Origin of the sequence: Chlorobaculum thiosulfatiphilum, assembly GCF_006265165.1 — a bacterium.
GTDB lineage: Bacteria > Bacteroidota > Chlorobiia > Chlorobiales > Chlorobiaceae > Chlorobaculum > Chlorobaculum thiosulfatiphilum.
Genome location: NZ_VDCH01000006.1, coordinates 57,672 through 115,342, shown reverse-complemented (window position 1 = coordinate 115,342; position 57,671 = coordinate 57,672). Strand labels below are relative to the sequence as shown.

The following is a 57,671-nucleotide window of genomic DNA, read 5'->3' as shown; positions in this document are numbered from 1 at the left end:
AGGAGCCCGACCAGTGCTGGGAGTGCTACAACTGCGTGAAGATCTGCCCGCAGCAGGCTATCGAGGTCAGGGGATACGCCGATTTCGTGCCGCTGGGCGGCAACGTCATCCCGCTGAGGGGCACCGACGCCATCATGTGGACCATCAAGTTCAGGAACGGTATTCTGAAGCGCTACAAGTTCCCGATCAGAACCACCTCCGAAGGCTCCATCGATCTCTATTCGGGCAAGCCTGAGCACGATTACGCGAACCTCAAGAAGCCAGGCTTCTTCAACATGACTGAATATCCAACCATCTAAGCAAAAAAATCACTCAAGGAGGCATTATCCATGGGAGTTGAAAAAAACGAATTCAAGTTTAGCAAGAAGCCCGAAGTTGTTTATGTGGATACGGATATTCTGCTGATCGGCGGTGGCATGGCTTGCTGCGGCGCGGCGTACGAAGCGGCCAAGTGGGCTACCCCGAAAGGTCTGAAGATCACAATGGTTGACAAGGCTGCCGCTGACAGAAGCGGTGCTGTCGCCATGGGTCTTTCCGCTATCAATACCTATTGCGGCGAGAACGATCCGGCTGATTACGTAAAATACGTAAGAACTGACCTCATGGGCATCATCCGTGAGGACCTCGTCTATGACCTTGGCCGTCACGTTGACAACTCGGTTCATCTTTTCGAAGAGTGGGGTCTTCCGGTATGGAAGCGCGACGAAGACGGTTCGACCATGGATGGTTCGAAACCGGCTCCGAAGCTCGCCGAAGGTGGCAAGCCCGTTCGTTCCGGCAGGTGGCAGATCATGATCAACGGCGAATCCTACAAGGTCATCGTCGCCGAGGCCGCCAAGAAAGCCCTCGAATACAACCGCAAGGAGACCGGCGTCGAGCAGAACCTGTTCGAGCGCGTCTTCATCAGCGAACTCATCCACGACAAGAACGATCCGAGCAAGGTCGCTGGCGCGATCGGCTTCAGCGTCCGTGAGCACAAAGCTTACGTCTTCACCGCCAAAACCATGCTGCTCGCCTGCGGCGGCGCCGTGAACGTCTATCGTCCGCGCTCGACCGCTGAAGGTCAGGGCCGCGCATGGTACCCGATCTGGAACGCCGGCACCACCTACGCGCTTGCCGCCCAGGCCGGTTGCGAACTGGTGCTCATGGAGAACCGTTTCGTGCCCGCCCGCTTCAAGGACGGCTACGGCCCGGTCGGCGCATGGTTCCTGTTCTTCAAGTGCAAGGCAACCAACTCGCTTGGCGAGGACTACTGCGCAACCAACTTGGCGGCAGCCAACAAGGATTTCGGCAAGTACGCCGAAGATCCGCACAAGCTGACCACCGCCATGAGAAACCACATGATGATGATCGACATGAAGGCCGGCAAAGGCCCGATCCTCATGAGGACTCACGAAGCGATGGCCGCGCTTGCCGAGACCATGACTCCCAAGCAGATCAAGCACCTCGAAGCCGAGGCATGGGAAGACTTCCTCGACATGTGCATCGGTCAGGCTGTTGTCTGGGCCGGTAACAACATCGAGCCGGAGAAGACTCCTTCCGAGCTTATGCCGACCGAGCCGTACCTGCTTGGCTCGCACGCCGGTTGCGCCGGTATCTGGGTCAGCGGCCCTGGCGACATCGCAGGCATCCCGGCGGAATGGAGCTGGGGCTACAACAGGATGACCACCGTCGATGGTCTGTTCACCGCGGGTGACGGCGTTGGCGCTTCGGGTCACAAGTTCTCTTCCGGTTCACACGCCGAAGGCCGTATCGCCGGCAAGAACATGACCGCCTATTGCCTCGACCATGCTGACTACAAGCCGGAACTGGGCCGCGACGTTGACGAAGTGATCGCCGAGATCTACGCTCCGATGGAGACCTTCGCCAAGAACAAGGATTACAGCACCGATCCGCTTGTCAATCCGAACTACATCAGGCCGAAAATGTTCCAGGCCCGTCTCCAGAAGATCATGGACGAGTATGTCGCCGGTGTCGCCACCTGGTACACCACCAGCAAGACCATGCTCGAAAAAGGTCTCGAGCATCTGTCGCTCCTCAAGGAGGACGCCGAGAAGATGGCCGCCGAGGATCTGCACGAGCTGATGCGCGCCTGGGAGAACTACCATCGTCTGATGGCTGGCGAAGCCCATGCACGTCACATTCTCTTCAGGGAAGACAGCCGCTACCCCGGTTACTACTTCAGGGCCGACCACTTCTACGTCGATGACGAGAACTGGAAGTGCTTCACCATCTCGAAGTATGACAGGGACAGCAAAGAGTGGACTCTCTCCAAGAGGGACTACGTTCAGGTTATTCCGGACTAACCGGTTTATCGTTCAGGCATATCCCCGAGGTCGAACCTCGGGGATTGCTTTATTGGCGCCTGGATTTCGTAAGTAAACACTGGTTTGTTACCTGTTTTTCAGGAGTGTTGATTTTTGAGAGTTTATCCGCAGAGGAAAATCATGTCAGTTGAAACCATTTTAATTGTTGGCGGCGGCATCAGCGGAATCACCACGGCAGTCGAGGCTGCGGAGGTTGGTTACAATACCGTGCTTGTCGAGAAGAACCCCTACCTTGGCGGGAGGGCTGCGCAGCTCAACAAGTATTTCCCCAAACTGTGTCCCCCGTACTGCGGTCTGGAGATGAACTTCAGACGCATCAAACCCAATCCGAAAATCACCGTTTACACCATGACTGAAGTCGAGTCGGTGAGCGGTCAGGAAGGAAATTACAGCGTCAGGCTCAAGGTCAGCCCGAGGTTCGTGAACGAAAAGTGCACGGCCTGCAACGCCTGCGCGGAGGCCTGCCCTGCGGAACGGTCAAACGAATTCAATTTCGGGATGGACAAGACCAAGGCGGCCTATCTTCCGCATGTGATGTCCTATCCCATGAGATATGTCATAGACAGAAACGCCTGCAAGGACAACTCCTGCGACAAGTGCGTCAAGGCGTGTAAATACAACGCCATAGATATGAACATGAAGCCGCAGACCATCGAGATGAAGGTCGGCAGCATCGTCTATGCCACCGGCTGGAATCCTTACGATGCGTCGAGGATGGACAATCTCGGCTATGGTCGCGTCAAGAACGTCATCACCAACATGATGATGGAGCGCCTGGCCGCGCCAAACGGCCCGACGGGCGGCAAACTCTTGAGACCTTCGGACAACAAAGAGGTCAAGAAGGTGGTCTTTGTGCAGTGCGCCGGATCGAGGGACCAGAATCATCTCAACTACTGCTCGTCGATCTGCTGCATGGCTTCGCTCAAGCAGGCCACCTACGTGCGTGAAAAGGTCAAGGATTCACAGGTGGTTGTCGCCTATATAGATCTTCGCGCGCCCGGCAAGTATGAAGAGTTCCTCAACAAGGTGCAGGCCGACCAGAATGTCAAACTGGTCAAGGGCAAGGTCGCCAAGATCGAGGAGGACAAGTCCACCGGCGGCGTCATTGTCGAATTCGAGGATGTCGAGGGCGGCGGTAAAACCCATGAGCGCGCCGACATGGCCGTGCTCGCCACCGGCATGGAGCCTTGCGTCAAGACCAACTCCATGCTGAGCTTCGAGGAGAACGGCTTCATCAACGGCGGAACAGCTGCCGGAATCTACTCGACCGGCGTGGCCAAGAGGCCGTCCGATGTAACCACATCCATTCAGGATGCGACCGGCATGGCATTGAAAAGCATTCAAAGTCTCGTGAGGAGTTAAACCATGGCTGATGAGAAAAAAATAGGAGTATATCTCTGTACCGACTGCGGCATCGGGGAGGCATTGAATGTGGATGAACTTGAAGCGGTGGCCAAAAAAGAGTTCAAGGTTCCTGTCTGCAAACAGCATCCCAACCTGTGCAGTAACGAAGGTGTGCAGATCATCAAGGATGACCTCAACAACGGAGAGGTCAACAAGATCGTCATCGCCGCCTGTTCGCAGAGGGTGAACAACGAGGTGTTCAATTTCGACCCGCTGACTTACGTCACCGAAAGGGTAAACCTGCGTGAGCAGGTGGTCTGGACGGCCCCGAAAGGCGAGGACAAGGAGGGCACCCAGTTGATGGCCGCCGACTATCTGCGGATGGGCATCACCAGGGTGCAGAAATCCGAGGTGCCGATACCGAAGCTTGCCGACGTGAACCGCACCGTGCTGGTTGTCGGTGGCGGCGTGACCGGCCTGACCGCGGCGCTCGAATCGTCGCAGGCGGGCTACAAGGTGGTGCTGGTCGAAAAAGCGCAGGAGCTTGGCGGCTGGGCCAAAAAAATGTACCGCGTTTTCCCGACCAAACCGCCGTTCGCCGAGATCGAACAGCCGACCATCGGCGTGAAGATCGACGCGGTCAAAAAGGATGGCAACATTACCGTGCACACCGGCACCACCATCGCATCCATCGATGGCGGCCCTGGTGAGTACAAGGTGACGATCGACAGGAACGGCTTGCAGGAAACCTTCGATGCCGGCTCAATCGTGCTCGCTGCTGGCTGGAAGCCCTATAACGCCAGTAAACTCGGCCATCTCGGCTACGGCAAGCATCGCAACGTCGTGACCAACCTCGAATTCGAGCAGAACGTCGCGAAAACCGGCGGCAAGGTGACGCGCCCGTCCGATGGCAAACCGGCAAAAAATGTCGTTTTCCTCCAGTGCGCCGGTCAGCGTGACAAGGATCATGTGCCTTACTGCTCGACCGTCTGCTGCAACGTTTCCCTCAAGCAGGCCAAATATGTGCGTGAATCGGATCCCGATGCCGGGGCCTTTATCGTCTATAAGGATATGCGCACCGTCGGCCTGTACGAGAATTTCTACAAGAGCGCCCAGGACGACGAGGGCATTTTCCTCACCAAGGGCGAGATTCTTGGCCTCAAGGAGGAGTCCGACGGCAGCCTGGTTGTCGAGATCGATAACCAGCTTCTCGGCAGGAAGATGAAAATCAAGGCCGACATACTCGTGCTCGCTACCGGCATGGTGTCGAGCATGGTGCCTGATGAAATGTCGGTCAACAACCTGACTCCGGAGTATATTGGCAAAATGGTCCAGAGAGAGACCTCGGACGGTGTGCTCGAAGCGCTTGAACCGGAGAGCCTCATCCTGAACCTCAAGTATCGCCAGGGTCCGGAAATGCCGCATCTCAAATGGGGTTTTCCCGATTCTCACTTCATCTGTTTCCCCTACGAAACGCGCAGAACGGGTATCTACTCCGCCGGCGCGGTGCGTCATCCGATGGATGCCGTGCAGGCAACCGCCGACGCCACCGGCGCGGCCCTCAAGGCGATCCAGTGCATGGAGCTGACGGCGCAGGGGCGCGCGGTGCATCCGAGAACTTGGGACAGAACCTATCCGGAAATCCGCTTCGAGAGCTGTACCCAGTGCCGCCGCTGCACTGTCGAATGCCCGTTTGGCGCGTACAACGAAAAGTCGGACGGTACGCCGCTCGATTTCCCGTCACGCTGCCGCCGTTGCGGCGTTTGCATGGGCGCCTGTCCGCAGCGGGTCATCTCGTTCAGGGACTACAGCGTCGATATGATTTCCGCGATGATCAAGTCTATCGAGGTGCCCGACGAGGGAACCTTCGTTCTGGGCTTTGTCTGCGAAAACGACGCCTATCCGGCCTTCGACATGGTGGGTCTGAACCGGATCGCCATGAACACCAATTTCCGGTTCATTCCGCTGCGCTGCCTGGGCGGTCTGAATCTGGTGTGGATCGCCGACGCCCTCTCTCGCGGCATCGACGGCATTCTTTTGCTTGGTTGCAAATATGGCGACGACTACCAGTGCCACTACGTCAAGGGCAGCCAGATGGCCAACGAACGCCTCGGCAAGGTTCAGGAGACGCTCGACAGGCTCATGCTCGAATCCGAGCGCGTCGAGCAGGTGCAACTCGCCATCAACGAGTGGGACAAGCTGCCGGGCATTCTCGCGGAGTTCTCGAAGAAGATCGAAGATATAGGTGACAATCCGTACAAGGGATTCTAAATCAACCACTGCGGGCAACAGGACAACGCCGCTTCCCGAGCGATCGGAAGTCAAGCGGCGTCCTTGTTGTCCCGGTTCATACCGCTGTTAATTCTGGAGGTTTTCTATGGCTCAAGAGACTGTATTTACACCGGACGTAAAGTTCGTCAGGGAGCTGCAAAAGGCCGGTGCCGATACATTGAAAAAGTGCTATCAATGCGCGACCTGCTCCGTGGTGTGCCCGTTGGCTCCTGACGACAAGCCCTTTCCGAGAAAGGAGATGCTCATGGCGCAATGGGGCCTGAAGGACGAGCTGCTCAAAAGCTCCGACATCTGGCTCTGCCACAACTGCAACGACTGCTCCAAATACTGCCCGCGCGGCGCCAGGCCGGGCGACGTACTCGCGATTTTGCGCAAAACGGTCATTCAGGAAAACGCCTTCCCGAGGTTCATGGGAAAACTCGTCGGCGACCCGAACAACATCTGGCAGGCGCTGCTCATTCCGATCGTGCTGTTCCTCGTCATTCTCGGTGTGACCGGGCACCTGCACATCCCTGAGGGTCAAGTGGTTTTCTCGAAGTTTTTCCCGGTTGAAATCATCGACGGCGTCTTCGTACCGCTTTCGGCGCTGGCCGTCGGCATGTTCGCCGTCAGTATTTCGCGCTTCTGGAAGAACATGACCGAGGCTTCAGGGATGACGCCGAAAGCCGAGTTCATGCCGAGTCTCATTGAGACGCTCAAGGAGATCATGACGCACTCGAAGTTCAGGAAGTGCGACGAAAACAAGGATCGTTCGGTCTCGCATGCGCTGGTTTTCTACGGCTTTATCGGCCTGGCGATCACCACCGGGTGGGCGGTGTTCAACCTGTACGTCCTGCATTGGGAGCTGCCCTACGCGGTTGACGAGCATTCGCTCGCGATTTTCGGAGGTTCCGCAGCCTTGGCCTGGGCCTACAAAATCGTCTTCAAGCTGTTCGCCAACGCCAGCGCGCTCATGCTTCTGGTTGGCGGTGTGCTGGTGATCACCAATCACCTCAAAGAGCGGAGCGTCGAGACTACCACATCGTCGTTCGACTGGCTCTTTGCCGGTATCGTGCTGATGGTTGGCGTGAGCGGTTTCCTCGCACAGGTGATGCGCGTGACGAACTTCCCGGCGGCGCTGGCCTATGGCACCTACTTCATCCACCTCGTGCTGGTGTTCTACATCATCGTTTACCTGCCGTACTCGAAGCTCGCCCACTTCGTTTACCGGACGGCGGCGATTACCTACACGAAGATGCTGAAGCGGGACGTCGAAATGTAATGAGCGTCGAGGCGGTTTTTCCGCGCGAAGGAAGGTTGAAATGCAAAGGGGTCGCCATGTTGAAGAGGCGACCCCGTTTGTTTGAAGGCTTTGTCTGGCGGCGGGCTTACTCTTCGATGATCTGGCCTGTCATGCCGTCGGGGCTGAAGACGCACATCGCGTCGAACACGCCGTTGTCTGGATAGCACATGCAGCGGTAGGAGGCAGTCTTGTTGTAGTTGTTTTTCAGGTTGGCCCAGCCGTTCACGTAGAGTTTGCACTCGTCGTTGAAGCAGATGTACATGTAAGGAGTACACCAGCCCAAACCATCCCCATAGTTGATCGGAGGCGGTTCGCATTTTTTCATTTTCGCGCCGCAATGGGGGCACTCGGGAGCTTCCGTTATCTTCATGCTATTTCTGATTGAATCTAAATTTGGGTAAGTTCATCGACCCTGGAGGGCTTTCCGAAGAAGCGGGAGCGTTCTGCTCCTGTCCCGGAATCCAGTCATGATAACCCATCCGGAGAGTTTCTGCAACAGTTTATCACGAACATTCCGCTGTTTTTCCCTGTTTCCGGACGGGGCGGGCGGTAGAACAAACAAGCAAGACGATGGAGAACATTCTCGAAAAACTCGGCATAGAACTCAACGCAGAGACCCGCCTCACCGGCGACAGCAAGTTCAGCTTCAACTGCCACAGCGGCCTTTCATGCTTCAACACCTGTTGCAGCAATCTGGATATCGTGCTCACCCCCTACGATATTCTGCGGATGAAAAACCGCCTCGGCCTTTCGTCCGCCGAATTCATTTCGGCGTACACCGAGCCGGTGATCCAGAAAGAGTCGAAGTTGCCCTTCCTGAAGCTCAAGCTCGGCGAGGAAGGCAAGTGCCGGTTCGTCGCCGCCGAGGGGTGCACGGTCTATGGCGACCGTCCGGCGGCGTGCCGCTACTATCCGCTTGGCTTTGGCATCTACAAAAACGAAGAGGCCGGAGACGATTTCTATTTCCTTATCAAGGAGGAGCACTGCAAGGGATTCGGCGAACAACGCGAATGGACGGTGGGCGAGTGGCGCAAAAACCAGGGAATTGACGAATATGACGACAAGAATCGCGTCTGGATGGAGGTGATTCTCAACAAGAAGCTCTACAGCCCGGAACTCGAACCCGACGAAAAGAGCCTCAAGATGTTCTTCATGGCGAGCTACGACCTCGACGCCTTCCGGGATTTCGTCTTCGAGAGCCGCTTCCTCGACGTTTTCGACATCGAAGAGGAGCGTCTCGAAATAATCAGGAGCGACGACTCCGAGCTGATGCTCTTCGCCCACCAATGGCTGCTTTTCGCGCTCTTCAAAAAGCCGACGATGAATCTCAAGCAGGCGTGATTTTTTTCCCCAAATCTCGCCAATAGGTCGTATAAGTCCTGTACGACCTATTGCGCGTTTATTGTGAGTTCACCTCAGTACGTCACCACCTGCGATGCGCCCATCACCGACACGACAAGCGTTCCGGCCGCGCCGATTTGCGCTTTTTCGATAAGTTCCTCATGGCCGATGTTTCGCTGGGCGAGGCAGGGTGAGCAGAGGTAGAGCTTGCCGCCCATTTCGAGGAAAGTGTCGAGCATCTCCTTGAGCGGCTGAAACCCTGGCGCGTTGACCTTTTCCGCTTCTCCCTGTCGGGCAAGAATGACCGCCGAGGACTGGAGAAACATGGTGACCTCGATATCGAGGGCTTGCGAAGCCGTGGCGAGCACGAAAGGAAGCGAAGCCTTTTCGGGATTTTCGGGCCCGATGGTGCTGATGATGAGCAGTTTGCTGGTTTCCATGAAGGGGATGTTTGAGGTTGATGACAAACGGGAAACACAAGGCAATCCCAAAACGGGAAATAATTTGCCAGAACGTAAAGTCGCGATTACGCGGCAACGGCCAGACAAGCCCGCTTCGGTTATCGAAGCGTCGTGAATGAAAAAATATACGTTTCCGGAGCGCTATTTTAAAGCCGTTACCTTTTTATTCGCCTCATGCTGCTTGTCGTTATCGGCGAAGACAAGCGTCGAAAGCGCCGGGCGGGAGAGGTCAGATTGTTCACCCATCTCGCCCGGTTTTCGCGTCTCTCCGGTTTCAGCGCGGAATGGTCAGAGGCATTCCGTGACAGCGCCGATTCCCTGATACTCGCGCATCGCTTCGAACTTCTCCCAGGCCGCGCCCGTTTCGAGGGCTTCCCGCGCCATCTGTGCGCCTTCGCGGTAGCTGGCGGCCATTCCGGAGATGTAGAGGGCTGCGGCGGCGTTCATGCAGAAGAACTCCGCCGCTGCGCCGCCGCGCTTGCTTTGCAAGACTTCCGTGACCACGGCGGCATTTTCTCCGGCGCTCTTCATGCTTGCGATCGCATCGAACGGCACGGTTTTCAGTCCGAAATCTTCCGGCGTCACCTCGTAGGCCGAGATGGTTCCGCTACGCAGTTCGACCACCTTTGTCGGGCCGCAAAGCGAGAACTCGTCCATGCCGAGCGACTGGTCGAAGCCATCCGCCAGACCGTAGGGCGAAAGGGCGGCGGACATGCCGATTTCGGCGAGAATGTCGATCATCTGCATCGAGACTTCGGGGGCGTACGCGCCGATAACCGCGCAGTTGTTCTGAGCGCAGGGGCGGGTGAGCGGGCCGAGGATGTTGAAGGCCGAGGTGAAGCGCATGGAGCCGATCAGCCTCGCCCAGCCCGACTTCAGGAAAGCCTCGCCGGGCAGGTAGCAGATGCCGGTGTTTTGCAAGCTCAGCGCGGCGCGTTCCAGCGGATGGTCGAGGTCGATGCCCATCGACTCGAAAATGTCCGAAGCGCCCGACACGCCGGTTACGAGCCGCGCACCTTTCTTCGCGACAGGCAGGCCGCAGGCAGCCGCGATCAACGCCGCCGGGCTGGAGCAGTTCAGCGTCTTGAGCCTGTCCGACCCCGTGCCGACAATGTCGCACACCGGCCCGTCGAGATCGATGTCGATCTTCGCCGTATCGTGCCGGTCGAGCGCGTCCCACGCGCCCGAAAGCTCCCCGGTTGTTGGCTTGCGCATCAGGTGCGCCGCCAGAAACGCTCCCTGCTGAAGCTCCGGCTGGATGTTGAGAATGACTTGCCGGTAAGCCTCGTACGACTCCTCACGGCTCATGACGTGGCCCGAAGCGATGGACGAAATCAGTCTGCCGAAAGCGCGAAGTGCCTGTTCGTGTGGCATTGGTTGGTCGTGTTGGCGGGTTTTTGGTTTTCGAGATTGGGACTGTTGGGACGCATGGGACAATTGGGACTTGCAGGATGAAGAGATGAGTAAATAAAGATTATAGTTGACCGTTCTTCGTAGGGGCGGTTCGCAAACCGACCCTACAAAACGCAAAAGAATTTCAACTTTCAACGATCACTTGCCTGAAGCCTGTTCCTGCGAGCACCGTTTCCATGACTGCGGGCGCTTCGTCGAGGCGGATCGTGCGTTCGAGGAGGAAGCCGAGGTCGTGGCCGTAGCGGGCGAAGAGGCTCAGGGCGTCGCGCATGTCCTGGCGGGTGCAGCCGTAGGAGCCGACCAGTTCGAGTTCCCGGTAGTGCAACTCGCTGAAGATTGTGGTGGGACTCTCCGGTACGCTGCCGAGGCCGCTGAAGAGGCAGAACCTGCCGCCCGGCGCGAGATGACGGATGCCCGATTCAAGGGTTTCTGCGGACGAGGTCGCGTTGAAGACGATGTCGAATCTGTCGCGCGAGTCGGGCGTTGTGGCGTCGATGGCGTAGCGGCTTCGAAACCCGGCGCTTCTTGCGAGCTTCGCTTCGTCGGGATCGCTCATCGTCACGCTCGCGCCACGGTTGATCGCCGCCACGGCGAGCAGGATGCCGAGCGTGCCAGCGCCGTAAATCAGCACCCGGTCGGCGCGGCGGGCGCAGCTCTGCTTTATGCCGTGGATCGCGCAGGCGAGCGGTTCGGCGAGGGCGGCGAGCGTCGCGCCGACCCCTTTCGGCACTTCGACGAGGCTCGAACGCGGCGCGATCAGCCGCTCGGCGAAGCCGCCATCGCGGTGGAAGCCGGTGATCCGCATCTCCGGGCAGAGATTCTCCCGCCCGCTCCGGCAGGCGCTGCACGACCCGCAAGCGCTTCCCGGCCACACCGCGAAGAGCCGTCCCGGAGCCTCATCAATAGTGCCGCACACCTCGTGGCCGAGCACTCTCGGCATCACCAGATCGCGATGGCCTGACCGCCACATTTTCGCATCGGTGCGGCAAATCGCCGCCGCCGCAACCCGCACGGCTACCTCATGCTCACCCGGAACCGCCAACTCCCGCTCCGCCAGCTCGAACCGTTCCCTGCCGGTCAGCACCAATGCTTTCATCTCTTTGCAAATTCAGTCGTGAACAAAAGCGCCAACATTCAGCGCCACGGTATCTACATATTTTTGAAAGAGTTTAGAAATATTTTCAAGGGGATTTAACGGAAAATATTTTCCGCTTCTCACCCCCTTTTCTGTGATCGTCGCGCGGAAAATTCCGTAGTGATCGGTTAACTTCGAAGAAATTGCACTTCAACCCTTGATTGCTATGGACTATCGTCTTGCTTTCGATCCCTCGCTTGATCTCGCCGCCGCCGAGCTTGCCTCGGCATGGAATGACTGTGATTATGCCGGACAAGCCGTAGCCAGCCTCCAGCCCGTTTCCGTCTCGTCGTTTCCGATGACGGAGATGACGGTGATTTTGCTGTCGGCGGCGGCAAGCATTCCGGCGACGGTGATTGCGACCTTCATCAGTGACTATCTCAAGCAGAAGTTTTCCGGCAAGCAGCCGCCCGTGGTCGAGGTAACGACCATCACCACGCCCGACGGCGAGCCGCTGTTCATCATCCGCAAAAGCATCGAACAGCAAGAGCCTTAACCCCAACCATTTCACAGCATGGCTATTCAGGTTTTCATCAAAGAGCGCTCCCGCGAGGGCGAGAATTTCAAGGCAACCGTGCGCTTTGGTGAATATGGCGCGGATTATCCGCCGCTGACCGTCGCCAATCCGGCGAAACCGGAGCAGGAGCGCGAGCTTGAGTGGTACTTCGAGGAGTGGCTGAACTTTCCTTTTACCGACAAGGCGCGGGCGCAAGGAGCTGCTGATTTCATCCGGGTGTATGGCGAAGCGCTTTTCAGGCAGGTGTTTCGGAGCGATCCCGATGTGTATGCGGCGTATCAGTCGGCGATGCGCGATGGCGGCGTGTTGTTGCAGGTCATCGGTTCGCCGGAGTTTCATGCGCTGCACTGGGAGACGCTCAAGGATCCGAACCTGCCGCATCCGCTGGCGGTTGGCCAGCCGGTGGTGCGCAAGAATCGGAAGGCCGTCACCAATTCCGCGACGCTTCCCGAAGTGCCGGAGCTGCGCGTGCTGCTCGTCACCGCGCGGCCATCGGGCAGCCGCGACGTTGGCTACCGCACCATCTCGCGCCCGCTTATCGACGCGCTCGAAACCGGCAAGCTGCGAGCAACCATCGACATCGTTCGCCCCGGCACCTTCGAAGAGCTCCTGAAGCATCTCGAAAAAGCGCAGCTCGACCACGGCGGCGGCTACTACCACATGCTGCACCTCGACCTGCACGGCGCGGTGCTGAGCTGAGACGAGTATCAACTGGTTGCGAGCAAAGCGGCGGCCTCATCCGCGCATCTTTTCAAGGGTTATGGAGCCAGCGAAGTCGAGCCGTACGACGGCGAGCAGGCGTTTCTGATGTTCGAGAACGACGATTCGCGCGACGGCAACGGCGGCTTTCTGGTGAGCGCGGAGAACATCGCCGATCAGTTGCGCATCCACCAGATTCCGATTGTCGCCCTGAACGCCTGCCAGTCGGGCAAGCAGCTTGGCAACACCGCGACCGAAACCAGCCTCGGCAGCCGCCTCCTGGCGTCGGGGGCGCAGCTCGTCATCGCGATGGGCTATTCGGTCACGGTGTCGGCGGCGCGAATCTTCATGACCCGTTTTTACGAAGAGCTGCTCGCGGGGCGCGAACCGTCGAGCGCGATTCGCGCGGCCCGTCTGGAGCTGCATCGCGACAAAGCTCGCCGCGCGGCGTACAACAAGGAGATCGATCTCGAAGACTGGATGCTGCCGGTGATCTACCAGAACGCTCCGCCTCGGTTCCGGTTTACCGCCGCCGCGCCGGGAGCCGCGCCATCCACGCCGCGCTACTCGCATCCCAAGCCGCTGTATGGATTTTTCGGACGCGACCTCGACGTGCTTGAAATCGAGCGCCGCCTGCTCTTGCGCGGCAACCTCTTGCTCGTGCAGGGGATGGGCGGCGCGGGCAAGAGCACGCTGTTGCATCACCTCGGCTGGTGGTGGCAGAAAACCCGCTTCGTCGAGCAGGTTTTTTACTTCGGCTACGACCTCAAGGCGTGGCGCTTGCCGGAGATCGTCCATAATATCGGCGAGCAGCTCGGCTTGCCGCAGAGCGGGCGGATGCAGGATGACCGCGCCGAGGTCGTCCGCGCCCTCAAACACACTCGCCATTTGCTGATGCTCGACAACATGGAGTCGATCACCGGCGAGCGGCTTTCGATTCCCAACACGCTGAACGAGGCGGAGCGGCTGGAGCTGAAAGGGTTCCTGCACGAGTTGCAGGTCGGCAGAACGCTGATGCTGCTCGGCTCGCGCGGCGATGAAGCGTGGCTGCACCCGATGCCGCTCAACGGGCATCGAATCTACGACCTGCCCGGCCTGGACGGCGAGTCAGGCAGCCAGCTTGCCGACAAGATTCTCCGCGACATTGGCGCGCCGAACTGGCCCGGTCAGCCGGAGCACCGCGACGACTTCAAGCGGCTCATGAAGCTGCTTGGCGGCTACCCGCTGGCGATGGAGGTGGTTCTCTCGAACCTCGCCCGCTCGACGCCCGCGGAGGTGCTCCTTCGCCTCGAAGCCGCCGACATCGATCTCGACAACCAGTCGGCAACCGCCGGAAAGACCGACAGCATCATCAAATGCATCGACTACTCCCACAGCAACCTCTCCGAACCCGCCCAGCAGCTATTGCTTACACTTGCTCCGTTCAAGGGCGTGGTGAACAAGAATTGGCTTGAACAGTACAGCGAGCGACTGCTTGCCCAGCCTGTGCTTGCCGGGTTGCCGTGCGACAAGTGGGATGAGGTGCTGAAAGAGGCGGAGAAGATGGGATTGCTCAAGCCGCATGAGGATGATTGGCTTGCTGAAAATGGCTACCTCAGCTTGCAGCCGGTGTTTCCCTTTTTCCTGAAGGCGCGACTCAATGAACCGGCTCAGGCGGAGCGCAAAGAGGCGATTGAAACCGCATTTCGTGAGCATTACGAAGGGATCGGGAGATTTGTAGGAGAACTCACGGATTCAAAAGAGGCCGGTCAACAGCAGGCTGGATTTGCGCTGATCGGCGTGGAGTACGAAAATTTCTACACAGCTTTGCAGATCGCGCTGAGGCAGCAGCGGTCTATTTTATCGGTACTTAAGCCGCTTTCTGATTTTCTCGACAAAACCCGGCAGCACCCGCAAGGGCTTGAACTTGGCAGGCAGGTCATGCAAGCCTTTGAACGCTGGCCGAAAGAGCTGATCCAAGGCCAGACTGGTTATGAGTTTGTCGGTGTGCTCTGTGACAGTATTGGGAAAAAGTTCTATCTGTTGCAGCAGTTTCAGGAGGCGGAAGAGGCATACTCGAAGGCGTTGGAACTTTGGGATGGGATGATGATTCAGTCGCCTGAACATAAAGGGAAGCAAAGAGCAACGATTCTGCACCAGTTGGGCTTGGTGGCTCAGGTTCAGCAGAAATATGAAGAGGCGGAACGGTACTACAAGGAGGCGCTTGCGATCAAGATCGAGTACAACGCTCGGTATGAGCAGGCGAAGACGCTGCACGCTCTTGGTGCCGTGGTTCAGAAACAGCGGAAGTATGATGAGACTGAGCGTTACTACAAGGAGGCGCTGGGAATTTATATCGAGTACAATGACAGATTTTGGCAAGCAGGTGCGCTGCACCATTTGGGCATTGTGGCTCAGCATCAGCGGAAGTATGCCGAGGCAGAGCGTTACTTCAAAGCAACACTTGCGATCATGATCGAGTATAATACGCGATTTGAACAGGCGGCTCCGCTTCATCAATTGGGATTGGTAGCTCAAGAACAGAAGAAGTATGAAGAGGCTAGGCAATATTACAAAGATGCATTGGCGTTATCTGTCGAGTATAATGCTCGCTTAGATCAGGCGCTTACGTTGCACCAGTTGGGCAGATTGGCCGAAGATCAGCAGCAGTGGAAAGAAGCGAAAGCTTATGCGCTGGAGGCGGCGGAGTTGTTTGTCGAGTTTGAGGATCAGCACAACCTGGCGATTGCGCTTGGGTTGTTGGGCCGTATCTGGCGGGCGACCAAAGATCGTGGGATTATTGACAAGGTCGCGGTTTTGCTGAACAGTTCGGCGGCGGAGTGCGAAGCGATGTTCGACGAGGTGGCGGGGGCATCGGAAAGCGAGGAGGAGTAGAAACCTGCCGGGAAACGAGTTTACCGTAAAGTTGCATGGTTTGGCTGGTTTTGGCGCTGCCGGGGTGCTATCTATCCCGACAGGCGGATCAACCATCGGGAAGCACTATGGACTCATCAGCAGGCAGGCCAAAGCCTTCGAGCATTCACGTCGAGTGGCGGGAGAACGGGGATTTCGTGTTTTCGTGCCGTTACCGGAGGGCGGCGGACAGAGATGCGGCCTCTTGCGAGCGGTCGCCAGCGAAGCGGCATCACTTTCCCGTCATGACCCTCGCGATGGGCAACGTGCTCCGCAAGCTCCGGCGGGAGCACATCTCCTTTCCGCTCTTCCTCGTGTCGCTCGCCTTCAACCACCGGAACCTGCTCTCGGAGATCGACCGGCTGCTTCAGGCGCTGCACGAGCACGTCGAGCGGCAGGAGGGGAGCGGCGAATATACCTGCCTCATCACCTCCGGCAACGATCAGCCCTGACGCTCGCAGTCGTCGTCCCGCTTTTTGCCGCCGCCATCTACAGCCGTTCCTGTATTCCATCGCTAAGAAATATAGATGGCGGCGCTTAGGATTTAATTCCTTCTTTTATACATTAAGTGAGCGTCGGCAGGGCAGGGGTTTGCCTGTGGTCGCACGCTCAATATTAATATGTACAGACATATCCCGCCATGGCACAAAGACGTAAAATCACGGCGATTGTGGGTCTCGAGCAGTACAATGCCGGCCTCTGGAGGAAGATCAAGAACATGCTCGACAAGGATGCCGAACTCATTCAGTTGAGCGACGTCGATCTCGAAAAGCAGAATCCCGAGGCGGCGACGGCCATCCGGGAGGCCGATTGCGTGTTCATGAGCATGATCAACTTCAAGGAGCAGATCGACTGGTTCAAGGAGCAGCTCGATCAGGCGACCAACGAGAAGACCATCTTCATCTTCGAGTCGATGCCGGAGGCGATGGCGCTCACCAAAGTCGGCAGCTATCAGGTCGTCGAGGGCAAGTCGGGGATGCCCGACATGGTGAAAAAAATCGCCAAGATGCTGGTGAAGGGGCGCGACGAGGATGCGCTCTACGGCTACATGAAGCTCATGAAGATCATGCGCACCATCCTGCCGCTCGTGCCCAACAAGGCGAAGGATTTCAAGAACTGGCTGATGGTCTATTCCTACTGGCTCCAGCCGACGCCGGAGAACATCGTCAACATGTTCCGCCTGATTCTGCGCGAATATTTCGATTCCAGCGTCAAGGTCGAGCCGATTGTCGATGTGCCGAACATGGGGCTGTACCATCCCGATTCGCATGAGTATTTCAAGGATGTCAAGAGCTACAAAGGGTGGTCGAAAAAGCGCGGCGTGAACTTCGACAAGTCGCAGAAGATTGCCCTGCTCTTTTTCCGCAAGCACCTGTTGCAGGAAAAAACCTATATCGACAACACCATCCGCACGCTCGAAAAGCATGGCGTGAACGTCTTTCCGGCCTTCGTGATGGGCGTCGAGGGGCACGTGCTCGTGCGCGACTGGCTGATGAAGGAGAAGATCGACCTGCTTGTGAACATGATGGGCTTCGGCCTGGTTGGCGGCCCGGCGGGTTCGACCAAGCCCGGCACAGCGGCGGATGCGCGTCATGAAATTCTGACGGGTCTCGATGTGCCCTATATCGTTTCGCAGCCGCTCTTGATCCAGAACTTCGAGTCGTGGCATGAGCTTGGCGTCTCGCCGATGCAGGTGACCTTCACCTACTCGATTCCCGAGATGGATGGCGCGGTCGCGCCGGTGATTCTCGGCGCGTTGCAGGACGGCAAGGTCGAAACCGTGCAGGAGCGGCTCGACCGGCTGGCGATGCTTTCCAATAAATGGTTGCGCCTTCGCGCTGCCTCGAATCGCGACAAGCGCGTGGCGCTGGTGGTTTACGACTATCCGCCCGGCCTCGGCAAGAAGGCCACGGCTGCTTTGCTCGACGTACCGACCACGCTGCATCGCATCCTCCAGCGGCTGAAGAAGGAGGGCTACAACGTCGGTACGCTGCCGGAGACTCCCGAAAAGCTCTTCGAGCTGCTCGACCGGGCGACCGATTACCAGCTCATGCAGAACAAGCCCGACGCGATCAAGGTGAGCCGCGACCGGTACAACGAGCTGGCCACGTACCACGAGCGCGAGCGCATCGAGGATCGCTGGCAGGCCTTCCCCGGCGAGATCGCGCCGGTCGGCTCGGAGGAGGTGTTCATCGGCGGCCTGCGGTTCGGCAACATCTACATCGGCGTCCAGCCGCGCCTCGGCGTGCAGGGCGACCCGATGCGCCTGATCTTCGACAAGGCCAACACGCCGCACCACCAGTACATTTCGTTCTACCGCTGGATCAGCCGCGACTTCGACGCGCATGCGCTCGTGCACGTGGGAATGCACGGCTCGGTCGAGTGGATGCCGGGCCTCCAGACCGGCCTGACCGGCGAGTGCTGGCCCGACGCGCTGCTCGGCGAGGTGCCGCATTTTTACATCTATCCGGTCAACAATCCGAGCGAATCGACCATCGCCAAGCGCCGCGGGCTGGCCACGATGGTCTCGCACGTGGTGCCTCCGCTGGCCCGCGCGGGGCTGTACAAGGAGCTTCCGGCGCTGAAGGACTTGCTCGCCGACTACCGCGAGCGCCATCAGGGAGCAGACGAGGATGTCGAGCAGGTGCAGGAGGCGATCATGCAGAAGGCCGAGCTGCTCAACCTGACCGACGACTGCCCGCGTCGCGCCGACGAGCCGTTCAGCGAGTTCGTCAGCCGCCTCTACATCTACATTGTCGAGCTCGAAAACCGGCTCATCTCCAACTCGCTGCACGTCTTTGGCGAGGCCGGGCCGCTCGAATCGCAGATCATCACGATCACCGAAACCATCAAGAATCGCGGCGAAAACGGCCGCTCGCTGCCCTACATCTTCATCGACACCTCCGGCAAAAACGGCCACTACGGCAGCTACGAGGAGATTTCGAGCCTGTCGCGCAAGGGCGACGAGGCGGCCATCCAGCTCCGCGAGTGGGCCGAGAATGCCTGCCGCGAGTTCGTCAAGCAGACGATGTTCGACCGCAAAAATCCGGTGCAGGTGTTCGAGTCGGTCACCGGCGGCAGCCGGATGCCCGACGGGGACAAGCCCTTCATCCAGCGCATCATTCAGGAAGGCTCGATGATGATTCAGGCGCTCAGCGACAACCGGAGCGAGATGGACGCGCTGGTCAAGGTGCTCGATGGCGGCTACATCTCCTCCGGCCCCGGCGGCGACCTGGTGCGCGACGGCATGAACGTCTTGCCATCGGGGCGCAACATCCACTCCATCGACCCGTGGCGCATCCCGTCGGAGACCGCCTTCAAGCGCGGCACACTCATCGCCGACGGCCTGATCTCGAAGCACGTGGCCGAGAACGACGGCCAGTATCCCGAAACCATCGCCGAGGTGATCTGGGGGCTGGACACCATCAAGACCAAGGGCGAGGCGGTGGCTGTGGTGATCCGGCTCATGGGGGCGGAACCGGCCTACGACGCCTTCGGCAAGATCAGCCACTACAACCTCACGCCGCTCGACAGGCTCGGACGCCCGCGAGTTGACGTGCTGATGCAGCTCAGCCCGATCTTCCGCGATGCCTTCGGCATTCTGATGGATCAGCTCGACCGCCTCGTCAAGGATGCAGCCAAGGCCGACGAGCCGCACGAAATGAACTACATCAAAAAACACGTCGATGATGCGCTCGCCGAGGGGATGGATTTCGAGGTGGCCACCTCGCGCCAGTTCACGCAGGCGCCGGGCGCTTACGGAACGTACGTGGACGACATGATCGAAGATTCGGCGTGGGAGAACGAGGGCGACCTCGACGACCTTTTCATCCGCCGCAACAGCAGCGCCTACGGCGGCGGGCGCAAGGGCGAGAAGCAGTCGGAGATTCTGCAGAAGCTGCTCGGCTCGGTTGACCGCGTGGTGCATCAGGTTGACTCCACCGAGTTCGGCATCTCCGACATCGACCACTACTTCTCCTCCTCCGGCTCGCTCCAGCTCGCCGCACGACGCCGCAACACAAAGACCTCGGACATCAAGCTCAACTACGTCGAGTCGTTCACCTCGGACATCAAGCTCGACGAGGCCGACAAATCACTGCGTGTGGAGTATCGCTCCAAGCTGCTCAACCCGAAGTGGTTCGAGGGGATGCTCAAGCACGGCCACAGCGGCGCGGGCGAGATCAGCAACCGCGTCACCTACATGCTCGGCTGGGACGCCGTGACCAAGAGCGTGGACGACTGGGTCTATAAAAAGACCGCCGAAACCTACGCGCTCGACCCCGAAATGCGCGAACGGCTCGCCACGCTCAACCCGCAGGCGATCAAGAACATCGTGGGCCGGATGCTCGAAGCTCACGGACGCGGCATGTGGAAAGCCGACCAGAACATGATCGCCGAGTTGCAGGAAATTTACGCCGACCTCGAGGACAGGCTGGAAGGCATGGCGGACGAGTGAGGAGAATTATGAATTATGAATGCTGAATTATGAATTGAAGAGGCGCGCGAATTGCGCCTGTAGGGGCGGACCTTTGTGTCCGCCCTGTTGTATGATTCGATCGGTCCAATCGGTCAGATCCGCCCAATCCGTCCGATCTTCGCCCCTCGCCACCCCTCAAATTCTCGTTCTCATGCAGCGGTTGTAACGCTCTTTTACGCGGTTGGCGAACCATTTCGTGCTGAGGTTCTTGCTGACGAATTTCGGGCTGTTGATCGGAATGTCGGGCAGTACGGCGTAGATCGGGCGACCGTACCGCTTTTTGTACAGTTCCGCGAGCGTTTTGTATGACCAGGTCTCCTCGAATTCGTAGCTTTTCTCCTTCGAGAAATCCTTCATGACCTGCTTTTCGTCGAATTCGATCTCTTTTTTCTTCAGGAAATTGAGGAAGGTCACGTACGTGACCGACGGGGCTGCATCGCCGTTTTCGTAGTTCATCAGGTCACCGTCCGTGTCAACCTGCCTGCGCGTCAGCCTCGCCAGCATCTTCTGGAATCCGGCATTGCGGCTGGTGTAGTGGCCCGCGTTGAAATCGGCGAAGACATACTTCCAGTCGTCGTAGTTGTGCTTGTAGTCGAGCAGGTAAGCCGTTCCGTAGAAGATGCCGCCCTTGCAGGTGTAGAGCATGTCGCGCACGTTGCCGCCACCGGCGTTCCGGGGCTTTTTCGGGTACTCTTCGGCGAACTTCACCGACACCTGCATCGAACCAGCGGTGGTAATCAGGTCGCTTGCATCCTTTTTCAGGACGAGCAGAATCGGCTTGGTGATGCTCGCCGAGGTGAATTCGTCATACCACTTCTCGAAGTCCAGTTCGCTCGAGATCGAGTCGATGTTCTCGCGGAAGCTCCTGCCGTTCGAGGCGCTCTGATCCAGTCGGGTTTCGATGAGGAGCCGCAGCACCTCGTTCGACTCGGCAGTCTCGATCTTTTTACGCAGAATGCTCGCCATTCGCGAGTTTTTCGGCGAAATCGAAAAGGCGCTGACCTGCGAAATGACGGCGCACACGGCGCTGACATGCTCCTTGTCAACAGGCTGGCCCAGCTCTTCGAGGCTCTCCTTGATGGCCCTTGCCCATATTTCCGGAGAAGGGTTGCCGGGTCTCGATGCGCGCACCAGTTTTTCGATCTGCTTTTCCGAGAGGCCGGAATCCTGGATTCCTGAACAAGCTGAGAGGAGGAGGGTGAAAATCAGGGCGGGAACAATGAAACGGATCGCTTTAAGCATGGTACGTATTGCTTGCAGAATTGGTGAGGCCTGAAAGTTGTGATTCAATCCCGATGAGGGAGCGCTGTGCTTATCCTAAAATAAGCATTTTCAGAGCAGTGTTTTATAGGGTTTGATGAACGTAGCAGGGAGAAAAAGTTTGTGTTTTAGATATGTTTGATCAGGCGGATCAGTTCGCAAAACGCTAAAACCCCGGGTTCGATCCGGGGTTTTAGCGGGTGTGGTGCGGGACTTTTTATGCAGAGGTCGAGTAGTTCGGTGCCTCCTTGGTGATCATCACGTCGTGCGGGTGGCTTTCGCGGAGGCCAGCCGAGGTGATTCGCACGAAGCGAGTGTTCTCCTTCAGCTCCGTGATGGTTCTGACGCCGCAGTAGCCCATCGAGGATTTCAGGCCGCCGATGAGCTGATAGACCACCTCGTCGAGCTTGCCCTTGGCCGGAATCCGACCCTCGATGCCTTCGGGCACGTACTTTTTCGTCTCCGCCGAAGCGTCCTGAAAGTAGCGGTCGCTGCTGCCCTCCGGCTCCGACATCGCGCCGAGCGAGCCCATGCCGCGGTACGCCTTGAAGCGGCGGCCTTCGTAGAGGATCGTCTCGCCGGGGCTTTCGTCGGTGCCTGCGAAGACGCTGCCCATCATCACCGAATCGGCGCCCGCCGCGATCGCTTTGGAAATATCGCCGCTGTATTTGATGCCGCCGTCGGCGATGACCGGCGTGCCGGTTTTCCTGGCCTCTTCGGCGCAATTCATGACGGCGGTGAGCTGCGGCATACCGACGCCCGCCACGATGCGCGTCGTGCAGATGCTGCCCGGCCCGATGCCAACCTTCACGGCGTCGGCTCCGGCCTTGACCAGATCCCTGACCGCTTCCGGCGTCGCCACGTTACCGGCGATCACCTGCAATTCCGGATATTTCTGCTTGATGGTGGCCACCATGTCGAGCACCGCCTGGCTGTGGCCGTGCGCCGTATCGACCGCCACGACGTCAACGCCCGCCGCCACCAGCGCATCGACGCGCGATATCGTGTTGGCGCGGATGCCGACCGCCGCGCCCGCCCGGAGCCGGCCCTGCGAGTCCTTGCATGCGTCCGGGCACTGCTTGCGCTTCTGGATATCCTTGAAGGTGATGAGGCCTTTGAGGTAGCCGTCGTCGTCGATGACGAGGAGCTTTTCGATCTTGTTCTGCATGAGAATCTCCTCGGCGGCCAACAGGTCGATGTCCTCTTTGGCCGTGACGAGCGTGGTCGTCATGATGGTGGTGATCTTCTTGTTGGATGACGCGGTCATGCGCAGGTCACGGTTGGTGACAATGCCCTTGAGCAACAGACACCCTTCGGCGGTCGGATGCTCTACCACCGGAATGCCCGAAATGGAGTGGCGGATCATCAGCTCAATGGCATCCTGGATGGTCGCGTCCTCGAACAGGTGGATGGGATTGCGAATGATGCCGCTTTCGAAGCGCTTGACTTTGGCGACCTGCCGGGCCTGTTCGTCTATGGAGAGATTCTTGTGGATGATGCCGATACCTCCCGCGCGAGCGAGAGCGATGGCCAGCTCGGCTTCGGTGACGGTGTCCATGGCCGCGCTTACCAGCGGGATGTTGAGTTCGATCTGCCGGGTAAGCCGCGATTTGACGACGGTCTCTTTGGGAAGTACGTTGGAATATGCGGGAACGAGCAACACGTCATCGAAGGTCAGCGCATCATAAAGAATTTTATCCATAGGGAGCAAGGTTAAGAGATTGCGGCAAAAATGAATCCGCCAATTTACGAAAGTGAGCACGGAATGACAACGACGCGAAGCATCCGGGCCGCGCTGTTGGTGATTTTTCTTTGTCCAAAAAGTTGAACGGGAGTTTTTAAAAAACGAAAACGAGTTGTACATTGCAACCCGTTACAAACGGAGAGGTCGCATAGTTGGTCTAGTGCGCTCGCCTGGAAAGCGGGTAGGGTGTAACAGCCCTCGAGGGTTCGAATCCCTCCCTCTCCGCCAGGAAAAACAGGGAAAGCGATTTTTTGCTGGCAATTTTCAGGTAAATCGCTATCTTCACATCCGTTCTTTACATACGTTGGAGGATTAGCCTAATTGGTAAGGCAGCAGTCTTGAAAACTGCCGGGTTTGCGCCCATGGGGGTTCGAGTCCCTCATCCTCCGCGCCAAAGTTCAGGAGAGGTGGCCGAGCGGCTGAAGGCACCGGTTTGCTAAACCGACGTAGTTCGATTAGAGCTACCGAGGGTTCGAATCCCTCCCTCTCCGCGACGAACAAAAAGCTTCCGGCAACACCGGGAGCTTTTTTCGTTTCAGGTGGTGCGGATCGAGAAGGGGAGGGAGTCGAACCCGAAAAGAGGGTTTGAAACCTTGACCGGCGAAGCCGGGCGAGGTTCGATGCCGCAGGCAACCCCCGCAGGGGTGAGCGGCAGCCGACAAGTCGGCTGGAGCGAATCAATCCCTCCCTCTCCGCGACGAACAAAAAGCTTCCGGCAACACCGGGAGCTTTTTTCGTTTCACGGGGTTCGGATCAGGGGAGGGCGAGGCTTGAATCTGCGTACCTCGACTTTCGCGAAGGCTCGCGTTTTTTCGATGTACGCGGTCGAGGATGATGCGGGCGCGAGCGCTATGGTTTGTTTGTCTTGTATCCGGCGGCGAAATCCGTGACGCACATGTATTTGTATCGCCGGTGCGAACCAATGGAAACGCCGACGCGATTCAGCTCCCGGTCAAGCAGGGTTACCCTGTGCCCACGGTCTGGTACGCCGTCATCGATGAGCAGAAAGGCGATGATGTCTTTCGGTTTCCTGAAGCCGTAAGAGATGTTTTCCGCAATCAGTCTGTTCCATTCTCCATAACGTCCGATCCGCTCAGGCATCCTCGTGCCGCCGCTGCCTACATGACCGGTGCGTTTCGTCGTTCCTTGGTCTTGCGTCATTTCGCGGGCGGCCAGCGTCAGTCCTTCGCATGGAAAGACCGTTGGCAACGGCTTGGCGTTTTCCAGATCGCGGATACATTCGTCAAGCGCGGCGACTCCTTCGTGGGTCTGTATGGCAACCGGACTTCTGTCGGGATGAAAGAAGAGTTTTCCGTGGTAATAGATTCTGAGCGGCGCGAGGCGAAGACGGGCGTATTCTGCCGGATCCCTTCTCAACAGATTGATTTCCGCGATAACCTCCAGTTCGCTCGGAGTCATGTAGCTCGCATGTCCGGCGCGCTCTTCAGGCGTAACGTCGTCATCGGCGCATTGCATCTGCACATTCCGCTCTCCGGCGCTCCAGGTATGCATCGCGCCGGGCAAATCAGCGTCGCTGCTCCGCCACGCGACAAAGGCCTGCAAGAGCACGACAAGTATCAATGTTGCTTTACGATAACCAGCCATAGTGACGATAGAGTAAAACCATACGCTCGGAAATCCGCAATGATTCTGTGCATCGAGAGAGCTGTTCAGTCAGGTTCCTGAAAACCCGGACACTGTTTTTCCTCATGCGGTTGATTGAACAACCAGATGGATATTCTTGTCGATGATTGTTCATGGTACAGGGAATCAGGGGCGTTCTCTGTTATGAGCTTTTTTGTCGCTGTAAAAACAGAAAAAAATCGGTAAAGATTTTCTGGTTGAAATATATAAAAAGGGTTCTTGAATTTTAACTCTCAGAATGACAACCTCTGTATTTGCAAGCCCGCACTCAGCCGGTCACTCGATCTCGATGCCGTAGCCGTCGAGCAGGCCGGGCAGGCCATGCAGCGAAAACTTCGCTTTTCGCAGGCGGTTCGATTCGGGCGGGATCGAGAAGTTGAAGGCGGTGCGGAAATCGGCCTTTTCGAGATTGGCGTGAAAGAAGATCGCGAGCCGGAGGTCGCAGTCGTCAAAGAGCGCGCCGACGAGGTTCGCGTCGGTGAAATCGGCCTCCTGCAAGTCACAGCCGGAGAAGCGTGTGTTCTTCAGATCGAGGCCGACAAAAACAGCCAGCCTCATCATGCAGCGCTCGAAGCTCATCTCCAGCAGCAGCTTCCGGCACTCGCCGAACTGCACACCGAGCAGCTTGCAGTCGGAGAAGCGCACCTCCTGAAGCGACGCTCCGGCAAGCCTGGCCATGCTCAGGTCGCACTGCTCGAAGGCGCACTCCCGGAACACGAGGCCCGAAAAACCGGCCTGCGCGAAGTTGCACTGCACGAAGCGGCATCCTTCGTACACGCCCGCGCTTGTGTCGAAGTCGCCGGAAGCGATCCGCTCGAACACCTTGCCGGTTACCGGCTCCATCGATTTTTTCTTCATGGCGCGAGCTGTGCGGAATTACTTCGGCTGCATGACCTGGCGAACCATGTTCATGAAGTCGGGAATGGTGAACGGTTTACTGATAAAATTAACGGGTTTTGCCGTTTTTCCGTTACTGCCGGTATTCTCGAAAGCGAACCCGGACATGAACAGCAATTGCAGCTCCGGAAAGCGGGCCTGCAACTGTTTGCTCAGTTCGATGCCATTCATCCGAGGAAGCACGATATCGGTCGCCAGAAGATCGATCTTCTCTTTGCGCGTCCCGGCGATGAGCAGGGCGCTTTCGGCATCGAGCGCTTCGATGACCCTGTAACCCTTGTCTTCGAGCGCCAGCTTGAGAATATCGAGAATGTTTGGCTCGTCTTCGACCAGCAGCACCGTTTTTTTTTGGGGCTTGAGGCTTTGCATGGCGGCCTTGATCAGGGCGTCCACATCGCCTTCCTGATGCTTCGGGAGAAAGATGGTGAATGTCGCGCCCTTGCCCGCCGCGCTCTGGCAGTCGATGTAGCCGTTGTTTTGCCTGACGATGCCATAGACCGTCGAAAGGCCGAGTCCGGTGCCTTTTCCTACCGGCTTGGTCGTGAAGAACGGCTCGAAAATATGGGGCATCACCGCGCAGTCGATGCCGCTTCCGGTGTCGGTCACCGAAAGTACAGCGTAATCGCCGGGACTCTGGCAGGGGTGCCCGTTGGCGCAATCCTTCTTTTCGACATGCGCCGTGGCCGTCGAAATGGTTATGGTTCCGGTTCCTGCTTCTTCAATCGCGTCCTTGGCGTTGACGCAGAGATTGGTTAATAACTGATCGAGCTGGGTCGGATCGATGAAAATGTCCGGCACATGCTCACCCGGCATCCAGACGCACTCGATCTGTTCGCTGATAAGGGGCCTGAGCATCGGAATGAGATTTTCCATTTCCTGATTCAGGGAGGTCGCTTTCGGAAGACGCATCTGTTTGCGGGCGAACCCCAGAAGCTGACGGGTCAGTTGAGCTGAACGCACAGCCGATTGATGGGCATCCCGGAGGTTTTTGGCCACAGAAAGCGACGGCTCGATTTTGGCGAGCGCCAGTTCGATATTGCCGATAATGGCGGTCAGCGCGTTGTTGAAGTCATGGGCGATTCCGCCGGCGAGCTGGCCGACCATCTCCATTTTCTGAAGGTGCTGAAGCTGCGTCTGCAACTCTTCAAGCTCGAGGGCGGCAAGTTTTTTCTCCGTGACATCGAGAATGATTCCTACAATATGCCGGGACTCGCCCTGTTTGACGAAGCGGAAGGTGCCAATCAGATTGATCCACCGGACTTCTCCATCCACTCGTCGAATACGGAACTCCTGATTGAGATCCGAGCGGTTCGCCATTGAACTTTCGTAAATCCCCATCACCGTCGGCAGATCATCGGGGTGAATATGACCCAGAAACCGTTCAAACTTCCAGTTTGGCACGAGCGAATCATAGCCGAAAATGCGATCATGCTCCACCGTTCTCAGAAGAATATCATTGTCAACATCGAACGACCAGACGCTGACATGGCTGCTTTCAAGTGCGAAATCCATCTTTGCCCGGAACTCCTTCATTTCCGCTTCGGTCGTTGATTGCTCGGTAACGTTTTGCACCAATACCAGCAGTTTTTCGATTTTGCCGTCGGCATCAGAAACCGGATAGATCGAGCTTCTCCATCTCTGGCCATCCATCGGCTCATCGATGGCCAGAGGCTTGCCGGTTCGAAGCACCTCTTCGGTTTTGTTCTTCCGGTTGGCGATGACTTCAGGCGGCGCGTTGATTTCGGCAAGCAGCTCGAAGACATTACGTCCGATGATATTTTCAGAAATGCTCTCGAATCTCGAAGAGAAGACGTGGTTGGCTGCGAGGATGGCGCCGTCCTGGGCCATGACAAAGATCGGTTCGGGAAAGTCTTTGAACAGATCGAAATCCAGATATTTGAATAGCATAGGGGTATCAATTTTGGGGTGATCCCTCAGAATATACTGTGACTGCTATATGATAAGTGGTCTATTTTTAAGAGTACCTTAATATGTTGAATATTCAAAATATTAGAAGAGGTAGAGGAGGGTTTTCGTTCAACGTGACCAGCCAGTGCTGTTTTCTTGTTGTTACCCGTCTTTCTCGAAATCGAACAGCTCTCCGGTCGATGGTTTCGCTTTTTTCGGACTCCGCATAAATTCGGGAACAGCGGAGAGTACGCCCGCGCCGAAGCAGTCGCCCTCGACCTCGAGCGCCTCGCGCTTTGTCACCACCTCGGCAGGCAGCGGGCGCGACGGCGCGTTGATGCGGTCGGTCTCGATGTCGAACAGGTCATTCAGCGCCAGCACCGCCGCCGCGATGCTGAAAACACTGAGAAATCCGAAAATTCCCATGCGCAATGTCGGCCAACCACCAAGCGCCAGCACCTCGGCCAGCACCACGCAAGCCCCCGCCGCGAACGACAGTTCAAACCGGAGGAGCCGAAACAGCCCGCGAAGTTTTGAATTATTCATTGGTTAACGGATGAAAGACCATAGCCCGTCAATGTTCTGTTCGATATATTTCAATGGTACAACGAAATCTCAAAAATCATGGATATGAAAAACAAAGTCGCATTGGTAACGGGCGCGAGCCGGGGGATTGGGCGGGCTACGGCGACGCTGCTTGCCGCCGAGGGGGCGGCGGTGGCGGTCAATTACTTCCAGAGCGAAAGCGCGGCTCGCGCCCTCGTCGATGAGATCACGCAGGCTGGCGGCAGGGCGATGGCCGTTCGGGCGGACGTTCGCGACGAAGCGCAGGTGCGGGCGATGGTCGCGGAGGTCGAAGAGCGCCTCGGCCCGGTCGATCTACTCGTCGGCAACGCCGCGATCGGTTTCCCGGCCAAGCCATTCACGCAATTTGCCTGGGACGAGTTCGAGGCCAAGCTTACCGGCGAGCTGAAGTCGATCTTTTTCTGCTGCCAGGCTGTGTTGCCGCGCATGATCGAGCGGAAATCGGGCAGCATCATCGCCATTTCGAGCACCCTGTCGCGCCACTCCTCGCCGGGATTTATCGTCCATTCCACCGCGAAATCGGGCCTCGACGCTTTCGTCCGCTCACTCGCCGAAGAGGTTGGCCCCTTCGGCATTCGCGTCAACGTGGTCGCCCCCGGCCTGACGCTCACCGACGCCACGGCCTGGCTGCCGGAAGAGCAGAAAGCGATGATCGGCGAGATGGCCCCGCTCAGGCGCGTCGCCCTCCCGGAAGACATCGCCGGAGTGGTGCTCGCCGTCGCCTCCAGCCACAGCCGTTTCGTGACCGGCTGCTACATCCCGGTCTCTGGCGGGTTGCTGATGCTTTGAGGGGCGCGGGGTATCAACGGAACTGGTTGATTCAGTAAGCGATTGAGATTTGTATCAACAGTGACTTGTCGAAATACTGGCCGAGAAAGCTTGATAAAAAAGTGCGCGTTGCCTGCACGATAGTTCCATAATCTCTGTTCTGTTCCATTTTTTTGAGATAACCCATCCATGTTTGAGTCCATACTATCCAATTACAGCTCGTTTTCCTGCCGCCGGACGCCTGTCGGGCTGATCGGCATCAGGGCGCACGGGGGAGCGCTTACTCAACTTTTGTTCATGCACGACGAACCGGCCACGGCCGTCAGTGCTCCCGGTTCGCCGCTTCTCGACGAGGCGTTCGGGCAGCTCGATGCGTGGTTTGCGGGGCGGTTGCGGGAGTTTTCGCTGCCGCTGGTCGAGCCACGATCTGCATTCGAGCGGCGGGTTCGGCAGGCGATGCTCCGCATTCCGTATGGCGCGACGGCGTCGTATGGCGAGCTGGCGGCGGCGATCGGCTCGCTGGGCGCGGCGCGGGCCGTGGGGACGGCGTGCGCGCGGAATCCGCTGCCGATCATCGTGCCGTGCCATCGGGTCGTTGCGGTCGGAGGGCGGATTGGCGGGTACCGGGGCGGTACGGAAATGAAACGGCGGCTGCTCGATTTCGAGTGCGGGAATTGCCGGTAAGTGACGTCAAATTCATGATTTTGCAAGGAAGAAACATCTTCGTGGTTTTTTTACGAGTGTTCATTCATCTTGTGATTTTTCGTTATATAGATTCAACAGTTACCGTTGAAAAGCATTTTTCAGTCATTCAAAACTCCATGAACACGATACCCGCTCTTCGCAACCCTTTCTCCCGGCTGGTCGTTGGCGCGCTTCTCGGTTCGTTTTTGCTTCTGCCGGGTTGCGGCAAGAAGCAGGACGAGCAAAAGCAGATGACTCCCGCCCTGCCCGTGATGAAGGTTCAACTCTCCCCGGCTTCTGTTTCCAGCGACTACTCCGTTCGGCTCGAAGGTTTGGCCGACGCGGAGATCCGTCCGCAGGTGGATGGAATGCTTCAGGCCATTCTGGTCAAGGAGGGCGACCTGGTCAAAAAGGGGCAGCCGCTCTTCAGGATCGATGACTCGATGTACCGCGAGCAGTACAACACGGCGCTGGCCGCCCAGCGCGCCGCCGAGGCGCAGGCTGCCGTGGCGAAGGTGAATGCCGAGAAGCTGGTTCCGCTGGTCGAGAACAAGGTGATCGCGCCGGTGCAGCTCACGACGGCCAAGGCGCAGGCGGCTGCGGCCCGTGCGCAGGCGGCGCAGGCGGCGGCTTCGGCCCGGTCGGCGGCGATCGATCTCGGTTATGCGACGATCAAGGCCCCGGTGGCCGGTTATATCGGACGCATCCCGTTTCGCCAGGGCAATCTGCTCACCAGAAATCAGGCCGCCGCGCTGACCACGCTCTCGGACGTGAAGCGCATGTACGCGGTTTTCAGCCTCAGCGAAGCCGGTTTCGCGACCTTCAAACAACTCTATCCCGGCCAGACGCTGCAACAGAAAATCGATGCCGTGCCGCCGGTCAGGTTGACCCTTTCGGATGGCGCGGTCTATCAGCATGAGGGCAAGCTCGAATCGATCAGCGGCGACTTCGACGCTTTGACCGGCTCGATCGGCCTGCGGGTTGCTTTTCCCAATCCCGAAGGTTTTCTGCGCAGCGGCAACTCCGGCACGGTGAGTCTTTTCTCGAAGTATGACAAGGTGATTGTTGTGCCGCAGGCGGCCACGGTCGAGCTTCAGGACAAGGTGATGGTCACGCTCCTGACGGCGGGCAACAAGGTGATGAAGCAGGTGATCACTGTTGCGGGCCGGAGCGGCCAGAACTACATCGTCAGCGACGGCCTCAAGGCGGGCGACGTGATCGTGACCGCCGGTATCGAAAAGTTGCAGGACGGCATGGTTATCAAGCCGATGCCCGCCGCGCCGCCGACACAGACTCCGAACGTTCGTTAAACCGCAGGGCATATGTTTGAACGATTTATCTCCCGCCCTGTTCTGGCGACGGTCATTTCGGTTATTCTCGTGATTCTCGGACTGGTCAGCATGAGCCAGCTTTCGATTACCCGTTTCCCTGATATCGCCCCGCCGAGCGTTTCGGTGACGGCTAACTATCCCGGAGCGAACGCTGAAACCGTGGGCCGCACGGTGGCTCCGCCGCTCGAAGAGGCGATCAATGGCGTCGAGAACATGACCTACATGACCTCCACGTCGAGCAACGACGGCTCGCTGTCGATCAACGTCTTCTTCAAGCAGGGCACCAACGCCGACCAGGCGGCGGTGAACGTGCAGAACCGCGTGGCGCAGGCCACCAGCCGGTTGCCCACCGAGGTGAACCAGATCGGCGTTTCGACCATCAAGCGCCAGAACAGCCAGATCATGCTCATCAACCTGTCGAGCAACGTCAAGGCGTTCGATGCGACATTCTTGCAAAACTACGCCAAGATCAATATTGTCGATGCGCTTTCCAGAGTGCCGGGGGTCGGCCAAGTAGCGGTTTACGGCAAGATGGATTACGCCATGCGCGTCTGGCTGCGCCCTGGGCAGATGGCGGCGTACGGACTGTCGCCGCAGGAGGTGTCGGCGGCGATCCAGAGCCAGAACCTCGAAGCCGCGCCGGGATCGTTCGGCGAAATGAGCGGCGAGCCGATGCAGTACGTCATGAAGTACCGCGGCAAGTTCGAGACGCCGGAGGAGTACGAGAACATCGTCATCCGCGCCAACGCCGACGGCTCGCTGCTTCGGCTCAAGGACATCGCACGCGTCGAGTTCGGCGCGTACAGCTACACGGTCAACGCCAAGGCCAACGGCAAGCCGGGCGTGGTGATGGCGGTCTATCAGGCGCCCGGATCCAACGCCAACGAGGTCGAGACGCAGCTTCGCGAGGTGCTCGAAAAAGCGTCGCGCAACTTCCCGACCGGCATCGAGTATTCGATTCCCTTCAGCTCCAAGAAAGTGGTGGATGAATCGATCGAGCAGGTGCAGCACACGCTCATCGAGGCGTTCTTGCTGGTGTTCCTCGTGGTGTTCCTCTTTTTGCAGGACTTCCGCTCGACGCTCATTCCGGCAATCGCCGTGCCGGTGGCGATTATCGGCACTTTCTTCTTCATGAATCTTTTCGGCTTTTCGATCAACGTGCTGACGCTCTTCGGGCTGGTGCTGGCTATCGGCATCGTCGTTGACGACGCCATCGTGGTGGTCGAGGCGGTGCACGCCAAGATCGAAGAGAAGCACTACCCGGCCAAAATCGCTACCGTGGCGGCCATGCGCGAAATCACCACGGCCATCGTGACCATCACGCTGGTCATGGCTTCGGTGTTTTTGCCGGTGGGATTTCTCGAAGGCTCGACCGGCGTGTTCTACCGCCAGTTCGCCTTCACGCTCGCCATCGCGATTCTGATCTCCGCGGTCAACGCGCTGACCCTCAGCCCGGCGCTCTGCGCGATTTTCCTGACTGACCTGCACAAGCACTCCAAGGAAAAGCACTCGCGCTTTGGCGGTATCGGCGGGCGGTTCGTCAAGGGCTTCAACGCCGGATTCGACGCGGTTCGCCAGCGCTACAGCGGTATTCTCGACTACTTCATGCGTCACCGGATGGTGGCGTTCATCGGTTTGGCGCTGGTTGCCGCCGTGTCGATCTGGATGTTCAGAACCACGCCGACCGGCTTCATTCCCGACGAGGACAACGGCTTCGTGATCGTCTCGGTCTCCACGCCGCCCGGCGCGTCGATGGCTCGTACGCAAGAGGTGATGGATCGCGCGGACAAGGTTCTGCGCACCATTCCCGCCATCAAAAAGGTGATCTCCGTGACCGGTATCAACATTCTCACCCGCAGCTCATCGCCCTCGGCGGGCCTGATGTTCATGCAGCTCAACGATCTGGAGGAGCGCGGCAAGGTGCGCGACATCAAGGCGATTCTGGCGGAGGTCAACCAGAAACTCGCGCCGATCAAGGATGCCAACTTCTTCGCGCTCTCCATGCCGACCGTGCCCGGCTTCGGAACGGTGAGCGGCCTCGAAATGGTGTTGCAAGACCGCAGCGGCGGCGACCTGCACAAGTTCGAGGATGTGGCGAAGGGCTTTATCGGCGCCCTGATGCAGCGGCCCGAAATCGCCGTGGCTTTCACCACCTTCAAGGCTACCTATCCGCAGTACGAGCTTGAGGTGGACAACGTCAAGGCCGCCGATCTCGGCGTGAACGTCAAGGAGCTGATGACGGTTCTCCAGGCCTATTACGGCAGCCAGCAGGCCTCGGACTTCAACCGCTTCGGCAAGTATTTCCGCGTGGTCTTGCAGGCCGAGCCGAGCGACCGCCGGACGCCCGATTCGCTCAACGGCATCTTCGTCAAGAGCACGAGCGGCCAGATGGTACCGGTCAGCGCGGTCATCACGCTCAAGCGAGTCTATGGGCCGGACGCGGTCGATCACTTCAACCTCTTCAACGCCATCTCGATAAACGCAATGCCCGCTCCCGGCTACAGCACGGGTCAGGCGATCCAGGCGGTGGACGAGGTGTCGCGCACAAGCCTTCCGGTGGGCTTCACCTACGACTGGAAAGGCCAGAGCCGCGAGGAGATCGAGTCCTCCGGCGGCCTGTTCTTCATCTTCCTGCTCTCGGTGGTGTTCGTCTATTTCCTCCTCTCGGCGCTCTACGAAAGCTACCTCTTGCCGCTCGCAGTGATGTTCTCGATTCCGACCGGGTTGCTCGGCGTCTTCCTGGGCATCAAGCTGGCGGGGATCGAGAACAATATTTACGTGCAGGTGGCGATCATCATGCTGATCGGTCTCTTGGCGAAGAACGCGATTCTGATCGTGGAGTTCGCGCTCCAGCGGCGCGTGGCGGGGATGTCGCTCGTCGAGGCGGCGATGGCGGGGGCGAAGGCGAGGTTGCGCCCGATTCTGATGACTTCGCTCGCCTTCGTGGCGGGGCTGTTGCCGCTGCTCTTCGTGACCGGCCCGGCGGCGATGGGCAACCACTCCATCGGCGCGTCGGCCATCGGCGGCATGTTCGTCGGCATGGTGCTCGGCATCCTCGTGGTGCCGGTGCTCTTCGTCGCCTTCCAGGGGTTGCAGGAGCGTTTCACCGGCTCTGCGGCGGAGATTGTCGAAGCCGGAACCTTGCTCGAAGAGCAGTTGAAGAAGGAGGGGTCGCACGAATGAAAAACCACGATCAAGGCATGAAACTCGCGTTGCAACTGTCGTCGATTACGCTTTTCGCCACCATCGGCCTGTCGGCGTGCAGCCCGGTGAAGGAGTATCGCCGTCCCGATCCGCAACTCCCCGCAGCGTATCCGGGGCAGGCGGAGGCGGGCAAGGAGATGGCCGCCGTGCCCTACCGCAAGTTCTTCGTCGATCCCGATCTGCTCGAACTTATCGACAGCGCCGTCGAGAACAACCACGACCTCTCGATCGCGATGAAGAACATCGACTACGCGGGCAAGTCGCTCGACGTGGCGAAGTTGTGGTTCCTGCCAGCGGTGGATTTCAGCGCGACGGAGAGCTATTCGCGGGCGTCGGAAAACAGCTCGGCAGCCTCGAAAGGGCAGGAGCGCACCAGCCGGAACTACACGGCGCAACTGAACGTGTCGTGGGAGGCGGACATCTGGGCGAAGCTGCGCAACGCCAAAAAAGCTGCCGTCGCCGAGTATCTGCGCAGCGCCGACGCGGCTCGCGCCGTGCGCACGACGCTCGTCTCCGACGTCGCGCAGGGGTACTGGAATCTCAAGATGCTCGACGCACAGATCGAGATCGCCCACCGCAACATCGCGCTCGCCGACACGACGCTCTCGATGATGCGCTTGCAGTTCGACGCGGGCAACGTCACGAGCCTCGCCGTCGATCAGCAGAATGCGCAACTGCTCTCCGCCAGGCTCACGCTGCCGAAGCTCGAAGCGTCGCGCACGGCGCAGGAGAACGCGCTCTCGATCCTCGCCGGACGGATGCCCGGTACACCAGTCAAGCGCAGCCAGGGTTACAAGCCCTTCGCGATGCCCGATTCGCTCGGCGCGGGCGTACCACTCGCGCTGCTCCGCAATCGCCCCGACGTTCGCGCTGCCGAGGAGTCGCTCATGGAGGCTCATGCGCTCACCGGCGTCAAAAAGGCGCTGATGTATCCGTCACTCTCCGTCACGGCGCAGGGCGGGCTGAACGCCATCGAGTCGAGCAAGTGGTTCTCGACGCCCGGCTCGCTGTTCGACGCGCTTCAGGGTTCGCTCACGCAGCCGATTTTCCGGCACGGCCAGCTCAAGGCGCAGTACGAGCAGTCGAAAATCCGCCGCGACCAGGCCGAGCTGACCTTCCGCAAAACGCTGCTGGTCGCCGTGGGCGAGGTCTCCAACGCGCTCACGCAGGTCGATAAAACCGGCGAAGAGGAGACGTTTGCCGAGGCCCGCGTGGCGGCGCTGCGCAAGGCCGCGAGTAATTCGCGCCTGCTCTTCCAGAGCGGCATGGCAACCTACCTCGAAGTGATTGCCGCCGACAGCTCGCTGCTCCAGTCGGAACTCGAACTGGCCGACGTGCAGCGCAGCCGCCTTTCGGCGATTGCCGACCTGTATCGCGCGGTCGGCGGCGGCTGGCGCGAGTGAACGGGGCGGGGGAGGCCCGATGAAGAGCGTCGCGACAGAACTCGTCATCGACGCGCCGCCTGAGCGGGTCTGGGCGGCGCTCGCCGACTTCGGCAGCTACGGCGCATGGAACCCGTGCTTGCGCAGGATCGACGGAGAGGCGGGGCCGGGCCAGAGCCTTCGCATCGCCATCCGGTTTGGATTCTTGCCGCCGATCCTGTTCAGGGCGCGGATCGACCGTTTCCGTCGAAACGAACTTCTCGGCTGGCGAGCTGTATTTCTTTTCGGACTTCTGGAGGGACGGCACTGGTTCGAGCTGCATCCGCTCGACGCCGGAAAGACGCGATTCGTTCACGCCGAAACCTTCAGCGGCGTTCTCGCATCCCTGTTTATCGCGTTGTTTTCAGGAGTTATCCGCACAAGTTACGAAGCGGCGAACTTCGCGCTGAAAGCCATTGTTGAGCAAAAGTAACTTGCCGCGCTTGCAATCGATGCTCTATTTTGTGTTATATTTTACTCCAGAAGCAAGTCTGTGATTTATAGCCAATAGCTGCTCACCAACGAACTCAAACTGCACGGAAATGATCAAACAAACTGTTGGCGCTGTTGGAACGGCGCTTATGTTAACGCCTTTCGGAATGCCGCTCGTCGCGCACGGCGTTGCCGGACTGCTTGTCGGAACCGTTGGCCTGAACCTGCTCAATGGCGTCATCAACGACGTGAAGGGAGCAGGAGACCTCCTGCAACAGGAGATGGGCAAACCCAGCGACCGCCAGCAGGACGAAGAGCCTGAGGAGTTGTAACGCGGCTGAATTTTCCGAGGCTCGTTTTCAGTGACGCCCCGAACGAAACACGCCGCATGTCCCGGATTTATCTGACTCTCCAGTGTCGCAATGTTTGTCTGAACACGCATTGATACGCCACATTCCCTTGCTCTGTTCAATAGTTATGACAAGGGAATGTCGATCTTTATGCGCGAATATTCTGATTGTGTGGCAGCATTTTCCGGAGCATGAAGTAGTGTGGGCAAAAAATCTCTTCTACAAAACATTTGTTTCCCTTCAGTGTAATATCCTGAACACCCTTTTATTATTACCTTCGAAATCCTGAGCGCCGGCTTGGAATATATTTCCGTCATGCGTTTGAAACGTCAATCGAAAGCTTGAGGTATAGCTGTCGCCCCGGCAATGACGACCGCCATTGCCGGATCGATTTCAGGATATTCTGTTGTCGCCAATCACTTCGTTGATGGTGGACGATATGGTGTTGAATCTTACCGGCTTTTTCAGGATGCGGACAATGTTGCTTTTCTCTATCTCTTTCGAGTCCATATTCTTTTCGTATCCGGTCATCAGAATAACCGGCAGTTCCGGCCGGGATAAGTAAATTTCTGAGGCGAGTCTGATTCCGGTCATCTCCGGCATGGTCAAATCGGTAATCACCAGATCGAACGCTTGCGGTGACTTCCGGAAAAGCTCCAGCGCCTGGCAAGGAGTGTTGACCGCCTGCACCCGGTGGCCAAGTTGCGTGAGTATCATGTTCATCACCTCCAGCGTCGTTTTTTCGTCGTCAACCAGCAGGATGCTGGCCGTTCCATCTGAAATGGCGCCTTTCTGCTCTTTGCCTGTAACGTCTTTGTCGTTGACCGGCAGATAGATATGCACGGCAGTGCCTTTTTCCGGCGCGCTTTCAACATCGATCAAGCCGTTGTAGCCGGTAATGATGCCGTGGACAACCGAAAGCCCGAGGCCGGTTCCCTTGTTGACCGGCTTGGTCGTAAAGAATGGCTCGAAGATGCGGTCGAGAGTTTTGCTATCCATGCCATGTCCGGTATCGGCTACGGTAAGGCGCACATACGGCTGTTCTTGCAGCTCCGGAAACTTTTTTGTCAGATTGGAGCCGGGATTGATTTCGTCGAGTTCTATCGTCAAAACTCCTCCGGTATCTTCCATCGCCTGGGCGGCATTGGTGCAGAGATTCAGGATGACCTGATAGATTTTGGATGGATCGGCAAAGATATTCCGGCAGGAGTGGTTGATACGCTGTTCGATTTTTATGGTCGAGGGAATCGAGGGTCGGAGGAGCTGCATCGCCTCGTCGATGACGGACTGGACCGTGAGGCAGGAGGAGTCTGTGTCTCGCGCCTTGCTGAACATGAGTATCTGATTGACCAGGTTTTTGGCGCGTTCGGCGGCGATCATGATCTGTTTGAAAAATTCATGTAACGGTTCCTTATCGGGCAATTGCATCATGCCCAATTCTGAATAGCTGAGGATTGGGGTCAAAATGTTGTTGAAGTCGTGAGCGATGCCGCCAGCAAGGGTTCCGAGCGTTTCCAGCCGTTCGGACTTTCTGATGCGCGATTCGAGCTTCTCGTTTTCTGCCTCAATCCGCTTCTGTCCGGTAATATCGAGTGTTATGCCTGCATAGCGAATAACCTTGCCATCAGCATCCTTGAGCGGATTTCCTTTGCTCATGAGCCATCGAATAGAGCCATCGGCAGTTCTGATCCTCCAGTTGGCGTTGAACTCGGCATTGTTTTGCACCGCCTCTTCAGCAGCGTGTTCCACCGAGGGCCGATCCTCCGGGATGACAGTGTTCAGCCAGCTTTCCATTGATGGCGTGCAACTGCCTGGTTCAATGTCGAAAAGTCGCCAGATTTCATCGGACCATTTGTTTTCTTCGGTTTTTACAGAGGTCTCCCATATGCCGGCATTGGCGACATGAAGGATGAAATGCATCCGTTCTTTGCTTTCAACGAGCGCCTGCTGGAACTGCTTTCGCTCGGTGATGTCATGCAAAATCAGGAACGCCAGGGGCCGATCTTTGACGTGAATTTTTTTGCCGAACACTTCGATATCGCAGAGCGCGCCGTCGGCTTTCCGGTGTGTGACGATGAATTGTCGTTTTTTGGCGGTTTTCCATCCTTCGAGGCGTTTAACGGAAACTTTGGGGTTTTCGATGTTCAACTCCATAACCTTCATTTGGAGTAACTGTTCTTGGCTCCATCCGTAAAACTCTGCGGCTGCCTCGTTCACGTCAATGATTGTTCCTGTTTCGGGATCGAGGATCATCATGATGGCTGAGTGCTGTTCGAAGAATGTTCTGAACCGCTCTTCGCTCTCTTTCAGTTTTTCTTCCGTTTGTTTCAAATCGGTAATGTCTATGACAATGCCAACATATCGGGAAACATTGCCATCGCTGTCCCTGAAAGGAATGCCCCGTGACATTAACCAGTGAAGAGAGCCATCGGAATGATGGACTCGCCATTCAATCCTGAATGGGATGCCTTTTTTGGATGCATTGATCACCGTATTTTCAACGTTTTCACGGTCATCGGCAATGATTATATTTTTCCAGTTTTCATAGGATGGTTCGCAAGAATTCATGTCGAGGCCATATAACTCCCATATCTCATCGGTCCATTTATTGACATTGTTTTTTACATTCCACTCCCAACTGCCAGTTTTCGATTGAGAGAGAATGAAGCGAAGCTGTTCGTTGTTGATAGAGAGCTGTTTTTCTGTATTTTTGTACTTCTCGATGTCTGTTCCAGCACTGACAAGGAATATTTCGTTATCGACGATCAGGCGCTTGGTCGATATTCTGAACCATCGATATTCAGGCCCGCCGTGCAGACGGACTCTCAGGTCGCCAGCCTCTTCCGTTCCGTTCTGAAGGATGATTTGTAGTTTTTCAAAAGCTAAAGCATGATCATCGGGATGGAAAAGATCGAAGGTGTTGATGCCTGAAAGGTCATCATCTTCTGTTTTTGCAATGAGATTTCGGAAATATGAGTTGCATGAAACAATTTTTCCCGTCGAATCAAGAACAGTGAAGGAACCGGGAAATGCCTCCATCGCCTCGTTGCTGAAGGCTGAGTGTTTTTTGCTTTTTAGTTCTGCGAGTTTTGACGTTGTAATATCCTGAATTACTATATAAAGCATTTCTTTTTCACCATTCTCTCCAAATACAGGATGGACGGAGTTCCTGAGATAAACGCCATCTTTTTCATCTTCAAAATAGCTGCTTTTTCCTGTCCGAAATACTTCATCCGCATGTTTTTTTCTTCTGGTAGCAATATCGTACGGCAAGATGCTGTAAATATTCATGTTAAGGCAATCGCTCGCTTTTATGCCCATATGATCGCAAAAAGCATCATTGGCATCGAGGATATTTCCGTGCTGGTCGATGATGAATTTCGGATCGCAGCTATCTTTAAAAATGCTTCGGTAGGTTTGCTCTTTTTGCGCCTCTGTAAATTTTTTTGAATTTCTGTTCATGATGAATATCCGTCGTTCAGTGTTAAGTGGGGCCGTGAGGGGGGCTGGCTTTCTTGCGCCATCCGTTTCGTGGGACTTGTGCTGCCTTGAAAAAGGCGAAAGGCGAGAACCGGGACAGGTCGTGATCCGACTGACAGCGTTCTCATAAGATTCGTGATTTCATCAGATGCCTTGCAAATAAAAAAACATTAGCAGCCATTTTTCTATAAAAAAGTAATTTAACAGTCGAGTATAAACAAGCTGTTTTGTGTTGGTATTTGGTAGGATTATGTAAAATAAGCGTATTGTTTTGCTGAATTGTGCATAGGTAAGTCTGAAAATCTGAAAAGTATATTCTTTTATCGGACTTGACCATGCCGGGCATCATCCACATTTTCCTCTCTGCAAAAGACTGTCCGGTAAAAGACTGAATCACCTTAACTCTTTATTTGATTGTAAGTTATAAATCTCTTTGGCTGGACTGTTAAACCTGTTCATCAGGAATGGTCTTGTAAGCATCCCTAATGCCACCCACTATACTCTGCGAAGAGTCTTTTCTCCTGCCCTCCCCCTGGGAACCCGCAGCGAAAAGAATCTTCCGGGAGCGACGGCTGCCGCACACTGCACGAAGCGTTCGAGGCGATGGGGGTGCAAGAGGGAGGCGGGTGGACGGAGTGGACAAGTTCCGGGGACGGAACAGCCCGCCCCTTCGCCCTTTTAGCGAAATGTCTTACATTAAAGCTTTGGAGAGCACCGAACGAACGGTATGTCAAAAACGGAGATCACCATGTTCAGGCTATTGATACACTGGCTCATCAGCGCCACGGCGGTTTATGTGACAGCCAACTTGCTTCCGGGAATCGCCATCAGGAGCTTCGGCGCGGCGCTCATCGTGGCGCTGGTGCTCGGGCTCGTCAATGTCCTGATCAAGCCGGTGCTGGTGTTCTTCTCGATTCCGTTTCTTATCGTCACGCTCGGCCTCTTCATGCTGGTCATCAACGCCCTGATGCTGCAACTCGCCTCGTTGCTGGTCGATGGCTTCGCCGTGCAGAGTTTCTGGTGGGCCATGCTCGGCTCGCTCTGCATCAGCGTGGTCGCCTGGCTCATGAGCGCCGTACTGAACATCTGAAACTCACGACAATCGACAACCAACTGACCATGCAGGGAGAAGCACAGGCCCTCGTCCTCCTCAAAGCCAACAAGCTCAAGCTTCAGACCGTGAAGTATGCGGCTGACGGGCCGCGAGACATTCTCGTCAGAACCATCGCGAGCACCATCACGCCTGGCCTCGACCGGCTGCTCCTGACTAACAAGCCGGTGTCGAACAAGGTGCTCGTCTATCCGGTGATGCCGGGCAGCGAAACCATCGGCCAGGTGATGCACACCGGCCCGGCAGTCACCAGCGTCAAAAAGGGCGATTTCGTCTATGCGTTCAAGGGCGACCGCTGGGTCGGCATCGACCCCTACTACGGCTGCCACGCCGAGGTGGTGCCCACCTCCGAAGAGAACGTGCTGGCGCTTGGCCGCGAACCGATCCATCGCGACTTGTTGACCGGCCTGGTTGGCTACGTGCTCAGCGCCATGGAAAAGGTCGCGCTCGATCCCTCCATGCGCGTACTGCTGCTCGGTCTCGGCTCGGTTGGGCTGATGGTGTCGGAATATCTGCACTACCGGGGCATCCGCCACGTCGATGCGCTGGAAGTCTTCCCGCTTCGCGGCCAGCTCTCGCACGCCGAAAACATCGGCATCGACATCGTCGATTTCACCGGCGACTTCAACGACCGCTACGATCTGGTTATCGAGACGACGGGCCGCATCCTGATGGTCGAAAAGGTGATGCGCCTTTTGAAGCCGAAAGGCAAGGTGCTGCTCATGGCCAGCTACGAAGTGCTCGGCTACGACTACCGCTTGATCCAGCACAAGGAGCCGGTCATCGTCTGTTCGAGCGTCACCGACCGGCGGCATCTTGTCGAGGCCAAAGAGCTGCTCGAACGCGAGGTGCTCGAAACCGAAAAGTTCTTCACCAACGTCTTCCCGGTCAGCCAGTACGAACTGGCCTACCGCATCGCGCTGGACAGCAAGGAGGCGATAAAGACTGTCATAAGCTGGATTTAGGCGCGGAGTATCTTCATGGCGACGGCAGTAAAGCTCTCCGGAATCACCAAAACCTTCGGCAACCTCAAGGCCAACGACAACGTCTCGCTGTCGATCGAAGCGGGTTCGATCCACGCGCTCGTCGGCGAAAACGGCGCGGGCAAAAGCACCCTGTCGAACATCATCTACGGCCTGTTGCACCCTGACTCCGGCGTGATGGAGATCGACGGCAAAGCGGTGAAATTCAGCTCCGCGCGGCAGGCCATCGAAGCCGGAATCGGTATGGTGCATCAGCACTTCAAGCTGGCGCCGACGCTGTCGGTGACGGAGAACATCATCCTCGGCAAAGAGCAGAGCCGCTTCGCGCTACCTGCGCGGCGCATCGGCAGGGAGATCGCACAGCTCGCCCAGCATCACGGCCTCGAAGTCGATCCCGACGCCCTCGTCTCGACGCTCTCGGTCGGCGAGCAGCAGCGTGTCGAGATTCTCAAGCTGCTCTACCGCCGCGCCCGGATTCTGATTCTCGACGAGCCGACCGCCGTGCTCTCGCCGCCCGAAACCGCGCGACTCTTCGTGACGCTCCGCTCGCTCGCCGCCGAGGGACACACCATTTTGCTCATCACCCACAAGCTCGACGAGGTGCTCGCCGTTTCGGACACGGTGAGCGTCATGCGCAAAGGCGCGCTCGCCGGCACCTTGCCGACCGCCTCGACCGGCAAGGATGAGCTGGCGCGGATGATGGTCGGGCGCGACGTGCTGATCAGAACCGCCAACCCGCCGCAGGCATCGGGCAAGTCGGTGCTCTCGATTGACAAGCTCGTTTATCGGACGCCCGATGGCATCGAAAAGCTCCGTGAGCTGACGCTGCAAGTGCGGGCGGGCGAAATCTACGGCATCGCCGGAGTCGAGGGGAACGGCCAGAGCGAGCTGCTCTCGCTTTTGTGGGGGACGTTCGACCGCGATGGCAAAACCGGCGGCTCCATCGCCATCGACGGGCGGCAGACGCTCGGCATGAGTCCGGCGGAGGTCGCCGCGCTTGGTGTTTCGATGATTCCCGAAGATCGCCACAAATCGGCGGTGATTGCCGAATACGGCATCGAACAGAACCTGATCCTCGGCAGACACCGCGAAAAAGCGTTTCATCGAGGCATCGATTTCAATCGTGACGCGCTCCGCAAAAACGCCGCGACGATGATCGGGCGCTACGACGTCCGGTGCGCGGCGGAGAGCAATCCGCCAATCGCCTCGCTCTCCGGCGGCAACCAGCAGAAGATCGTGGTGGCGCGGGAGATGGAGCGGCCCCTGCTGAAGCTCCTCGTGCTCGCCCAGCCTACACGCGGCGTCGATATTGGCGCCATCGAGCAGATTCACCGGCGCATCATTGACGCCCGCAAACGCGGCCTGGCCATTCTGCTCATCTCGTCGGAACTCGAAGAGGTCGTCGCTCTTTCGACGCGCATCGGCTGCCTCTACAAAGGAGCGATACGCCACGAATTCAGCGAAGAGGAGGTGCGACGGGGGCGCGAGGCAGAGTTGGGCTTCGAGCAAGAGATCGGCATGCACATCACCTGAAACCCTAATTTTTTCGATGTCGAAACGCAGCGTCAAACCCTTCATCCCGGCTCTTTCGCTTTTGTTCGCTCTCGCGGCGGGAAGCCTCATCATTGCGGCCACCGGCAGCGACCCGCTGGAGGTCTGGCAAAAGATGCTCCGCTCGACCTTCGCCTCCGGTTACGGCATTGGGCAGGTGCTGTTTCGGGCGACGACCCTGATCTTCACGGGCCTCGCCGTCGCGCTGCCGTTCCGGGTGCGGCTCTTCAACATCGGCGGTGAGGGGCAGCTTCTCATGGGCGCGTTCGCCGCCGCGCTCTGCGGCATCGCGCTTCCGGTGGGCACTCCGGCGCTCGTCGCTGCGCCCGCGCTGATGCTCGCGGCCGCCGCCGCCGGCGCAGGCTGGGCGCTCGTCGCCGGGTGGCTGAAGGTGCGGCGCGGCGTCAACGAGGTGATCTCGACCATCATGCTCAACTTCATCGCCCTCGCCCTCACCGGCTACCTGCTCACCAACCATTTCGCCGTGCCCTCGACCGTCCACACTCCGGCGATCACTCTCGGCGGCTGGCTGCCCGATTTCGACACGCTTTTCCGGCTCGGCTGGCACTCCCCGGCCAACCTCTCGCTTTTTGTCGCCTTGGCCGTCACCGCCGGAGCCGCCGTGCTGCTCTTCCGCTCGCGCTACGGCTACGGCATGATCGCCTCCGGGCTGAACCCGGAGGCCGCCCGCCACGCCGGAATCGCGACTGATCGACACAGCCTCGGCGCAATGGCGATGGGCGGCGCGATGGCGGGTCTGGCCGCCTCGAACCTCGTGCTCGGCTACAAGCACTGGTTCGAGGCGGGTCTCTCGACCGGAGCCGGATTCATGGGCATCGCCGTCGCCCTGCTGGCCGGAGCGAACCCCGCCGGAATCATCGTCGCCGCCCTGCTCTTCGCCTGGCTCGACTACGGCGGCCTCGCGGTCAACACCCTCGTCCCCAAAGACATCTTCATGATGGTGCAGGCCATCACGATTCTCTCCATCATCAGCTTCCCCGCTCTTTTTAAAAGCTGGTTAAAAGAGGATTGATTTTCAGAAAAAGGACGGCGCGGACAGCCAAGTCCGCCCCCGCATCTCCGCTTTCGACAGACTCTCGTTCCGTTACAAAGTGGTGAAATAATGGCGAATCCACTTTTCTCCGAGATGATGAATTGTTTATCTTCCACCTGCAACGGGCGTTCTTCGTTCTCGAAATGCCCTGTACTGACCGAAGCAATTCATTGAAGAAGACCTGAAAATCCCATGGCTAAAAAATCTACCGACAAAGAGACTCTGGAAGTAACGCCCGAAAAGAAGACGGCCAAAAAAGCTGCCGCGAGCGCGGAAGCCAAGCCGAAAACCGAGAAACCCAAAACTGCGAAAAAAGCGGCATCCGAAGAGACCAGGCCTGCAAAAACCGCCAAGCCGCGCAAAAAAGCAAGCGCTGAACCCGCCGCGACCGAAGCCCCAGCCGCAAGCTCCGAGATGATAGAAGAGGAAATTCGCGTCGCCGCTTACTACCGCTGGGTCGAGCGCGGCATGTGCGATGGCTGCGACGAGGAGGATTGGATCGAAGCCGAGAAACGGATGAGGACGTAAACCGGTTCTTGTCTCTGTACATTAAAAAAAGCCATTCAATGAATGGCTTTTTTATATTCAGTTTTTCCGTACCGGGACTCGCCGCCCACTCAACACCGCTGTCCATGAAATTTTTCACCTCCATCACCGAAAGCATCCGACTCCTTTTCGCCGGACTCTGGCTCGTCTTCAGAATCATCCTCGAATACTTCGGCATCATCAGCGACGGCAACGACCGCACCACCGGCATCAAGGACATGCGCGAAGAGTACAAAAAAGCCAACTACCGCTGAGGAGCACGAGCAAGGGTTGCCGTGTGGGATGCTACAATCCGATCATCCATACAGAATAAAGAAGGGGGCCTGCTGTTACCCCCTTCTTTATTCATTGTATTATCATCAGTTACAGATCAGTTGGATCCAGAATACCTAGCTTCAACATCATGCTTCATTTTGACATACTGTTCATTTGAAATCTGCTTCAATGAAAGCTTATCGTCAAGCGCTCTTATTTCAGAAACCTGCTTTTTTTGGCTCTTCGCAGAATATCGTGGGTAAGGTCGAGAGCCGTTACGTCATGATCCGAGAGCCGTGTTCAGTTTTCCGCAGTAAAACAGAATCAGGTTCCGGTAACTCTCAAAACGGCGGAATCCTTTTGCCGGCAAGACGGCGCAGGCCAATGTTGGCGGCATCGTCGCGACGAGTCTCGATATGGCCGACAGCGATTTTCTGGCGGGCCGTTACCGTTTTGCCAATCCGGGCGGAGGCCGGAGCGGTCATCAGCGAGGGCGTGATCCATGCCATGCCGGGTGGCGTGGTGGCGCTCATCGTGCCGCGTACGGCAGCACGGGAACGTGGCTGATCGATCCGACCGATTTCACCGTGGCGGCATCGGGCGGCGATATTTCGGGCGCGATGCTTGGCAGCAACCTCAGCGCAACGAACGTGACGATCCAGAGCAGCAGCGGCGCGATAGCGGGCAACGGCGACATTTTCGTCAACGACACCGTGAGCTGGAGCGCCAACACGCTGACACTCGATGCGTATCGTAACATCATGGTCAACCGTGAGATGAACGGCTGGCAACACCGCCGTCGTCAGCATCAACGCCCCCGTCAACCTTCCCGAAGGCAATAACTTCAGCACAAAACTCGGCAGTGACGGGACGGTCAAGAATTACTACGTCATCACCAGACTCGGCGCGGCGGGCAGCGTGACAGGAACGGATTTGCGTTGAGAGACGGGTTCACGCTGTCGTTGCCGCCGGGAGTTGTCGATCCGGACAAGCTGGTTACGATCACCAGTGAAGATGGCTCGACTCTTCCGGAGTGGCTCTCTTACGATCCCGTCGCGCAAAATTTCACGGCATCCGATGTTGCTGCCGAAATCCAGGCGCTGAATCTCGTTATCAGCCAGGGCAATCAGACCTGGTTGATAACGATTGCCGCGACTTTGCAAAACAAAGCGACATGACCGGCTGAATGCCAGCCTGTTTTTATCCGGGCAATGGAAGCGGGCTTTCCGTTTTTACACCCCCATCGCTTCGAGCGCTTCGTGCAGGGTGCGGCAGCCGTGAATCTGGATCGGCAGCTTTTTGATCGACGGCTTCAGCTCGCGCGTGTTCGACTCGGGCAGCACGATCGACTTGAAGCCGAGGTGCACCGCCTCGCGGATGCGGCGCTCGCCGTCGCTGATCGCCCGCAGCTCGCCCGACAGGCCGATCTCGCCGCAGCAGCAGGCCGTCGGGCTGCACGGCTTGTCCTGCAAGCCCGATGCGATGGCGGCGGCGATGGCGAGGTCCGCCGCCGGTTCGACAAGCTTCAGGCCGCCCGCGATTTTCACGAACACATCCTGCCCGGCGGTCTGGAACTGCAAGCGTTTTTCGAGCACGGCGAGAATGATGGCGATGCGCTTGGGATCGAAGCCCGTGCTGATGCGCTGCGGCATCGAGTAGCCGGTGCGCGACACCAGCGCCTGCACCTCCACCATCAGCGCCCGCGATCCCTCGATTCCGGCCAGCACCGCCGTGCCCGGCACGTCCGTCCGGCGGTCGGAGATGAAGAACTCCGACGGGTTGGAGACCTCCGTCAGGCCGTCCTCCTCCATCTTGAAGACGCCGATTTCGTTGGTCGGGCCGAAGCGGTTCTTGACCGAGCGGATGATGCGGTAGCGCTGGTAGTTTTCGCCCTCGAACTGCAACACCGTATCGACCATGTGCTCCAGCGCCTTCGGCCCGGCCAGCGACCCCTCCTTGGTGATGTGGCCGATGATGAGCAGAATGAAGTTCTGCTCCTTGGCCGCGCGGATGAGCGAGGCGGCGCACTCGCGAATCTGCGTGATCGTGCCCGCCGAACTCTGGTAATCGGTCGAGTAAACCGTCTGGATCGAATCGACGATCACCAGCTCCGGCTGCTCGCTTGCGATGGCGTCGAGGATGCGTTCGAGCGCCACCTCGGAGACGAGGCGCAGGTTCGGGGCCTTGATCGAGAGCCGCCGGGCGCGTTCGCGAATCTGGTTCGGCGACTCCTCGCCCGCAACGTAGAGCACCTTTTTGCCGGCGAGGCGAGGCACGAGCTGGATCATCAGCGTCGATTTGCCGATGCCCGGCTCGCCGCCCACCAGAATCGCCGAGGCCTCCATCAGCCCGCCGCCGAGCACGCGGTCGAGTTCGCCGATGCCGGTCAGCGTGCGGTGGAAGCCGGACGGGAAGTCGTCGTCGAGATTTTGCACTTTGGGGAGTGAACCTGCCGGGGTTTTCTTGCGGATTTTGCTGTCGGGCTGCTCATCATGCGTTTCAACCAGCGTACCCCAGCTCTGGCACTCGAAGCAGCGCCCCTGGTATTTCAGTGAAACGGCCCCGCAAGCAGAGCAGACATAGCGAACAGTGTTTTTTGCCATGAAGCGGTGTGTTATTCGGATAAGCTCAAGCCAGTGGCATCGCTTTGCAACTTTCGGCTTTATTGTTTACATAGTGTGCAGTGACGCAGAAGGGCGCTCGTCGTGGCGCGATTTCTGCGGTAAGCGATCTGTTGAATATACGATGATGGTTCCGGTTCATCCGTTTCGGTTTTCGGGACGGGGTATGGTCACGATGAACATTCAAGGTAAAAAGATAGTGAAGAGCCGTTCAATGAGCACTCATAATTTCCCCTCTGATTTTTCCGCCCAAACCGGAACGTCCACTTCTCTCTTCTTCATTCAATCCTGAGCATGTCAGTTCTCTCCATCGGTGAAGTTCTCGTTGACCGCGCTGTTCTCAAAGCGCGGTTCTGTTGCAATCTCGAGCTGTGCCACGGGGCCTGTTGCGTCGAAGGCGAGCTTGGCGCGCCAATCGACGCGGCGGAGGCGAAATACCTCGAATCGACCGTCGAGCCACTCCGTCCGCTGCTGCCGGAGCGCAATCTCCGCTACATCCGGCGGCACGGCTGCACGGAGGTCTATCAGGGAAATCTCTATACCAAAACCATCGACGGGCAAGAGTGCGTGTTCGTCTATCACGAAAACGGCAAGGCGCTTTGCGCGGTCGAGACGGCGTACAAGCAAGGCTTGCTTGGGGCGACCAAACCCTTGTCGTGTCGGCTTTTCCCGATCCGGGTGCGAAAAAAGTTCGGATTGGACTATCTTGTTTACGAGCAACACGCCATGTGCCGTGATGCTCGGCGGCAGGGGGTCGAACAGAATGTCATGCTGATCGATTACGTCAAAGCGCCCCTTGTGGAAAAGTATGGAGAGGATTGGTACATGAGCCTGAAGGAATTTGCCGCATCTATTTGAAGTATCATGGCGGAGATGAGACTACAGCAGCGCCAGACGGCACAGTTGTCGGCGCAGCAGGTGATGACCAGCCAGTTACTGCAACTGCCTTTGACCCGGCTCGAGCAGCGGATTTATGACGAGGTTCAGGATAACCCCATGCTCGAACTGGTCGAGGAGCGGCGTCAGGATGATGGAACGGCTGGCGCGGCGCAGACGGCTTCCGGCGATTCGGCGGAGCTGTTCGATTCGGTGGCCCGTTTCGAGCGCTCGTCGATGAAGGTGCGGGCTGACGGCGGGAATCGCGAGACCGTTTCCGTCGGCAGAACGGGCGGCGGCGGGGCTTCGAGTGGCGGCGAGGAGCGCTTTTTCCAGGCGGTGCAGCACGACACCTTTCACGAGCAACTGCTGCGCGACCTCTCGCTTCAGGAGGGCGTCGAAGAGCGCGAGGTTCTCATCGCCGCCGAAATTCTCGGTAATCTCGACAGCGACGGCTACCTGACCGAGGAGCTGGAGGTGATCATCGACGGCTTGCGCCAGTCTGGCATCGAGGCCAGACTGGCGGAGGTTCGCGAGATTCAGCAAAAAATCTGGTACCTCGATCCGCCCGGCGTGGCGGTCGCCGATCTTCGGCAGCGGCTTCTGGTCGAGCTTTCGGTCTATGAGCGCGAGCACGACGCCGATGCGGTGTCGGTGGCGCGGACGATCCTCCAGGAAGCGTTCGACGACTTCATGAACAAGCGCTTCGACCGGTTGCTGAAAAAGCTGAACCTGGAGAAGCGCCAGCTCGAAGCGGCTATTGGCGTGATTACGTCGCTCGATCCGCATCCGTGTGGCGTGTTTTTCGATGAAGGGGGGCACTATATTTCGCCCGATTTCATCGTCACCTACGAAAACGGCGCGCTCTTCGCTTCCCTGAACGACCGGGGCAGCCTGTCGGTGAGAGTCTCTGACGAGTACCGCGAGGTGCTCTCGAAGCGGAAGGTGCCAAAGGAGGATCGGCAGTTCATGCGCCAGAAGCTCCAGCGGGCAGGCGAGTTCGCCGCCGCGCTGCAAATCCGCCGCCAGACGCTGCTGAAGGTGATGGAGGCGCTGCTGGTGGCGCAGGCGAGGTTTTTCATTGACGGCCCGCGCTACCTCCAGCCGCTCGTGATGAAGACGATCGCCGAAGAGAGCGGCTACGATATTTCGACCATCAGCCGCGCGGTGAACGGAAAATACGTGCAGACCCGCTTTGGTGTGTTCGAGCTGAAGTACTTTTTCAGCGGCGCGTTATCGACCGGCGAGGGTGAAGAGACCTCGTCGAGGATTATCAAGCAGCAGCTTCGCGAGCTGATCGAAGCGGAGAACTCTGCCGAGCCGCTCAGCGACGAACGCCTCGGGGAACTGCTTGGCGAAAAAAGGGTGAAAATCGCCCGGCGCACGGTTGCAAAATACCGTGAACAAATGCAAATTCCAGTTGCAAGATTAAGGAAAAAAATAGGTTAATCATTATTTCGATTACGATTCCATGGGCTACGAAAAACCGCAGATACGATCGACTACGGTCATCGGCATCATCAAAGATGGCAAAGCCGCGCTTGGCAGCGACGGCCAGATGACACTCGGCGCCACCGTCATGAAGCACTCCACCCGCAAAATTCGCCGCCTCTATCAAGGCAAGTTCATCACCGGTTTCGCCGGAGCCACCGCCGACGCGCTCACTCTGCTCGACCGGTTCGAGGCGAAGCTCGAAGCCTACAGCGGCAAGCTCGAACGCGCCGCCGTCGAACTCGCAAAGGATTGGCGCACCGACAAATACCTTCGCCGTCTCGAAGCGATGCTGGCCGTCGTCAGCCAGGACAAGGCGCTCATCATCTCCGGCACGGGCGACGTCATCGAGCCGGAGGACGGCATTGTGGCTATCGGCAGCGGCAGCATGTACGCCTTGGCCGCAGCGCGGGCGCTCATGAAGCACACCTCGCTCTCCGCCGAACAGATCGTTCGCGAAAGCCTGCAAACCGCCTCTGAAATTTGCATTTACACCAACGACCACATTGTCATCGAAACCCTGTGACCCCGTGCTTCGGGTTCACCTTTATGAAACCCCCGAACGAAACCAATGAACAACGATATTCAGGATATGACCCAGCCGGATGAACCCCAGGCTTCTCCGGTGAAACTCATCGACAAGGAGCAGCTCACGCCGACGCAGATCGTCGAGCAGCTCGACAAATACATCATCGGCCAGAAAGATGCCAAGAAATCGGTGGCCATCGCCCTGCGCAACCGGCTTCGCCGCCAGAACGTGAGCGAGGAGCTGCGCGACGAGATCATGCCGAACAACATCATTATGATCGGCCCGACCGGCGTCGGCAAGACCGAGATCGCCCGGCGGCTGGCAAAGCTGGCCCGCGCGCCATTCGTGAAGGTCGAAGCCTCGAAGTTCACCGAGGTCGGCTACGTGGGGCGCGACGTCGAGTCGATGATCCGCGACCTGGTCGAGCAGTCGGTGGCGATGGTGCGGAGCGAAAAATCGGAGGAGGTTCGCGAAAAGGCGGCGCTGCTCGTCGAGGAGCGTCTGCTTGACATCTTGCTGCCTCCCGTCAGCGGCGTCGAGGAGCTGGATCATGCCAGCGAAGAGGAGGAGGCGCTCGTCGTTTCGGGTGAAGAGGAACTCATCGAGGAGAAGAATCTCGAACGTGAAGTCAACCGCAAAAGCCGCCAGAAAATGCTCGAACGGCTGCGTGCCGGCAGGATGGAGGATCGCCAGATCGAACTCGAAATCAGCGGCGACGGGCCGGGCGGCATGATGCAGATTTTCGGCCCGCTCGGGCAGATGGAGGAGATCGGCGGCATTATGCAGGACTTGATGAGCGGGATGCCGAAAAAGAAGAAAAAGCGCCGCCTGACCATCGCCGAAGCCCGCAAGCTGCTCGAACAGGAGGAGGTGCAGAAGCTCATCGACATGGACGCCGTCGTCAAGGAGGCGCTCCGCAAGGTCGAGGAGTCGGGCATCGTCTTCATCGACGAGATCGACAAGATCGCCGCGCCCACCACCGGCGCTGGCGGCAAGGGGCCGGACGTCAGCCGCGAAGGGGTGCAGCGCGACCTGTTGCCCATCGTCGAAGGCTCGGCGGTTTCGACCAAGTACGGCGTCGTCAAGACCGACCACGTGCTTTTCATCGCCTCCGGCGCGTTCCACGTGGCCCGTCCCTCCGACCTCATTCCGGAACTCCAGGGGCGTTTCCCCATCCGGGTCGAGCTGAAAAGCCTCACCGAGGAGGATTTCTACCTGATCCTCACCCAGCCGCGCAACGCGCTCATCAAGCAGTACCGCGCCATGCTCCGGACCGAACAGATCGACCTCGAATTCACCGATGAATCGATCCGCGAAATCGCCCGGACGGCGGCAAAGGTGAACGAGACCGTCGAGAATATCGGCGCGCGGCGGCTGCACACGATTCTGACCAACCTGCTCGAAGAGCTGATGTTCGGCGTTCCGGAGATGCTCACTGACGGCAGAATTGCAGGAAACAGGGTGGTCATCGACGCCGACCAGGTGCGTGAAAAGCTTGGCAAGGTGGTTGCCGACAGGGATTTGAGCCAGTATATCCTCTAAGCCAAACCGGAGCACCCATGAGCGCGACCTCCATCCTGGTCATGAACGGGCCGAATCTTTCACGACTCGGCAAGCGCGAGCCTGAAGTTTACGGCAGCCTCACCCTCGACGAAATCAATCGCGGCATCGCCGGGGCGTTTCCGGAGGTGACGTTCGAGTTTTTTCAGTCGGAGTACGAGGGAGCGCTTATAGAAAAGCTCTTCGAGGTCGAAGAGCGGGGAGGCTGCGCGGGGGTGGTGCTCAACGCGGGCGCTTTCACGCACTACTCGATCGCTCTGCGCGACGCCATCAGCGCCATCAAGGCGCCGGTGGTCGAGGTGCACCTCTCCAACGTGCACAAGCGTGAGGAGTTCCGCCACCATTCGGTGCTCTCCGCCGTCTGCATCGGCGTGATCGCCGGCTTCGGCGTCGAGAGCTACCACCTCGGTGTGCGGGCGCTGCTTTTGCGAGATTGAAGATCAGTCGGATCAGACCGATCGGACTGATCAATTAAAACAAGCGCCAACTCTTTACCGCTTCACTTTTCTTCCAGCTCTTTCGATAGTCTGGCGATGAACTGCCGGATCTTTTTGAGGCGTCGCACATCGCTTTTCATGAGTACCGGTTTGGTTGCAGCCATTCGCAAGGTGTTCAGCGCCTCCTGTTTTCTGTCCTCTTCGAGGTAGAGCAGGGCCAGTTCGTGGTAGTGCCTGATGACTCTCGGATTGAGGCTGATCGCCTTCTTGAAATTCTTTTCCGCCTCGTCACGGCTGCCTTTGGGCATTTGCCCGACAAAGGTGCTTCCCATGAACCGGCTGAACCATCCGATTTTCGATGCCTCGAAGTTGTATGAGCCAAGCATCGACCATGCGACGTCGTCGTGCGGGTTCAGCTCCAGCGCTTTGTCGAGTTCGCGTTTGATCTCGGCAGCTTTGTTCAACTTCTCTTTCGAGCCGATCTTGTCGGCCTTCAGGGCCAACGCTGCGGCAAGCCAGGTGTGAGCGCTCGCGTTGTTTTCGTCGAGCTGCACCGCCTTTCGCCCGTATTCGACCGCCTTGGCGTACCAGAGCATCCGTTTTTCCCGCTCGGACGGAGGTATCGCTTCGGCGATGCTGATGTTCAGGCGGGCGAGCTTCCAGTACAGGTCTGACGACTCTTTCCCCTCCTGGATCACCACATTGTAGAGTGAGTCTGCTTTTTCGTAGCGAAGTGATTTGAATGCCTGATCGGCTGCGTCGAGCGCAGTGTTTTCGCCAGCTTTGCTTGCCGTATTTCCGTCAAGCGGTTGTGAGGCCATGAAAAACAGCGCCACCAGAAGTGTGGTCACGGTTTTTCGCCGACGGTTTTTTGCCCGAAGCGGTATTGGCGCGTCTTTTATTTGAACCATGGTGACTCCGGATATTTTCTGTTGAGACGGCGGTCGAGGCCGAGCCAGTGGCCGGTCGGCAGCAGGATGAGCAGAATCGAAATCGTGACCAGCGGCGGAATAGTCAGGTTGTAGTAACCGCCAGCCGCGAAGTTGAGCAGCATGAAGAGGCCGAAAGCCGCGTTGAGGCGCGTACTGACGCCAAGGAGCAGCGCGACGCCGATGATGAGTTCGCCGATGGTGACGATCCAGGCGATGGGCACGACCAGCGGCAGGGCGAAGTGCTCCAGATACGACGCCTGCCACAGGGCGACGGTCGCCTCGATGGAGCCGGGCGCGGCGTTTGTGGCGAGCAGCTCATGCAATCGTTTCTTGAAGTGTTGCGTCAGTATGTCGCTCCACATCCAGTCGCGCATGATTTTATGGACGAAGCCGTAGATGAAGAGCGAGGTGTAGAGGTACCGGAGCGCAAGGATGGCGATGACGCCAGATGCCTTGAGCTTGTGCGTTTTCAGGTAGCCGGGTTTCCACTCGAAATCGGTCATGGCCTGCGGAACAATGGTTCAATGTTGCAATTCGCGGGTCGTAGTCCATGCTTGCGACAGCCGCCAGTCGCATCAAATTTACGATAAAAAAACCTCTTTACAGCAGATGCTGGGGATCGACGTCAACGGTGATGACGAGATTTTCTCCCCGAAAAGCGTTGAGGGTGTCGTACTGCACCTGCCGGAGCAGGGTGGCGGAGAGCTTGATGCCGGTGAGCTTGAGGATGAGCTGGTAGCGGTAACGGTTCTTTATTCTGTTGATGCCTGCCGGGGCCGGGCCGAGGATCGCGCCGAACGCTTCCGGCAGGTGCGGGCGCAGATGCTCTCGCAGCGCCAGCGCCCCTTTTTCCGCCACCGCCTCCGAGGGCGAGGAGCACTCGAGCTTGACGAGGCGGGTGAATGGCGGGTAGGCGAGTTCTCGCCGGGAGGCCATCTCGGCCTCGAAAAAGTGGCGATAGTCGGCGCGGATGACGTGCTGGAACAGTTCGTTGTCGCGGTTGTAGAGCTGAAGCAGCACCTCGCCGGGCATCGATGAGCGTCCCGCCCGTCCGGCCACCTGCATCAGGAGCGAGTAGATGCGCTCCGAGGCGCGGAAGTCGGGGAGGTTCAGGCCGATGTCGGCCATCAGCACACCGACGAGCGTCACCTCCGGGAAGTCCAGCCCCTTGGCGACCATTTGTGTGCCGAGCAGAATGCGGGCGCTCTTTTCGCGGAAGGCGGTCAGCATCGAGGCGTGGGCGTCCTTGGTCGAGGTGGTGTCGATGTCCATGCGCAGAATCCTCTCGCCGGGGAAGAGCTCGTTCAGCTCCTCCTCGATGCGCTCGGTGCCGCTGCTTTTGTAGAAGAGGTTTTCCGATTTGCAGGCCGGGCACGTTTGCCGGAACGGTTCGATGTGGCCGCAGTAGTGGCATCGCAGGCTCTGGTCGCTTGCGTGATAGACCAGCGGGATGTTGCAGTGGCGGCATTGCGGCGAGTGGCCGCAGTCGAAGCAGAGAATGCTGCCCGCGAAGCCCCGGCGGTTTTGCAGCAGGATCACCTGCTCGTTGCGTTGGAGCCGGAGGCGGATGGCGTCGTAGAGCGCGCCGGAGATCGACGGCGTGACGCGCTGGCTGCCGGGCATCCAGACCAGCTCGATCGAGGGCATCCGGGCGTTGTCCACGCGCTCCGGCAGTTCGAGCAGCGCGTACTTGCCCTCGAGCGCGTTCCGGTACGACTCGAACGACGGCGTGGCCGAGCCGAGCACACAGAGGGCGTTCTCGAATTTTGCCCGCATCACCGCCGTGTCGCGGGCGTGGTAGCGCGGCGTGCGATCCTGCTTGTAGGCGGCGTCGTGCTCCTCGTCCACGATGATCGCCCCGACATTCTCCAGCGGCGCGAAGATGGTCGAGCGAGCGCCGAGGGCGATGCGGGCCTTGCCTTGCCGCAGCCGCTGCCAGGCGTCGTACTTCTCACGGTCGCTCATGGCGCTGTGCATGATCTGGATGTCATCGCCGAAATAGTGGCGGAAGCGGGCGGCGGTCTGCGGCGTGAGGGAGATTTCCGGCACCAGCACGATGGCGGTCTTGCCCTCGGCGAGTACGCGCCGGAGCAGCTCGATATAGACCAGCGTCTTGCCGCTGCCGGTCACGCCGTGCAACAGAAAGGTCTGGAAGCGCTTCTGGCGCAGCGCCTCGCCAAGTGCGTCGAGTGCGATCTGCTGGTGCTTGCCGAGCGAGGTGATCTTTTTTTGCGGCTCGTCGAAGCGCAGACTTTCGCGGGCGGGCGCGGCGGTTTCGGTTTTCTCGACGAGGCCCATCGCGACGAGGCCGTTGAACACCGCTCGCGAAATGCCGCCTTCACCAGCCAGGAATCGTTGTTCCGGGCGCGAGGAAAGCAGCTCGAACGCCTCCCGTTTTCTGCGCGAGCGGGCGAGAAGGTTTTCCGGCTCTTCGGGCAGCGCCGCCGCCAGCCGCCACGCCGTGACGGTGCGAGGCTTCGTCTCCACGAAGCTCTTGCGCACCGTGACCAGCCCGGCGCGTTCAAGTTCGGCGATGGCGCTGTAAAGCTCCTTGCGCCCCAGTCGCTTGCGGAGCTGGCGCACGGTCAGCCGCTTTGCCGTCGCCAGCGCCTTCAAAATGCTCCGGCGCAGACCGGTGCTTTTGATTCTCGTTTCGGGGCTTTCGAGCTGGAAGCCGGCAAGCTCCACCACGTCATCGACGACGCTTCTGAGCGGAGCCGGAACGGCGGTGGAGAGGCAGTCGATGGGCAAGGCGGCGTAGTAGTCCGAAATCCAGAGGGCGAGTTTCAGCAATACCGGCGTCAGCACCGGAACACCGCCGTTGAGCAGGTCGAGCACTTCGCCTTCAGGCTCGCCGTCGCCCGCCGCATCCAGCGACCAGACGTAGCCGACGTACGCGGACGCCTTGTGGCGGGCGAGGCTCAGCAGCGCCTGGCAACCCGGCTGAATTGTCGCCTCGAGTCCCTCCGGCACCGTCAGAAGAAACGGCTCGTCACGATAGATTCGCTCTACATAGACAATCGCAAGCATCGGCAGTCAGAAGGCTAAAAAAAGGGCTGTAAGGACTTTAGGGATGAAAAGGGCAACAAGGACAACAGGGTGAAAACAATGCAATGACAACGTGATCACGATGCGGCATTTCTTCAATTCATAATTCAAAATTCATCACTCATAATTCAAAAAAGCCAGCAATGTATGCTGGCTTTTTTGTGTGCTGGTTATTTTCGGCGTTTATGTGCTCGCCCGCATCAACTGTTGAGGGCGGCGATGACCTCTTTTTTGATCTGTTCGACTCCGCCGATCCCCGTGATACTTGAGTATTTCGGAGCATCAGCCGAGCCGTTCATCGACAGGTTCCGGTAGTAGCCGATGAGCGGTTCGGTCAGTTCGTGATAGGCTTTCAGGCGCTTGCGCACGGTCTGTTCGCAATCGTCGTCACGCTGCACCAGCAGCTCGCCGGTGACGTCGTCCGTGTCTGGCACGGCGGGCGGGTTGAACACGACGTGGTAGGTGCGGCCCGAAGCGAGATGGACGCGGCGTCCGCTCATGCGTTTGATGATCTCTTCGTCGGGGACAGCGATTTCGATGATGTAGTCGATGTTGATGCCTTCGGCTCTCAATGCTTCGGCCTGGCCCAGGGTGCGAGGGAATCCGTCGAAGAGGCAGCCATTAACGCAATCAGACTGTTCGAGGCGCTCTTTGACAAGGCTAATGATAATGTCGTCCGGTACGAGCCCCCCTTCATCCATGACCTTTTTAGCGGCAAGGCCGAGCGGCGTGGCGGCTTTGACGGCGGCGCGCAGCATGTCGCCGGTCGATATCTGGGGTATGCCGAAA

The 57,671-nt window shown here is 58.2% G+C and carries 48 protein-coding genes and 3 tRNA genes (2 of these 51 cut by a window edge); 34 read left to right on the top strand and 17 right to left on the bottom strand.

What is annotated here, in order from left to right:
* From aprB to qmoC, 5 genes are all read left to right on the top strand, one after another.
* Positions 1–299, top strand: the 3' portion of a protein-coding gene (aprB, locus tag FGF66_RS04815; RefSeq protein WP_129051136.1) for an adenylyl-sulfate reductase subunit beta. It extends 124 nt beyond the left edge of the window; 299 of the gene's 423 nt are visible here — the last part of the coding sequence; its start codon lies beyond the left edge, outside the window; the stop codon is at positions 297–299.
* Between the two features lie 30 nt (positions 300–329).
* Entirely contained in the window at positions 330–2,306 is a 1,977-nt protein-coding gene (gene aprA / locus FGF66_RS04810; RefSeq protein WP_139456555.1) for an adenylyl-sulfate reductase subunit alpha, read from the top strand.
* 141 nt (positions 2,307–2,447) lie between these two features.
* Entirely contained in the window at positions 2,448–3,689 is a 1,242-nt protein-coding gene (locus FGF66_RS04805) for a CoB--CoM heterodisulfide reductase iron-sulfur subunit A family protein (protein ID WP_139456554.1), read from the top strand.
* A 3-nt stretch (positions 3,690–3,692) separates the two neighbouring features.
* A complete protein-coding gene (locus FGF66_RS04800) occupies positions 3,693–5,942 on the top strand; it encodes an FAD-dependent oxidoreductase (protein WP_139456553.1) in 2,250 nt (749 codons plus the stop codon).
* A 106-nt stretch (positions 5,943–6,048) separates the two neighbouring features.
* Complete coding sequence (gene qmoC / locus FGF66_RS04795) at positions 6,049–7,224, top strand: quinone-interacting membrane-bound oxidoreductase complex subunit QmoC (protein ID WP_139456552.1); 1,176 nt, start codon at positions 6,049–6,051, stop codon at positions 7,222–7,224.
* Between the two features lie 106 nt (positions 7,225–7,330).
* On the opposite strand, the gene FGF66_RS04790 is transcribed toward qmoC, so the two are convergent.
* Entirely contained in the window at positions 7,331–7,615 is a 285-nt protein-coding gene (locus FGF66_RS04790) for a hypothetical protein (RefSeq protein ID WP_170181216.1), read from the bottom strand.
* 200 nt (positions 7,616–7,815) lie between these two features.
* Between FGF66_RS04790 and FGF66_RS04780 the strand changes: the two genes are divergently transcribed.
* Entirely contained in the window at positions 7,816–8,586 is a 771-nt protein-coding gene (locus tag FGF66_RS04780) for a YkgJ family cysteine cluster protein (RefSeq protein ID WP_139456550.1), read from the top strand.
* Positions 8,587–8,660: 74 nt separating this feature from the next.
* Here FGF66_RS04780 and FGF66_RS04775 read toward each other — a convergent pair whose 3' ends face one another.
* The 3 genes from FGF66_RS04775 to FGF66_RS04765 form a co-directional block, all read right to left on the bottom strand.
* The gene (locus FGF66_RS04775) at positions 8,661–9,026 is read right to left on the bottom strand and encodes a DsrE family protein (RefSeq protein ID WP_139456549.1); all 366 of its coding nucleotides are present in this window, start codon (positions 9,024–9,026) and stop codon (positions 8,661–8,663) included.
* Between the two features lie 309 nt (positions 9,027–9,335).
* Positions 9,336–10,421 (bottom strand): anthranilate phosphoribosyltransferase, encoded by a 1,086-nt coding sequence (gene trpD / locus FGF66_RS04770; protein WP_139456548.1) that lies wholly within the window; start codon positions 10,419–10,421, stop codon positions 9,336–9,338.
* A 163-nt stretch (positions 10,422–10,584) separates the two neighbouring features.
* Positions 10,585–11,556 (bottom strand): zinc-dependent alcohol dehydrogenase, encoded by a 972-nt coding sequence (locus tag FGF66_RS04765; RefSeq protein WP_139456547.1) that lies wholly within the window; start codon positions 11,554–11,556, stop codon positions 10,585–10,587.
* 205 nt (positions 11,557–11,761) lie between these two features.
* Here FGF66_RS04765 and FGF66_RS04760 point away from each other — a divergent pair, with 205 nt between their 5' ends.
* The 5 genes from FGF66_RS04760 (at position 11,762) to bchH (ending at position 20,159) form a co-directional block, all read left to right on the top strand.
* Positions 11,762–12,091, top strand: coding sequence for a hypothetical protein (locus tag FGF66_RS04760; RefSeq protein ID WP_139456546.1), 330 nt, complete (start codon positions 11,762–11,764; stop codon positions 12,089–12,091).
* Positions 12,092–12,109: 18 nt separating this feature from the next.
* Positions 12,110–12,811, top strand: a complete 702-nt coding sequence (locus tag FGF66_RS04755; protein WP_139456545.1) for a hypothetical protein — start codon at positions 12,110–12,112, stop codon at positions 12,809–12,811.
* Positions 12,812–12,823: 12 nt separating this feature from the next.
* Positions 12,824–15,685, top strand: coding sequence for a CHAT domain-containing tetratricopeptide repeat protein (locus FGF66_RS04750; RefSeq protein WP_342779638.1), 2,862 nt, complete (start codon positions 12,824–12,826; stop codon positions 15,683–15,685).
* A gap of 107 nt (positions 15,686–15,792) precedes the next feature.
* On the top strand, positions 15,793–16,155 hold the full coding sequence (locus FGF66_RS04745) for a hypothetical protein (RefSeq protein WP_139456543.1): 363 nt from the start codon (positions 15,793–15,795) through the stop codon (positions 16,153–16,155).
* Positions 16,156–16,343: 188 nt separating this feature from the next.
* Positions 16,344–20,159 carry a magnesium chelatase subunit H gene (bchH, locus tag FGF66_RS04740; RefSeq protein WP_139456542.1) on the top strand — a complete coding sequence of 1,272 codons (3,816 nt, stop codon included), beginning with the start codon at positions 16,344–16,346 and terminating at the stop codon, positions 20,157–20,159.
* A 156-nt stretch (positions 20,160–20,315) separates the two neighbouring features.
* On the opposite strand, the gene FGF66_RS04735 is transcribed toward bchH, so the two are convergent.
* On the bottom strand, positions 20,316–21,422 hold the full coding sequence (locus FGF66_RS04735; protein ID WP_139456541.1) for a DUF1615 domain-containing protein: 1,107 nt from the start codon (positions 21,420–21,422) through the stop codon (positions 20,316–20,318).
* A 235-nt stretch (positions 21,423–21,657) separates the two neighbouring features.
* On the bottom strand, positions 21,658–23,142 hold the full coding sequence (gene guaB / locus FGF66_RS04730; RefSeq protein ID WP_139456540.1) for an IMP dehydrogenase: 1,485 nt from the start codon (positions 23,140–23,142) through the stop codon (positions 21,658–21,660).
* Between the two features lie 179 nt (positions 23,143–23,321).
* Between guaB and FGF66_RS04725 the strand changes: the two genes are divergently transcribed.
* The 3 genes from FGF66_RS04725 (at position 23,322) to FGF66_RS04715 (ending at position 23,675) form a co-directional block, all read left to right on the top strand.
* Positions 23,322–23,412 (top strand) — tRNA-Ser (locus FGF66_RS04725).
* Positions 23,413–23,490: 78 nt separating this feature from the next.
* Positions 23,491–23,573: transfer RNA gene (locus FGF66_RS04720), tRNA-Ser, on the top strand.
* Positions 23,574–23,585: 12 nt separating this feature from the next.
* Positions 23,586–23,675, top strand: a tRNA-Ser gene (locus tag FGF66_RS04715).
* A 358-nt stretch (positions 23,676–24,033) separates the two neighbouring features.
* On the opposite strand, the gene FGF66_RS04710 is transcribed toward FGF66_RS04715, so the two are convergent.
* The 4 genes from FGF66_RS04710 to FGF66_RS04695 all read right to left on the bottom strand — a co-directional run bounded on the left by FGF66_RS04710 (position 24,034) and on the right by FGF66_RS04695 (position 28,179).
* Positions 24,034–24,789, bottom strand: a complete 756-nt coding sequence (locus FGF66_RS04710) for a CAP domain-containing protein (protein ID WP_170181215.1) — start codon at positions 24,787–24,789, stop codon at positions 24,034–24,036.
* A gap of 315 nt (positions 24,790–25,104) precedes the next feature.
* Positions 25,105–25,686 (bottom strand): pentapeptide repeat-containing protein, encoded by a 582-nt coding sequence (locus tag FGF66_RS04705; RefSeq protein WP_139456538.1) that lies wholly within the window; start codon positions 25,684–25,686, stop codon positions 25,105–25,107.
* Positions 25,687–25,704: 18 nt separating this feature from the next.
* Positions 25,705–27,633, bottom strand: a complete 1,929-nt coding sequence (locus FGF66_RS04700; protein WP_139456537.1) for a hybrid sensor histidine kinase/response regulator — start codon at positions 27,631–27,633, stop codon at positions 25,705–25,707.
* Between the two features lie 162 nt (positions 27,634–27,795).
* Positions 27,796–28,179 (bottom strand): UbiA family prenyltransferase, encoded by a 384-nt coding sequence (locus FGF66_RS04695; RefSeq protein WP_139456536.1) that lies wholly within the window; start codon positions 28,177–28,179, stop codon positions 27,796–27,798.
* Between the two features lie 78 nt (positions 28,180–28,257).
* Between FGF66_RS04695 and FGF66_RS04690 the strand changes: the two genes are divergently transcribed.
* The 7 genes from FGF66_RS04690 to FGF66_RS04660 all read left to right on the top strand — a co-directional run bounded on the left by FGF66_RS04690 (position 28,258) and on the right by FGF66_RS04660 (position 36,390).
* Positions 28,258–29,007, top strand: a complete 750-nt coding sequence (locus FGF66_RS04690; protein WP_246046579.1) for an SDR family NAD(P)-dependent oxidoreductase — start codon at positions 28,258–28,260, stop codon at positions 29,005–29,007.
* A 168-nt stretch (positions 29,008–29,175) separates the two neighbouring features.
* Positions 29,176–29,670 (top strand): methylated-DNA--[protein]-cysteine S-methyltransferase, encoded by a 495-nt coding sequence (locus tag FGF66_RS04685; RefSeq protein WP_139456534.1) that lies wholly within the window; start codon positions 29,176–29,178, stop codon positions 29,668–29,670.
* Positions 29,671–29,807: 137 nt separating this feature from the next.
* Positions 29,808–30,980: an efflux RND transporter periplasmic adaptor subunit gene (locus FGF66_RS04680; RefSeq protein ID WP_139456533.1), complete on the top strand. Its 1,173-nt coding sequence runs from the start codon at positions 29,808–29,810 to the stop codon at positions 30,978–30,980.
* A 12-nt stretch (positions 30,981–30,992) separates the two neighbouring features.
* The gene (locus FGF66_RS04675; protein ID WP_139456532.1) at positions 30,993–34,184 is read left to right on the top strand and encodes an efflux RND transporter permease subunit; all 3,192 of its coding nucleotides are present in this window, start codon (positions 30,993–30,995) and stop codon (positions 34,182–34,184) included.
* Positions 34,181–35,608, top strand: a complete 1,428-nt coding sequence (locus FGF66_RS04670) for an efflux transporter outer membrane subunit (RefSeq protein WP_139456531.1) — start codon at positions 34,181–34,183, stop codon at positions 35,606–35,608. Before FGF66_RS04675 ends, FGF66_RS04670 begins: the two co-directional genes overlap by 4 nt.
* Positions 35,565–36,059 carry an SRPBCC domain-containing protein gene (locus FGF66_RS04665; RefSeq protein WP_246046578.1) on the top strand — a complete coding sequence of 165 codons (495 nt, stop codon included), beginning with the start codon at positions 35,565–35,567 and terminating at the stop codon, positions 36,057–36,059. Before FGF66_RS04670 ends, FGF66_RS04665 begins: the two co-directional genes overlap by 44 nt.
* A gap of 109 nt (positions 36,060–36,168) precedes the next feature.
* On the top strand, positions 36,169–36,390 hold the full coding sequence (locus FGF66_RS04660) for a hypothetical protein (protein WP_139456530.1): 222 nt from the start codon (positions 36,169–36,171) through the stop codon (positions 36,388–36,390).
* Between the two features lie 411 nt (positions 36,391–36,801).
* On the opposite strand, the gene FGF66_RS04655 is transcribed toward FGF66_RS04660, so the two are convergent.
* Entirely contained in the window at positions 36,802–39,870 is a 3,069-nt protein-coding gene (locus FGF66_RS04655) for a PAS domain-containing hybrid sensor histidine kinase/response regulator (protein WP_139456529.1), read from the bottom strand.
* A 766-nt stretch (positions 39,871–40,636) separates the two neighbouring features.
* On the opposite strand from FGF66_RS04655, the gene FGF66_RS04650 reads away from it, so the two are divergent.
* The 6 genes from FGF66_RS04650 (at position 40,637) to FGF66_RS04625 (ending at position 45,387) form a co-directional block, all read left to right on the top strand.
* Entirely contained in the window at positions 40,637–40,978 is a 342-nt protein-coding gene (locus tag FGF66_RS04650; RefSeq protein ID WP_139456566.1) for a phage holin family protein, read from the top strand.
* A 29-nt stretch (positions 40,979–41,007) separates the two neighbouring features.
* Positions 41,008–41,964, top strand: coding sequence for an alcohol dehydrogenase catalytic domain-containing protein (locus tag FGF66_RS04645; RefSeq protein WP_139456528.1), 957 nt, complete (start codon positions 41,008–41,010; stop codon positions 41,962–41,964).
* A 15-nt stretch (positions 41,965–41,979) separates the two neighbouring features.
* Positions 41,980–43,515 carry an ABC transporter ATP-binding protein gene (locus tag FGF66_RS04640; RefSeq protein WP_139456527.1) on the top strand — a complete coding sequence of 512 codons (1,536 nt, stop codon included), beginning with the start codon at positions 41,980–41,982 and terminating at the stop codon, positions 43,513–43,515.
* 16 nt (positions 43,516–43,531) lie between these two features.
* Entirely contained in the window at positions 43,532–44,566 is a 1,035-nt protein-coding gene (locus tag FGF66_RS04635; protein WP_139456526.1) for an ABC transporter permease, read from the top strand.
* Between the two features lie 213 nt (positions 44,567–44,779).
* Complete coding sequence (locus tag FGF66_RS04630) at positions 44,780–45,115, top strand: DUF2934 domain-containing protein (RefSeq protein ID WP_139456525.1); 336 nt, start codon at positions 44,780–44,782, stop codon at positions 45,113–45,115.
* A 104-nt stretch (positions 45,116–45,219) separates the two neighbouring features.
* Positions 45,220–45,387: a hypothetical protein gene (locus FGF66_RS04625; protein WP_139456524.1), complete on the top strand. Its 168-nt coding sequence runs from the start codon at positions 45,220–45,222 to the stop codon at positions 45,385–45,387.
* Between the two features lie 342 nt (positions 45,388–45,729).
* Here the strand turns inward: FGF66_RS04625 and FGF66_RS12610 are convergent, their stop codons facing one another.
* A complete protein-coding gene (locus tag FGF66_RS12610) occupies positions 45,730–45,921 on the bottom strand; it encodes a hypothetical protein (RefSeq protein ID WP_170181214.1) in 192 nt (63 codons plus the stop codon).
* A gap of 54 nt (positions 45,922–45,975) precedes the next feature.
* Between FGF66_RS12610 and FGF66_RS12605 the strand changes: the two genes are divergently transcribed.
* Together FGF66_RS12605 and FGF66_RS04615 are read left to right on the top strand one after the other, a co-directional pair.
* The gene (locus FGF66_RS12605) at positions 45,976–46,230 is read left to right on the top strand and encodes a hypothetical protein (protein WP_170181213.1); all 255 of its coding nucleotides are present in this window, start codon (positions 45,976–45,978) and stop codon (positions 46,228–46,230) included.
* 96 nt (positions 46,231–46,326) lie between these two features.
* A complete protein-coding gene (locus FGF66_RS04615) occupies positions 46,327–46,566 on the top strand; it encodes a hypothetical protein (RefSeq protein ID WP_139456522.1) in 240 nt (79 codons plus the stop codon).
* Positions 46,567–46,620: 54 nt separating this feature from the next.
* On the opposite strand, the gene radA is transcribed toward FGF66_RS04615, so the two are convergent.
* The gene (radA, locus tag FGF66_RS04610) at positions 46,621–47,991 is read right to left on the bottom strand and encodes a DNA repair protein RadA (RefSeq protein WP_139456521.1); all 1,371 of its coding nucleotides are present in this window, start codon (positions 47,989–47,991) and stop codon (positions 46,621–46,623) included.
* A 312-nt stretch (positions 47,992–48,303) separates the two neighbouring features.
* On the opposite strand from radA, the gene FGF66_RS04605 reads away from it, so the two are divergent.
* The 5 genes from FGF66_RS04605 to aroQ all read left to right on the top strand — a co-directional run bounded on the left by FGF66_RS04605 (position 48,304) and on the right by aroQ (position 52,902).
* The gene (locus tag FGF66_RS04605; RefSeq protein ID WP_170181212.1) at positions 48,304–48,867 is read left to right on the top strand and encodes a DUF3109 family protein; all 564 of its coding nucleotides are present in this window, start codon (positions 48,304–48,306) and stop codon (positions 48,865–48,867) included.
* Positions 48,868–48,873: 6 nt separating this feature from the next.
* Positions 48,874–50,334, top strand: coding sequence for an RNA polymerase factor sigma-54 (gene rpoN, locus FGF66_RS04600; RefSeq protein ID WP_139456519.1), 1,461 nt, complete (start codon positions 48,874–48,876; stop codon positions 50,332–50,334).
* A gap of 22 nt (positions 50,335–50,356) precedes the next feature.
* Positions 50,357–50,902 (top strand): ATP-dependent protease subunit HslV, encoded by a 546-nt coding sequence (gene hslV, locus FGF66_RS04595; protein ID WP_139456518.1) that lies wholly within the window; start codon positions 50,357–50,359, stop codon positions 50,900–50,902.
* A gap of 66 nt (positions 50,903–50,968) precedes the next feature.
* The gene (hslU, locus tag FGF66_RS04590) at positions 50,969–52,447 is read left to right on the top strand and encodes an ATP-dependent protease ATPase subunit HslU (RefSeq protein ID WP_139456565.1); all 1,479 of its coding nucleotides are present in this window, start codon (positions 50,969–50,971) and stop codon (positions 52,445–52,447) included.
* Positions 52,448–52,464: 17 nt separating this feature from the next.
* The gene (gene aroQ / locus FGF66_RS04585; RefSeq protein WP_139456517.1) at positions 52,465–52,902 is read left to right on the top strand and encodes a type II 3-dehydroquinate dehydratase; all 438 of its coding nucleotides are present in this window, start codon (positions 52,465–52,467) and stop codon (positions 52,900–52,902) included.
* Between the two features lie 62 nt (positions 52,903–52,964).
* Here aroQ and FGF66_RS04580 read toward each other — a convergent pair whose 3' ends face one another.
* From FGF66_RS04580 to adk, 4 genes are all read right to left on the bottom strand, one after another.
* On the bottom strand, positions 52,965–53,753 hold the full coding sequence (locus FGF66_RS04580; RefSeq protein ID WP_246046577.1) for a tetratricopeptide repeat protein: 789 nt from the start codon (positions 53,751–53,753) through the stop codon (positions 52,965–52,967).
* Positions 53,754–53,800: 47 nt separating this feature from the next.
* Positions 53,801–54,337: a DoxX family protein gene (locus FGF66_RS04575; RefSeq protein ID WP_139456515.1), complete on the bottom strand. Its 537-nt coding sequence runs from the start codon at positions 54,335–54,337 to the stop codon at positions 53,801–53,803.
* 97 nt (positions 54,338–54,434) lie between these two features.
* Positions 54,435–56,864 carry a replication restart helicase PriA gene (priA, locus tag FGF66_RS04570; protein ID WP_170181211.1) on the bottom strand — a complete coding sequence of 810 codons (2,430 nt, stop codon included), beginning with the start codon at positions 56,862–56,864 and terminating at the stop codon, positions 54,435–54,437.
* 218 nt (positions 56,865–57,082) lie between these two features.
* Positions 57,083–57,671: the 3' portion of an adenylate kinase gene (gene adk / locus FGF66_RS04565; RefSeq protein ID WP_139456513.1), read on the bottom strand. 68 nt of this gene lie beyond the right edge of the window; only the last 589 of its 657 coding nucleotides appear in the window; its start codon lies off the right edge, out of view — the gene reads right to left on this strand; its stop codon occupies positions 57,083–57,085.

Bases quoted from the DNA above. Each gene is read 5' to 3' on its own strand.
- FGF66_RS04705 (WP_139456538.1), bottom strand. From the start codon at position 25,686: ATGAAGAAAAAATCGATGGAGCCGGTAACCGGCAAGGTGTTCGAGCGG.
- FGF66_RS04710 (WP_170181215.1), bottom strand. From the start codon at position 24,789: ATGGCTGGTTATCGTAAAGCAACATTGATACTTGTCGTGCTCTTGCAG.
- FGF66_RS04625 (WP_139456524.1), top strand. From the start codon at position 45,220: ATGAAATTTTTCACCTCCATCACCGAAAGCATCCGACTCCTTTTCGCC.
- FGF66_RS04605 (WP_170181212.1), top strand. From the start codon at position 48,304: ATGTCAGTTCTCTCCATCGGTGAAGTTCTCGTTGACCGCGCTGTTCTC.
- FGF66_RS04690 (WP_246046579.1), top strand. From the start codon at position 28,258: ATGGATATGAAAAACAAAGTCGCATTGGTAACGGGCGCGAGCCGGGGG.
- FGF66_RS04800 (WP_139456553.1), top strand. From the start codon at position 3,693: ATGGCTGATGAGAAAAAAATAGGAGTATATCTCTGTACCGACTGCGGC.
- FGF66_RS04805 (WP_139456554.1), top strand. From the start codon at position 2,448: ATGTCAGTTGAAACCATTTTAATTGTTGGCGGCGGCATCAGCGGAATC.
- bchH (WP_139456542.1), top strand. From the start codon at position 16,344: ATGGCACAAAGACGTAAAATCACGGCGATTGTGGGTCTCGAGCAGTAC.
- hslU (WP_139456565.1), top strand. From the start codon at position 50,969: ATGACCCAGCCGGATGAACCCCAGGCTTCTCCGGTGAAACTCATCGAC.
- guaB (WP_139456540.1), bottom strand. From the start codon at position 23,142: ATGGATAAAATTCTTTATGATGCGCTGACCTTCGATGACGTGTTGCTC.
- FGF66_RS04775 (WP_139456549.1), bottom strand. From the start codon at position 9,026: ATGGAAACCAGCAAACTGCTCATCATCAGCACCATCGGGCCCGAAAAT.
- trpD (WP_139456548.1), bottom strand. From the start codon at position 10,421: ATGCCACACGAACAGGCACTTCGCGCTTTCGGCAGACTGATTTCGTCC.
- FGF66_RS04645 (WP_139456528.1), top strand. From the start codon at position 41,008: ATGCAGGGAGAAGCACAGGCCCTCGTCCTCCTCAAAGCCAACAAGCTC.
- FGF66_RS04630 (WP_139456525.1), top strand. From the start codon at position 44,780: ATGGCTAAAAAATCTACCGACAAAGAGACTCTGGAAGTAACGCCCGAA.
- hslV (WP_139456518.1), top strand. From the start codon at position 50,357: ATGGGCTACGAAAAACCGCAGATACGATCGACTACGGTCATCGGCATC.
- FGF66_RS04760 (WP_139456546.1), top strand. From the start codon at position 11,762: ATGGACTATCGTCTTGCTTTCGATCCCTCGCTTGATCTCGCCGCCGCC.
- FGF66_RS04640 (WP_139456527.1), top strand. From the start codon at position 41,980: ATGGCGACGGCAGTAAAGCTCTCCGGAATCACCAAAACCTTCGGCAAC.
- FGF66_RS04790 (WP_170181216.1), bottom strand. From the start codon at position 7,615: ATGAAGATAACGGAAGCTCCCGAGTGCCCCCATTGCGGCGCGAAAATG.
- priA (WP_170181211.1), bottom strand. From the start codon at position 56,864: ATGCTTGCGATTGTCTATGTAGAGCGAATCTATCGTGACGAGCCGTTT.
- FGF66_RS04635 (WP_139456526.1), top strand. From the start codon at position 43,532: ATGTCGAAACGCAGCGTCAAACCCTTCATCCCGGCTCTTTCGCTTTTG.
- radA (WP_139456521.1), bottom strand. From the start codon at position 47,991: ATGGCAAAAAACACTGTTCGCTATGTCTGCTCTGCTTGCGGGGCCGTT.
- FGF66_RS04745 (WP_139456543.1), top strand. From the start codon at position 15,793: ATGGACTCATCAGCAGGCAGGCCAAAGCCTTCGAGCATTCACGTCGAG.
- qmoC (WP_139456552.1), top strand. From the start codon at position 6,049: ATGGCTCAAGAGACTGTATTTACACCGGACGTAAAGTTCGTCAGGGAG.
- FGF66_RS12610 (WP_170181214.1), bottom strand. From the start codon at position 45,921: ATGAGCGCCACCACGCCACCCGGCATGGCATGGATCACGCCCTCGCTG.
- FGF66_RS04680 (WP_139456533.1), top strand. From the start codon at position 29,808: ATGAACACGATACCCGCTCTTCGCAACCCTTTCTCCCGGCTGGTCGTT.
- FGF66_RS04670 (WP_139456531.1), top strand. From the start codon at position 34,181: ATGAAAAACCACGATCAAGGCATGAAACTCGCGTTGCAACTGTCGTCG.
- FGF66_RS04695 (WP_139456536.1), bottom strand. From the start codon at position 28,179: ATGAATAATTCAAAACTTCGCGGGCTGTTTCGGCTCCTCCGGTTTGAA.
- FGF66_RS04700 (WP_139456537.1), bottom strand. From the start codon at position 27,633: ATGCTATTCAAATATCTGGATTTCGATCTGTTCAAAGACTTTCCCGAA.
- FGF66_RS04660 (WP_139456530.1), top strand. From the start codon at position 36,169: ATGATCAAACAAACTGTTGGCGCTGTTGGAACGGCGCTTATGTTAACG.
- FGF66_RS04780 (WP_139456550.1), top strand. From the start codon at position 7,816: ATGGAGAACATTCTCGAAAAACTCGGCATAGAACTCAACGCAGAGACC.
- FGF66_RS04655 (WP_139456529.1), bottom strand. From the start codon at position 39,870: ATGAACAGAAATTCAAAAAAATTTACAGAGGCGCAAAAAGAGCAAACC.
- FGF66_RS04675 (WP_139456532.1), top strand. From the start codon at position 30,993: ATGTTTGAACGATTTATCTCCCGCCCTGTTCTGGCGACGGTCATTTCG.
- FGF66_RS04575 (WP_139456515.1), bottom strand. From the start codon at position 54,337: ATGACCGATTTCGAGTGGAAACCCGGCTACCTGAAAACGCACAAGCTC.
- FGF66_RS04765 (WP_139456547.1), bottom strand. From the start codon at position 11,556: ATGAAAGCATTGGTGCTGACCGGCAGGGAACGGTTCGAGCTGGCGGAG.
- FGF66_RS04755 (WP_139456545.1), top strand. From the start codon at position 12,110: ATGGCTATTCAGGTTTTCATCAAAGAGCGCTCCCGCGAGGGCGAGAAT.
- aprA (WP_139456555.1), top strand. From the start codon at position 330: ATGGGAGTTGAAAAAAACGAATTCAAGTTTAGCAAGAAGCCCGAAGTT.
- rpoN (WP_139456519.1), top strand. From the start codon at position 48,874: ATGGCGGAGATGAGACTACAGCAGCGCCAGACGGCACAGTTGTCGGCG.
- FGF66_RS04735 (WP_139456541.1), bottom strand. From the start codon at position 21,422: ATGCTTAAAGCGATCCGTTTCATTGTTCCCGCCCTGATTTTCACCCTC.
- aroQ (WP_139456517.1), top strand. From the start codon at position 52,465: ATGAGCGCGACCTCCATCCTGGTCATGAACGGGCCGAATCTTTCACGA.
- FGF66_RS04685 (WP_139456534.1), top strand. From the start codon at position 29,176: ATGTTTGAGTCCATACTATCCAATTACAGCTCGTTTTCCTGCCGCCGG.
- FGF66_RS04650 (WP_139456566.1), top strand. From the start codon at position 40,637: ATGTTCAGGCTATTGATACACTGGCTCATCAGCGCCACGGCGGTTTAT.